General features: G+C 74.3%; 55 protein-coding genes and 2 tRNA genes (2 of these 57 only partly in view). 19 read left to right on the plus strand and 38 right to left on the minus strand.

Annotated features, from left to right (window positions below; translation table 11 throughout):
* The 5 genes from BLS70_RS08015 to BLS70_RS08035 form a co-directional block, all read right to left on the minus strand.
* Positions 1-234: the 5' portion of a GNAT family N-acetyltransferase gene (locus BLS70_RS08015; protein ID WP_091765577.1), read on the minus strand. Its footprint begins 57 nt before the window's first position; 234 of the gene's 291 nt are visible here — the first part of the coding sequence; it begins with the start codon at positions 232-234; its stop codon lies off the left edge, out of view.
* A 32-nt stretch (positions 235-266) separates the two neighbouring features.
* Complete coding sequence (locus BLS70_RS08020) at positions 267-461, minus strand: ferredoxin (protein ID WP_091765580.1); 195 nt, start codon at positions 459-461, stop codon at positions 267-269.
* The gene (locus BLS70_RS08025; RefSeq protein WP_218122326.1) at positions 458-1,747 is read right to left on the minus strand and encodes a cytochrome P450; all 1,290 of its coding nucleotides are present in this window, start codon (positions 1,745-1,747) and stop codon (positions 458-460) included. The genes BLS70_RS08020 and BLS70_RS08025 overlap by 4 nt, the downstream gene beginning before the upstream one ends.
* A gap of 125 nt (positions 1,748-1,872) precedes the next feature.
* Entirely contained in the window at positions 1,873-3,909 is a 2,037-nt protein-coding gene (locus tag BLS70_RS08030; RefSeq protein ID WP_143030362.1) for a DEAD/DEAH box helicase, read from the minus strand.
* Positions 3,910-4,130: 221 nt separating this feature from the next.
* Positions 4,131-4,207: transfer RNA gene (locus BLS70_RS08035), tRNA-Met, on the minus strand.
* Positions 4,208-4,361: 154 nt separating this feature from the next.
* On the opposite strand from BLS70_RS08035, the gene BLS70_RS08040 reads away from it, so the two are divergent.
* On the plus strand, positions 4,362-4,832 hold the full coding sequence (locus tag BLS70_RS08040; protein WP_143030363.1) for a hypothetical protein: 471 nt from the start codon (positions 4,362-4,364) through the stop codon (positions 4,830-4,832).
* Between the two features lie 8 nt (positions 4,833-4,840).
* Here BLS70_RS08040 and BLS70_RS08045 read toward each other — a convergent pair whose 3' ends face one another.
* Both BLS70_RS08045 and BLS70_RS08050 read right to left on the minus strand, forming a co-directional pair.
* Positions 4,841-5,722: an alpha/beta fold hydrolase gene (locus BLS70_RS08045; protein ID WP_218122327.1), complete on the minus strand. Its 882-nt coding sequence runs from the start codon at positions 5,720-5,722 to the stop codon at positions 4,841-4,843.
* A 47-nt stretch (positions 5,723-5,769) separates the two neighbouring features.
* Positions 5,770-6,543 (minus strand): phytanoyl-CoA dioxygenase family protein, encoded by a 774-nt coding sequence (locus BLS70_RS08050; protein WP_091765589.1) that lies wholly within the window; start codon positions 6,541-6,543, stop codon positions 5,770-5,772.
* A 231-nt stretch (positions 6,544-6,774) separates the two neighbouring features.
* Between BLS70_RS08050 and BLS70_RS08055 the strand changes: the two genes are divergently transcribed.
* On the plus strand, positions 6,775-8,031 hold the full coding sequence (locus tag BLS70_RS08055) for an acyl-CoA dehydrogenase family protein (protein WP_255362312.1): 1,257 nt from the start codon (positions 6,775-6,777) through the stop codon (positions 8,029-8,031).
* Positions 8,032-8,088: 57 nt separating this feature from the next.
* On the opposite strand, the gene BLS70_RS08060 is transcribed toward BLS70_RS08055, so the two are convergent.
* From BLS70_RS08060 to BLS70_RS08070, 3 genes are all read right to left on the minus strand, one after another.
* A tRNA-Met gene (locus BLS70_RS08060) sits at positions 8,089-8,162 on the minus strand.
* Positions 8,163-8,235: 73 nt separating this feature from the next.
* Positions 8,236-11,199 carry a UPF0182 family membrane protein gene (locus BLS70_RS08065; protein ID WP_255362339.1) on the minus strand — a complete coding sequence of 988 codons (2,964 nt, stop codon included), beginning with the start codon at positions 11,197-11,199 and terminating at the stop codon, positions 8,236-8,238.
* 178 nt (positions 11,200-11,377) lie between these two features.
* Entirely contained in the window at positions 11,378-12,400 is a 1,023-nt protein-coding gene (locus BLS70_RS08070; RefSeq protein ID WP_143030364.1) for a YlbL family protein, read from the minus strand.
* A gap of 130 nt (positions 12,401-12,530) precedes the next feature.
* Between BLS70_RS08070 and BLS70_RS08075 the strand changes: the two genes are divergently transcribed.
* Positions 12,531-13,892: a zinc-dependent metalloprotease gene (locus BLS70_RS08075; protein ID WP_091765597.1), complete on the plus strand. Its 1,362-nt coding sequence runs from the start codon at positions 12,531-12,533 to the stop codon at positions 13,890-13,892.
* Here the strand turns inward: BLS70_RS08075 and BLS70_RS08080 are convergent.
* Positions 13,889-14,581, minus strand: coding sequence for a M48 metallopeptidase family protein (locus tag BLS70_RS08080; protein ID WP_255362313.1), 693 nt, complete (start codon positions 14,579-14,581; stop codon positions 13,889-13,891). The two genes, BLS70_RS08075 and BLS70_RS08080, sit on opposite strands and share 4 nt — an antisense overlap.
* 388 nt (positions 14,582-14,969) lie before the next feature.
* On the opposite strand from BLS70_RS08080, the gene BLS70_RS20735 reads away from it, so the two are divergent.
* The 3 genes from BLS70_RS20735 (at position 14,970) to BLS70_RS08090 (ending at position 17,822) form a co-directional block, all read left to right on the plus strand.
* A complete protein-coding gene (locus BLS70_RS20735; RefSeq protein ID WP_012950213.1) occupies positions 14,970-15,122 on the plus strand; it encodes a DUF5679 domain-containing protein in 153 nt (50 codons plus the stop codon).
* 173 nt (positions 15,123-15,295) lie between these two features.
* Entirely contained in the window at positions 15,296-16,348 is a 1,053-nt protein-coding gene (locus BLS70_RS08085) for a ThiF family adenylyltransferase (RefSeq protein WP_091765600.1), read from the plus strand.
* Between the two features lie 151 nt (positions 16,349-16,499).
* Positions 16,500-17,822 (plus strand): ABC1 kinase family protein, encoded by a 1,323-nt coding sequence (locus BLS70_RS08090; RefSeq protein ID WP_218122328.1) that lies wholly within the window; start codon positions 16,500-16,502, stop codon positions 17,820-17,822.
* Between the two features lie 123 nt (positions 17,823-17,945).
* Here the strand turns inward: BLS70_RS08090 and BLS70_RS20440 are convergent, their stop codons facing one another.
* The 4 genes from BLS70_RS20440 to BLS70_RS08105 all read right to left on the minus strand — a co-directional run bounded on the left by BLS70_RS20440 (position 17,946) and on the right by BLS70_RS08105 (position 21,212).
* A complete protein-coding gene (locus BLS70_RS20440; protein WP_143030365.1) occupies positions 17,946-18,188 on the minus strand; it encodes a hypothetical protein in 243 nt (80 codons plus the stop codon).
* Positions 18,185-18,553: a WhiB family transcriptional regulator gene (locus tag BLS70_RS08095; protein WP_218122329.1), complete on the minus strand. Its 369-nt coding sequence runs from the start codon at positions 18,551-18,553 to the stop codon at positions 18,185-18,187. Before BLS70_RS08095 ends, BLS70_RS20440 begins: the two co-directional genes overlap by 4 nt.
* Before the next feature lie 138 nt (positions 18,554-18,691).
* A complete protein-coding gene (locus BLS70_RS08100; RefSeq protein WP_143030366.1) occupies positions 18,692-19,006 on the minus strand; it encodes a hypothetical protein in 315 nt (104 codons plus the stop codon).
* A 196-nt stretch (positions 19,007-19,202) separates the two neighbouring features.
* Entirely contained in the window at positions 19,203-21,212 is a 2,010-nt protein-coding gene (locus BLS70_RS08105) for an ATP-dependent helicase (protein WP_091765607.1), read from the minus strand.
* A gap of 154 nt (positions 21,213-21,366) precedes the next feature.
* On the opposite strand from BLS70_RS08105, the gene BLS70_RS08110 reads away from it, so the two are divergent.
* From BLS70_RS08110 to BLS70_RS08120, 3 genes are all read left to right on the plus strand, one after another.
* Complete coding sequence (locus BLS70_RS08110; RefSeq protein WP_091765609.1) at positions 21,367-21,633, plus strand: mycoredoxin; 267 nt, start codon at positions 21,367-21,369, stop codon at positions 21,631-21,633.
* Between the two features lie 7 nt (positions 21,634-21,640).
* Entirely contained in the window at positions 21,641-22,195 is a 555-nt protein-coding gene (locus tag BLS70_RS08115) for an ANTAR domain-containing protein (RefSeq protein ID WP_255362314.1), read from the plus strand.
* 95 nt (positions 22,196-22,290) lie between these two features.
* Positions 22,291-22,842, plus strand: coding sequence for a nucleoside/nucleotide kinase family protein (locus tag BLS70_RS08120; RefSeq protein ID WP_218122330.1), 552 nt, complete (start codon positions 22,291-22,293; stop codon positions 22,840-22,842).
* Between the two features lies 1 nt (position 22,843).
* Here BLS70_RS08120 and nudC read toward each other — a convergent pair whose 3' ends face one another.
* The 4 genes from nudC to BLS70_RS08140 form a co-directional block, all read right to left on the minus strand.
* A complete protein-coding gene (gene nudC, locus BLS70_RS08125; RefSeq protein ID WP_255362315.1) occupies positions 22,844-23,803 on the minus strand; it encodes an NAD(+) diphosphatase in 960 nt (319 codons plus the stop codon).
* Positions 23,800-25,161, minus strand: coding sequence for a M16 family metallopeptidase (locus BLS70_RS08130; protein ID WP_091765615.1), 1,362 nt, complete (start codon positions 25,159-25,161; stop codon positions 23,800-23,802). Before BLS70_RS08130 ends, nudC begins: the two co-directional genes overlap by 4 nt.
* Positions 25,158-26,468: a M16 family metallopeptidase gene (locus BLS70_RS08135; RefSeq protein ID WP_091765618.1), complete on the minus strand. Its 1,311-nt coding sequence runs from the start codon at positions 26,466-26,468 to the stop codon at positions 25,158-25,160. Before BLS70_RS08135 ends, BLS70_RS08130 begins: the two co-directional genes overlap by 4 nt.
* 135 nt (positions 26,469-26,603) lie before the next feature.
* Complete coding sequence (locus BLS70_RS08140; RefSeq protein ID WP_255362316.1) at positions 26,604-27,497, minus strand: DUF2510 domain-containing protein; 894 nt, start codon at positions 27,495-27,497, stop codon at positions 26,604-26,606.
* 59 nt (positions 27,498-27,556) lie between these two features.
* On the opposite strand from BLS70_RS08140, the gene BLS70_RS08145 reads away from it, so the two are divergent.
* Positions 27,557-28,327, plus strand: coding sequence for a putative protein N(5)-glutamine methyltransferase (locus tag BLS70_RS08145; RefSeq protein ID WP_255362317.1), 771 nt, complete (start codon positions 27,557-27,559; stop codon positions 28,325-28,327).
* Here BLS70_RS08145 and BLS70_RS08150 read toward each other — a convergent pair.
* Positions 28,324-29,739: a M20/M25/M40 family metallo-hydrolase gene (locus BLS70_RS08150; RefSeq protein WP_091765621.1), complete on the minus strand. Its 1,416-nt coding sequence runs from the start codon at positions 29,737-29,739 to the stop codon at positions 28,324-28,326. The genes BLS70_RS08145 and BLS70_RS08150 overlap by 4 nt on opposite strands.
* Positions 29,740-29,796: 57 nt before the next feature.
* Between BLS70_RS08150 and BLS70_RS08155 the strand changes: the two genes are divergently transcribed.
* Positions 29,797-30,642: an alpha/beta fold hydrolase gene (locus tag BLS70_RS08155; RefSeq protein WP_091765624.1), complete on the plus strand. Its 846-nt coding sequence runs from the start codon at positions 29,797-29,799 to the stop codon at positions 30,640-30,642.
* A gap of 19 nt (positions 30,643-30,661) precedes the next feature.
* Here the strand turns inward: BLS70_RS08155 and BLS70_RS08160 are convergent, their stop codons facing one another.
* The 10 genes from BLS70_RS08160 to moeZ form a co-directional block, all read right to left on the minus strand.
* A complete protein-coding gene (locus tag BLS70_RS08160) occupies positions 30,662-31,153 on the minus strand; it encodes a GNAT family N-acetyltransferase (RefSeq protein ID WP_091765627.1) in 492 nt (163 codons plus the stop codon).
* Between the two features lie 89 nt (positions 31,154-31,242).
* Positions 31,243-31,608, minus strand: coding sequence for a YciI family protein (locus BLS70_RS08165; RefSeq protein ID WP_091765630.1), 366 nt, complete (start codon positions 31,606-31,608; stop codon positions 31,243-31,245).
* Positions 31,609-31,745: 137 nt separating this feature from the next.
* Positions 31,746-35,036 carry an ATP-dependent helicase gene (locus tag BLS70_RS08170; RefSeq protein WP_176946344.1) on the minus strand — a complete coding sequence of 1,097 codons (3,291 nt, stop codon included), beginning with the start codon at positions 35,034-35,036 and terminating at the stop codon, positions 31,746-31,748.
* A gap of 95 nt (positions 35,037-35,131) precedes the next feature.
* Positions 35,132-38,323, minus strand: a complete 3,192-nt coding sequence (locus tag BLS70_RS08175) for an ATP-dependent helicase (RefSeq protein WP_255362318.1) — start codon at positions 38,321-38,323, stop codon at positions 35,132-35,134.
* 63 nt (positions 38,324-38,386) lie between these two features.
* Positions 38,387-38,557 carry a hypothetical protein gene (locus tag BLS70_RS20740; protein WP_176946331.1) on the minus strand — a complete coding sequence of 57 codons (171 nt, stop codon included), beginning with the start codon at positions 38,555-38,557 and terminating at the stop codon, positions 38,387-38,389.
* A gap of 82 nt (positions 38,558-38,639) precedes the next feature.
* Entirely contained in the window at positions 38,640-39,143 is a 504-nt protein-coding gene (locus BLS70_RS08180) for a GNAT family N-acetyltransferase (protein WP_255362319.1), read from the minus strand.
* A 46-nt stretch (positions 39,144-39,189) separates the two neighbouring features.
* Positions 39,190-39,933 (minus strand): biosynthetic peptidoglycan transglycosylase, encoded by a 744-nt coding sequence (locus tag BLS70_RS08185; RefSeq protein ID WP_176946332.1) that lies wholly within the window; start codon positions 39,931-39,933, stop codon positions 39,190-39,192.
* 4 nt (positions 39,934-39,937) lie between these two features.
* A complete protein-coding gene (locus tag BLS70_RS08190; RefSeq protein ID WP_255362320.1) occupies positions 39,938-40,321 on the minus strand; it encodes an MGMT family protein in 384 nt (127 codons plus the stop codon).
* A 35-nt stretch (positions 40,322-40,356) separates the two neighbouring features.
* The gene (locus tag BLS70_RS08195; RefSeq protein ID WP_255362321.1) at positions 40,357-40,968 is read right to left on the minus strand and encodes a TIGR03086 family metal-binding protein; all 612 of its coding nucleotides are present in this window, start codon (positions 40,966-40,968) and stop codon (positions 40,357-40,359) included.
* Positions 40,969-41,123: 155 nt separating this feature from the next.
* Positions 41,124-42,284, minus strand: a complete 1,161-nt coding sequence (gene moeZ, locus BLS70_RS08200) for an adenylyltransferase/sulfurtransferase MoeZ (RefSeq protein WP_091765641.1) — start codon at positions 42,282-42,284, stop codon at positions 41,124-41,126.
* A 238-nt stretch (positions 42,285-42,522) separates the two neighbouring features.
* Here moeZ and BLS70_RS08205 point away from each other — a divergent pair, with 238 nt between their 5' ends.
* Positions 42,523-43,431 carry a type IV toxin-antitoxin system AbiEi family antitoxin gene (locus BLS70_RS08205; protein WP_091765644.1) on the plus strand — a complete coding sequence of 303 codons (909 nt, stop codon included), beginning with the start codon at positions 42,523-42,525 and terminating at the stop codon, positions 43,429-43,431.
* A gap of 38 nt (positions 43,432-43,469) precedes the next feature.
* On the opposite strand, the gene BLS70_RS08210 is transcribed toward BLS70_RS08205, so the two are convergent.
* Together BLS70_RS08210 and BLS70_RS08215 are read right to left on the minus strand one after the other, a co-directional pair.
* Positions 43,470-44,405: a DUF3152 domain-containing protein gene (locus BLS70_RS08210; protein ID WP_255362322.1), complete on the minus strand. Its 936-nt coding sequence runs from the start codon at positions 44,403-44,405 to the stop codon at positions 43,470-43,472.
* Positions 44,406-44,497: 92 nt separating this feature from the next.
* The gene (locus BLS70_RS08215; RefSeq protein ID WP_255362323.1) at positions 44,498-45,529 is read right to left on the minus strand and encodes an alpha/beta fold hydrolase; all 1,032 of its coding nucleotides are present in this window, start codon (positions 45,527-45,529) and stop codon (positions 44,498-44,500) included.
* A 70-nt stretch (positions 45,530-45,599) separates the two neighbouring features.
* On the opposite strand from BLS70_RS08215, the gene BLS70_RS08220 reads away from it, so the two are divergent.
* Both BLS70_RS08220 and BLS70_RS08225 read left to right on the plus strand, forming a co-directional pair.
* On the plus strand, positions 45,600-46,247 hold the full coding sequence (locus BLS70_RS08220; protein ID WP_091765647.1) for a TetR/AcrR family transcriptional regulator: 648 nt from the start codon (positions 45,600-45,602) through the stop codon (positions 46,245-46,247).
* Positions 46,248-46,343: 96 nt separating this feature from the next.
* Positions 46,344-46,586 carry a DUF3107 domain-containing protein gene (locus tag BLS70_RS08225; RefSeq protein WP_091765650.1) on the plus strand — a complete coding sequence of 81 codons (243 nt, stop codon included), beginning with the start codon at positions 46,344-46,346 and terminating at the stop codon, positions 46,584-46,586.
* Positions 46,587-46,639: 53 nt separating this feature from the next.
* Here BLS70_RS08225 and BLS70_RS08230 read toward each other — a convergent pair whose 3' ends face one another.
* Entirely contained in the window at positions 46,640-47,290 is a 651-nt protein-coding gene (locus tag BLS70_RS08230; RefSeq protein ID WP_218122332.1) for a ferritin-like fold-containing protein, read from the minus strand.
* 491 nt (positions 47,291-47,781) lie between these two features.
* Here BLS70_RS08230 and BLS70_RS08235 point away from each other — a divergent pair, with 491 nt between their 5' ends.
* The 4 genes from BLS70_RS08235 (at position 47,782) to BLS70_RS08250 (ending at position 52,359) form a co-directional block, all read left to right on the plus strand.
* The gene (locus BLS70_RS08235) at positions 47,782-49,341 is read left to right on the plus strand and encodes a DEAD/DEAH box helicase (RefSeq protein WP_255362324.1); all 1,560 of its coding nucleotides are present in this window, start codon (positions 47,782-47,784) and stop codon (positions 49,339-49,341) included.
* Entirely contained in the window at positions 49,341-50,465 is a 1,125-nt protein-coding gene (locus tag BLS70_RS08240; protein WP_091765655.1) for an outer membrane protein assembly factor BamB family protein, read from the plus strand. Before BLS70_RS08235 ends, BLS70_RS08240 begins: the two co-directional genes overlap by 1 nt.
* A 107-nt stretch (positions 50,466-50,572) precedes the next feature.
* Complete coding sequence (locus BLS70_RS08245; RefSeq protein ID WP_091765658.1) at positions 50,573-51,481, plus strand: alpha/beta fold hydrolase; 909 nt, start codon at positions 50,573-50,575, stop codon at positions 51,479-51,481.
* Positions 51,478-52,359: an oxygenase MpaB family protein gene (locus BLS70_RS08250; protein ID WP_255362325.1), complete on the plus strand. Its 882-nt coding sequence runs from the start codon at positions 51,478-51,480 to the stop codon at positions 52,357-52,359. Before BLS70_RS08245 ends, BLS70_RS08250 begins: the two co-directional genes overlap by 4 nt.
* 67 nt (positions 52,360-52,426) lie before the next feature.
* On the opposite strand, the gene BLS70_RS08255 is transcribed toward BLS70_RS08250, so the two are convergent.
* From BLS70_RS08255 to BLS70_RS08270, 5 genes are all read right to left on the minus strand, one after another.
* Complete coding sequence (locus BLS70_RS08255) at positions 52,427-53,290, minus strand: RecB family exonuclease (protein WP_255362326.1); 864 nt, start codon at positions 53,288-53,290, stop codon at positions 52,427-52,429.
* A 36-nt stretch (positions 53,291-53,326) separates the two neighbouring features.
* On the minus strand, positions 53,327-54,184 hold the full coding sequence (locus BLS70_RS08260) for a PHP domain-containing protein (protein ID WP_091765661.1): 858 nt from the start codon (positions 54,182-54,184) through the stop codon (positions 53,327-53,329).
* Between the two features lie 40 nt (positions 54,185-54,224).
* Positions 54,225-54,845: a PH domain-containing protein gene (locus BLS70_RS08265; protein WP_091765664.1), complete on the minus strand. Its 621-nt coding sequence runs from the start codon at positions 54,843-54,845 to the stop codon at positions 54,225-54,227.
* A gap of 7 nt (positions 54,846-54,852) precedes the next feature.
* On the minus strand, positions 54,853-55,017 hold the full coding sequence (locus BLS70_RS20745; protein WP_158544775.1) for a hypothetical protein: 165 nt from the start codon (positions 55,015-55,017) through the stop codon (positions 54,853-54,855).
* A gap of 167 nt (positions 55,018-55,184) precedes the next feature.
* The gene (locus BLS70_RS08270; RefSeq protein WP_091765667.1) at positions 55,185-55,808 is read right to left on the minus strand and encodes a DUF6758 family protein; all 624 of its coding nucleotides are present in this window, start codon (positions 55,806-55,808) and stop codon (positions 55,185-55,187) included.
* Positions 55,809-55,904: 96 nt separating this feature from the next.
* On the opposite strand from BLS70_RS08270, the gene BLS70_RS08275 reads away from it, so the two are divergent.
* A protein-coding gene (locus BLS70_RS08275; RefSeq protein ID WP_091766061.1) for an NUDIX hydrolase crosses the window boundary here: on the plus strand, positions 55,905-56,170 show its 5' portion. 148 nt of this gene lie beyond the right edge of the window; only the first 266 of its 414 coding nucleotides appear in the window; its start codon is at positions 55,905-55,907; its stop codon lies off the right edge, out of view.

Below are 56,170 nucleotides of genomic sequence, written 5' to 3' on the forward strand. Positions count from 1 at the left end.
GCGCACGAACGAGCACTGCGGGACGACGGACCCGCCCTGGGCGCGGACGTCGTCCAGCGCGGCGCGGACGAGGGTGCTGCCGAGGCCGGACTGCCCGGCGTCCGGGTCCACCTCCGTGTGCGTGAACACGAAGGTGGACCCGTCCCGCTGGTAGTCGGCGTGCCCGAGCAGCCGGTCGCCGTCGCGGATCTCGTAGCGGCTGGCGTCTGGGGCGTTCGTGACCGTGGGTTCCATGGTCAGCCCCTACCCGCACCCGGCCGCTTCGATCATTCCGCCAGCGCGAGCGCCCGCGCGGGGCAGGACTGGACGGCGTCCTGCACCCCGTCGAGCTCGTCGGCGGCGGGCTCCTCACGGTGCACCTGGAGGACGCCGTCGTCGTCGATCTCGAAGACCTCCGGGGCGAGCGACTCGCACACGCCCGAGCCGACGCAGCGCTCCCGGTCGACCTGCACCCGGCTCATCGCTGCCCCGTGAGACGCGCCGGCAGCCGCTTGAGGCCGTTGACGAACGAGGAGCGCAGCCGGGCGGGCTCGCCGGTGATCTCCAGGTCGGGGCAGATCTCGAACAGCCGGCGGAAGGTCACCGCGAGCTCCCGCCGGGCCAGGTGCGCGCCCAGGCAGAAGTGCGGGCCGTGGCCGCCGAAGCCGACGTGGTTGTTCGGGCTGCGGCCGAGGTCCAGCGCGTGCGGGTTCTCGAACGCCTCCGGGTCGCGGTTGGCCGCGTTGTAGAACAGCAGGAACTTGTCGCCCTCCTTGAAGGAGTGGCCGTTGACCTCGCCGTCCTGGGTGGCCGTGCGGCGCATCCAGGTCACGGGGCTGACGTAGCGGACGATCTCCTCGACGGCGGACTTGTCCATCGACGGGTCGGCCATCCAGGCCGCGCGCTGCTCCGGGTTCTCCGACAGGGCGAGCAGGCCCTGCGCGATGGCCGTGCGGGTGGTCTCGTTGCCGGCGACCAGGAGCAGGATGAAGAACGAGGCGATCTCCTGGTGGGTGAGCTTCTCCCCCTCGACCTCGCTGTTCACCAGCGCCGTCGTCAGGTCGTCGGTGGGGTTCTCGATCCGCTCGGCGGCCAGCCGCCCCATGAGCTCGGCCATCGCCATGCCCGCCTCGAGCAGCGCGGTCAGCGGGTCGGCCTCGTCGGTGAGCTCCGGGTCACCGCCGGAGAGGATCGTGTTCGAGGCGTTCAGCACCAGGAGCCGGTCCTGCTCGGGCACGCCCATCATGTCGCAGATGATCCGCAGCGGGATGGGGGCCGCGATGTCCGCGACGACGTCCAGGGACCCGTCCCCCGCCTCGGCCTTGGCCCGCGCCTCGGCCAGCACGTCGTCCACGATGCCGACCACGGAGTCGATGACCTGCTCGAGCATCCGCGGCGTGAACGTCTTGGCGACGATCCGCCGGATCCGGGCGTGCCGGGGGTCGTCCATGCTGATCATGGAGCCGTAGAACTCGCTGAGGTCGGCCGGGATGTCCTGGATCGAGACCGCGCCCTGGCCCGAGCAGAAGACGGCCGGCTGCGAGCTGATCGCGTCGAGGTCGGCGAGCCGGGTGACGGCCCAGTAGCCCGGCCCGGGCTCCATGCCCTCCATCGTCGGCTCGTCGAAGAAGGCGAAGGGACGCTCGGCGCGCAGCTTGTCGAAGACCGCGTGCCGCACCGCCGGCGGCTCCGCCCAGAAGTCGCGGTCGGAGAGGTCGATCGCCTCGATGTCGAATTGCGCGGGGTCGACGGGGGTGTTCACGGACACGGGGCGCGCCTCACTGTCGAAGACAAAAACGGTCAGCGCTGACGGTAGAGAGCCGACGGGTGACGCACAACACTCGGGGGCCTGTCCCGACGGGACTCTCCGGTCCGTTCGACCCGGCCGCGGGGCTAGTGCGCCAACGACAGCTCGGCGGTGAGCAGCGCGACGAGCGCCTCGAGCTGCACGTCGGTGGACGAGAAGACCTCGTCCGACCCGTCCAGCGCCCGCGCGGCCAGGCCTGCCTTGCTGTCGATGAGCTCGGCGATGCGGGCGTCGATGGTCTGCGCGGCGATGATCCGCCAGGCGGTGACCGGCATGGTCTGCCCGATGCGGTGGCTGCGGTCGATGGCCTGGGTCTGCTCGGCGTCGGTCCAGGAGAGCTCGGCCAGCACGATGTTGGAGGCCACCTGCAGGTTGATCCCCACGCCGGCCGCGGTCAGCGAGCAGACGGCGACCGCGACGTCCGGGTCGTTGACGAAGGCGTCGATGTTGCGCTGGCGCACCGACGGCGTCTGGTCACCGCGGATCGAGGCGTAGCGGATGCCCTTCTCGGCGAAGGACTCCTCGGCCACGTCCATGACGTCGACGTGCTTGGCGAAGAAGACCACCTTGCCGGCGCTGCGGGCGAGCTGTGCCGCGTAGTCGGCGGCCAGCCCGGCCTTGGCCTGGCCGATGCGCCGCATCATGCCGAAGACGTTCTCGCCGGTGTCCGAGCCGCTGGCGTCCTTGAGCTCCCAGCCCGCGACCTTGCGCACGAGGTCGACGTCGATGCCCTCGTACTCCGTGGCTGTCTCCCGGGCGGCGAGCGCGCTGCGGTAGCGCTTGACCAGCCGGCGGGCGAGCTCCCGCTCGGCCGCGCGGATGGACCGGCCGGCCTTGTCGTCGAGCTCGACGGGCAGGTCGGCGATGCGGCGCGCGGGGATGTCGGCGGCGACGTCGACCTTGCGCCGGCGGACGATGCCGAGGTCGATGACGCACTTCCGGGCTGCGGGGTAGAAGCCCGGGTCCGCGGGCGTCAGGCCGGTCGCCTCGAGGGCGTCCATCAGCTCGCCCAGCGGCTTGCTGTCGTCGATCCAGCCCAGGAACTGCCAGATGGCCCGGAAGTCGTCGATGTCGTTGATCAGCGGGGTGCCGGTGAGGGCCATCAGCAGCGGGCGCGCGGTGCGCAGCCGGATGCGCTCGGACAGCTGCAGCACGTTCTGGGACCGCTGCGAAGTCTTGTTCTTGATGAAGTGCGCCTCGTCGACGACCATGCCGCGGAACCCGAACTCGCCGAGCCAGCCCACGTGGCGGTCCAGCACCTCGTAGTTGACGACGACGATGTCGGCGAAGCCGTCGACCGTCTCGCCGTTGCCCTGGACGACGGTGGCCTTGCGGTGCGGGGTCCAGCGGCCGGCCTCGCGCGCCCAGTTCGTCTTGACCACGTTCGGCACCACGACCAGCAGCGGGTAGGCGTCCGAGGCCTCCGCCGCGAGCAGCGCCTGCGCGGTCTTGCCCAGTCCCGGCTCGTCGGCGAGCAGGAAGGTGCGGTGACCCTGGGCGGCCGCGGCGACGAGCTGGCCCTGGTGCGGCATGAGCTCCGAACCCGCGGGGGTGAAGCGGTCCGTGGGGAACGGCAGGGCCATGCACGCCGGGGCGCCGCCGCCGGCGCGCTCGAAGGAGTTGAACAGCGGCTGCAGCAGCTCCCAGCCGGCCAGCCGGTGCGGACGTGAGGTGACCTGGCGCGCGGCCTCGAAGTCCGGGGCCAGGAAGGGGTTGGCCAGCTGCCGGGACACGACCGACTGCGGGACGACGCGGCGCTCGACGGCCGCGGGCGCCTCCTCGGGCTCGGCCGGCGCGGCCTCCACCGGGGGCGGCTCGATGCCGGCCGCACGCAGCATCTCGGTGCGCAGCGCGCGGGCCGAGTCGGAGACGACGGCGTCCTCACCGAGGAGGGCCAGCAGCCCGGAGTCGCGGACCGCCGTCCTGGCCAGGATGGTGGCGATGCCGTCCAGGCGCTTGAGCTGCTCGGCCTTGTGGCTCTGACTGCTCTCCTCGTCGGCCCGCGCCCGGGCGCGCTCCTCCCGCGCGACCAGGGCGATGGCCTGGAACTTCGTGCGCACCGAACCGGTCACCGAGCCGCGCTGGACGGCGGCCTCGACCTCGCGCACGGCACGCGCGAGCACGGAGATCACGTCCTCCGGGCCGCGGGTACGGCGCTGGGACCGCGGTGCGGTACGGCGAGCCCCCGTCTGGGGCTGGCCTCGTCGAGCCACTGCTCCTCCTCGAGCTGCCGGGCACGCTCGCCGCGGCGCAGCGCCCGGAGCGGGCGCTGCCGCCGGAGCGGTGCCGACGTCGGCGGATGAGAAACGGCCCTCACAGTGCGACTGTGAGGGCCGTTCCAACGTGGTAGCGGGGACAGGATTCGAACCTGCGACCTCTGGGTTATGAGCCCAGCGAGCTACCGAGCTGCTCCACCCCGCGTCGGTAGTTGTCACTGTACACCGGCGCGGATGCACCGGCCGCCGGGGGTTGCAGCAGGCACCGGAGTGAGTGGTGGGACTGGCCCGTTCCGTGGGGCGCCGGCCGCACGCGCGCCTTCCGGGCCGAGCCGTTCCACGGACCTACAGTCCGCCGGGTGAGCGGGAATCCGGTGGTGAGCCTCTTCGCAGGCGACCCGCAGCCGGTGGAGATCCACCACCGCGGCATCTGGTTCTCCGGCGAGCTGCTGGGCTGGACCACCCAGGAGGGACGGGTGCTGGCCCGCGTCCGCTGCGTCGTCGACGGCCTGCGCCACTCCACGTGGAAGGACCTCGCCGAGCTGCGCCTGCCCGACCCGGCCCGGCCGCCCCGCTGCGAGACCTTCCCCGCCACCCCGGCCCGCCCGCTGTCCGTGGCCGGGGACGTCCGCGACGACGAGGACGCCACCCGCCCGCACGCCCTGCTGGCCGGGTCGCGCTCCCGCCCTGCGAAGCCGGCGCACGCCCGCACACCGCCGGCGGTGCACGAACGGCCGGCGCCCGTGTTCCGGCCCGCGCAGGCCCTCCGCACCGGACCGGTCGCGAACCCGAACAGGCGGCGCCGCAGCGACGAGCTCAGCCCCGTCTGAGCAGGCCCCTACGAGGTCAGGAAGCCGAGCACGTGCGCGTTGACCGCGGCCGGCTGCTCGAGGTGCAGGAAGTGCCCGGAGTCCTCGACGACGACGGCCTCGGAGCCCGGGGAGAGGACGTCGCGCACCGTCCCGGTGACGTCGGCGCCCATGCAGCCGTCCTGGGCGCCGTGCAGGTAGAGGGTCGGCTGCGGCGGGACCCCGCTGACCGCCTGCTGCTGGGCCGCCAGCTCCGGGGCCTGCCGGGACGGGTCGAACAGCGCGCGGTAGTAGCCCAGCGCCGCGGCAAGGTTCTCCGGTGTCCCGAGTGCGGCGCGGACGAACGCGAGGTCCTCGGTCGCGTCGTAGCCGGGTGACCAGTCCGCCCACAGCCGGGCGACGAAGGCCTGGTCGTCGGCCGCGACCAGCACGTCGGCCAGGGGGTTCTGGAAGAAGTACATGTAGAACGACCGCTTGATCTGGTCGTAGGTGAAGAAGGAGCCGGCCAGCGCGGGGCCGACCGGGACGGCCATGGCCACGACCTTCCGCCAGCGCTCCGGGGCGCCGACCGCCGCACCGTAGGTCGCCTGCGCGCCCCAGTCGTGCCCGATGACGACGGCGCGCCCGTCGCCGCCGAGGGCCTCGTGCAGGGCGTTGGCGTCCCGGGCCAGCGCACCGGTCTGGTACCTGCCGTCGGCCGGGACGCCGGTGGGCGCGTACCCGCGCGAGAACGGGGCGACCGCCCGGAACCCGGCGGCGGCCAGCTCCGGCAGCAGGTGCCGGTAGGTGTGCGCGGTGTCGGGGAAGCCGTGCAGGCACAGTGCGAGCGGCCCGTCCTCGGGGCCTGCCGCCAGGCAGCCGAACTCGAGGCCGTCGGCCCGGACCTGCATCTCGCTGATTCCCGAGGTCATCGCCCGAACCTAGGTCACCGACCAGCCGTCCGTCCCCGTGCGAGCACCTACGACGAGGAGAGCACCCGCCGGGGGTGGCGGCCGTCGACGTAGCCGAGGAACGGCGGGTGGATGTTGTAGCCCAGCAGCTCCTGGAGCCGTTCCGGCAGCTCGCGGACGATCTCCTGCGGCACGGCGAGGACGTGGTTCTCCTGCGGCCGCAGCCAGGACGCGGCGTACTCGAGGATGACGCCGAGCCGCGGCCGGTCGGTCGTGTTCGCCCCGCCCCCGTGGACCAGGTTGCCGACGTAGATGAGCACCGAGCCCGCCGGCATGACGGCGGACGTCGTCTCCTCCTCCGTCGCGGCCCGGCCCGCCTCCCACCGGTGGCTGCCCGGCACGAACCGCGTCGCGCCGTTCGCCACGGTGAAGTCGTCGAGGGGCCACATCGTGTTGACGACGATGTCCCGGCCGGTCCGCGGCAGCGGGTAGACGTCGTCGTCGCGGTGGAGCACCTGCGCGACCTCGCCCGGCCCGATCTGGATCCCGACCGGCGCGCTGAACTGGTAGTGCCCGAGCACGTGGTCGAGGACGCCGAGCACCAGCGGGTGGGTACCGGGCCCGTCGAAGTACCGCGTCTTCGCGAACAGGGCGTAGACGCGCCGGGTGGAGAAGCCCTCGAACGAGTTGCGCCCCGTGGCGGTCTCCGCCAGCACCCGCTGGAGGTCGGCCCGGGCCGCCGCCACCCACTCCGGGTCCATGAGCCCTTCGATGATGACGTAGCCGTCGCGGTCGACGGCCTCCACGGCCTGCTCGACGGTGGCCTCGCGTGTCAGCGCCATGGCGGCTCCCGGTGCTCCGGTGCGGGTGGGTAGTCCGGGCGGGCCCGGACCGGGACGAAGCAGACCACGAACCGACGGGCAGGTCGATACCGGCGGCGACCGCGGGCGGATGGTCCCGCGTGGCCCGGGTCACGCGGCCGACAACTCGCTGTGCCACGCTCGGGGTGCCCAACGAACCATCTGAGAGGGACACCGATGCGGACCGAGCCAACGGAGCTGTTCGACCTACGCATGAGCGAGGAGGCCCGGCCGCTGTACGACCGCGTCGTCCGCTTCCTCGAGGACATCGTCGCGCCGATGCAGGAGGAGTTCTTCCGGCTGGGCGAGGGCCGCGCCGACCGGTGGTCCTACGCGCCGGGTCAGCTCGAGGTCCTCGAGGGGGCCAAGGACAAGGCCAAGGCGGAGGGTCTGTGGAACTTCTTCCTGCCCAATTCCGAGGTCGGCGGCCTGAGCAACCTCGACTACGCCTACATCGCCGTCGAGCTCGGCAAGTACCCGCTGGGCTCGGAGTCGCTCAACTGCTCGGCTCCGGACACCGGAAACATGGAGGTGCTCGAGCGCGTCGGCACCCCCGAGCAGAAGGCCCGGTGGCTAGAGCCCCTGCTCAACGGGGAGATCCGCTCCGCCTTCGCCATGACCGAGCCCGACGTCGGCAGCTCCGACGCCAAGAACGTCCGGCTCCAGGCGCTGCGGGACGGCGACGACTACGTCCTCAACGGGGAGAAGTACTACATCTCCGGGGCCGGCGACCCGCGCTGCAAGATCATGATCGTCATGTGCCAGACCAACCCGGAAGCGCCTGTGCACCAGCAGCAGTCGCAGATCCTGGTGCCGATGGACACCCCCGGCGTCCAGGTGCTGGAGCCGATGGAGGTCTTCGGCCGCGACGACGCCCCGCACGGCCACATGCGCATCCGCTTCACCGACGTGCGGGTGCCCGCCTCGAACATGCTCCTGGGCGAAGGCCGTGGCTTCGAGATCAGCCAGGTGCGCTTGGGCCCCGGCCGCATCCACCACTGCATGCGCGCCATCGGCCAGGGTGAGAAGGCGCTGGAGCTGATGGTCCGCCGCGGGAAGTTCCGCGAGGCGTTCGGCAAGCCGATCCTGAACCTCGGCAAGAACATGGAGACCGTCTCGCGGGCCCGCATCGAGCTCGACGCCTGCAAGCTCATGGTGCTCAAGGCCGCCAAGGCGATGGACGTGCTCGGCAACGCCCAGGCCCGCGTCTACGTCTCCGCGGTCAAGGCGATGGTGCCGGAGAAGGTGTGCCAGATCATCGACCAGGCCATCCAGATCCACGGCGCCACCGGCGTCTCGCAGTGGACGCCCCTGGCCGGCATGTACGCCAGCCAGCGCACGCTCCGCCTGGCCGACGGCCCCGACGAGGTGCACCACTTCGTCGTCGCCCGTCACGAGGCCGGCCAGTATTCGGAGCCGGCCCCCGGTCGCTCCGAGTCCAACGGCACCGGCGTCTTCGCCGGTCCGTGAGGCGCTAGGTAGCAGAAAGGGCCCGGTCACCGTGGTGACCGGGCCCTTTCGCGTGAGTAGCGGGGGCAGGATTCGAACCTGCGACCTCTGGGTTATGAGCCCAGCGAGCTACCGAGCTGCTCCACCCCGCGGTGGTAGGACAACCGTACCCCAGGTGGACGGGAGGGGACGACGCGGGGTGCACGCCGTCCCCTCCCCCACCGGTCAGCCGCCGGGTGTCGCCGCGCCGTCCGCGGCCGCCTTCGCGTCCTGGTAGGCCCGCACCGCGGCGTCGAGATCGGCCAGCGCCTGGCCCTGAGCTGCGAAGTCGCGGCTCTGCTGAGCGTCGGCGAAGGCGTCGAGCGCGGCGTCGACGTCGGCCAGTGCCGCGTCCACGTCCGGGCTCTCCCCGGGGTCCCCGCCGTCCGGCGCGGGATCCGGCTCCGGGGTGGGCGTGGGCGTCGGGGCGGCGTCCCCCTCGTCCTCAGGTGGAGCACCCTCGCCGTCGCTGTCCCTGGCGACCTCGCCGGCGCCCTCTCCGAAGACCTGGTCGAGTGCTTCCGCCAGGGTGTTGGCGTACCCAATCTGGCCACCGAAGTTGACCAGCACCCGCTGCAGCAGGGGGAAGCCCCCTTCCGACGTGCTCTCCACGTAGAGCGGCTGCACGTAGAGCAGGCCCGCGTCCCCGATCGGTAGCGTCAGCAGGTTGCCGAGCACCGCGTCGGAGTTCTCGCTGTCGAAAAGCGTCAGGTCCCGGCGGATGTCCTGGTTGGCACCGAAGGAGTTCTGCACCTGCGTCGGCCCCAGGAAGGGTGTGTTGCCGGGCAGTTGGAGCACCTGGATGTCCCCGTACGTGCCCGGATCGCTGGACGCGGACAGGAACGCCGACAGGTTCGGCCGCTCGAAGGCGTTGAGCGCGCTGGTCAGCTGGAAGCCTGCCCCCTCCTGCCCCGGCCGCTGGGCGAGGATGTAGTACGGCGGCTGGTCCTCCTGGACCTCCTGGGTCGGGTCGTCCGGGATCTGCCATCGGTCGCTGCCCTCGTAGAACGAGATCGGGTCGTCGACGTGATAGCGGGTCAGGACGTCCCGCTGCACCTTGAACAGGTCCTCGGGGTACCGCAGGTGACTCTCCAGCTCCTCGGACACCTCGCTCTTCGGCTCGACGACCCCCGGGAAGGCCTTCATGTAGGTCCGGAGGACCGGGTCCTTCTCGTCCCACTGGTAGAGGGTGACCGTGCCGTCGTAGGCGTCGACGGTCGCCTTCACCGAGTTGCGGATGTAGTTGAAGGTCTCGTCCGGCAGCGCCGTGGTCCCCGTGCCGGTGAGCGAGTCCGCGGCAGCCTCGCCCAGCTCCATCTGCTCGGCGTAGGGATAGGAATCCGACGTCGTGTAGCCGTCGAGGATCCAGGTGGCGCGGCCGTCGATCACGGCGGGGTACGGGTCGCCGTCGACCTCGAGGAAGGGCGCCGCCTTCTCCACCCGCTCGCGGGGGTCGCGCACGTAGAGGACCTTCGACTCCTCGTTCACCGCGCTGGAGAGCAGGAAGTTCCGCTCCCGGAAGTAGACCGCGAAGGTCAGCTGCCGGAAGAAGCTACCGACCGACACCCCGCCCTCGCCGTCGTAGGTGTTGTTGATCTGCCGGTCCCCGCTCTGGGGCAGATCGGACTCCCGCGGCTCGGCGCCTTCCGGCGCGCCGACGACGGAGTAGTCGTCGATCAGTTCGCCGTAGTAGATCCGGCTCTGCTCCACGGGGATGTTGCCCTCGACGGGCAGGTCACGCGTGGTGAAGTTCGGCTGGCCGCCCTCGGAGCCACCCACGACCTCGTTGGCGGGCGCGGCGACGAAGCCGTGCCCGTGGGTGTAGACGGTGTGCCGGTTTATCCAGGTGCTCTGGTTCTCGGACAGACCCGAGCTGTTGAGCTCGCGGACCGCGACGACGTAGTCCTGAGTCTCCCCGTCGATCGTGTACCGGTCGACGTCGAGCTTCTCCGGGAACCCGTACCAGTTCCGGATCTGCTGGCGTGCGGTGAACGTCTCGGCGAGCACGTTCGGGTCGAGCAGCCGGGCGTTCGGGATGGTCTCGGTGTCGTTGCGCAGGTCCGCCTCGGCCACCTCCGGGTCGACCGCCTCGTCCTCGCCGTCCGTCGTCGTGTCCTGGGCGTAGTCGACGTACTCGATGTCGTCCAGGCCGTAGGCCATGCGGGTCATCTCGATGGCCCGCTCGATGTAGGGCGCCTCGCGCTCGTTGGCGCTGGGCTTGACCACGAACTGCTGCACGATCGCCGGGTAGGCGACGCCGATCACCAGGCTGGTGGCCAGCAGCAGCACGAGCGCCGCGGCGGGCAGCAGGAGGTTGCGGACGACGATGTTGGCGAAGAACGCCACCGCACAGACCGCGGCGACGAAGACCAGGATCGTCTTGGGCACCAGCAGCGCGTTGACGTCGGTGTAGCTGGCGCCGGTGAACACGTCACCGCGGTCGGAGTAGACCAGCCCGTAGCGGTCCAGCCAGTACGCGACCGCCTTGAGCGCCACGAAGACGCCCAGCAGCACCGAGACCTGCACCCGCGCGGCGGCAGTCAGCTTCTGCCCGGGCGTCTGCAGGCGCAGGCCCCCGAACACGTAGTGGGTCACCAGCGAGCCGATCAGCGCCAGGATCGCGATGGCGAAACCGAAGCCGAGCAGCAGCCGGTAGAAGGGGTACTCGAAGACGAAGAAGGACAGGTCGAGCTCGAACTGCGGGTCGGTCTGGCCGAAGTTGGTGCTGTTGCGGAAGGTCAGCCACGTCTCCCAGCTGCCCTGCGCGGCGAAGCCGGCGAACAGCCCGAGGACGACGGCGACGGCGGTCAGCACCAGGCCGGCGCGCGGCTCCAGCGACTGCCGGTAGCGCTCGAGGTTCTGCTGCTCCAGCGACATCGGCCGGAACGTGGGGCGGAACCGGTAGGCCAGGTAGATCGCCAGGGCGGTCAGGCCGCCGGTCGCGACACCGGCCACGGCGAACAGCAGGGCGCGGCTCTGCAGCTCGGTCCAGAAGACCTCGGTGTAGTCGGTCTCGGCGAACCACAGGTAGTCGACGTAGACGTTGGTCAGCGAGCCGATCACGGTGAACAGCACGAGCAGCACGGCGATGGCGCCGAGGACCAGCTTCGCGCGGCGCGACAGCGTCGGCACCGGCACGGGGGGCCGCATGGCCACGAGCGGTCTCCTTAACGTTTCGGGTCGTAGGTGCGGATCCGGCGGGGCGACCACGGCCGCACCACCGACGAGGAGGAGCACCCGACCCTGGGCGCGGTCCCCCGCTCATCCCAGCACAACGCACCAGCGGCGGCGGGGTTCCCGGGTGTCCCGGATACTGACGAGGCCCTTGTCAGCAGCCGGCGGGAGTGCGCCCGGCCCGGAGATCGGCCAGCGCCTCGAGGGCGTCGTCGAGGGTCGCGACCTTCGCCAGCGGGAAGCCGGGGTCCTCGGCGGCCAGTGCCTCCTCGCAGTTGCCTTCGGGCACGAGGAACAGGTCGGCGCCGATCTCTCGGGCGGCGACCATCTTCAGCGGGATGCCGCCGATCGGGCCGACCTCGGCGTCGACGTCGATGGTCCCCGTGCCGGCCACCAGCGCGCCACCGGTCAGGTCCTCGTCCCCCACCAGGTCGAGGATGCCCAGCGTCAGCATCAGGCCGGCCGACGGGCCGCCGACGTCCTCGACCTGGATGTCGATGTCGAACGGCGCGGAGGGCTGTTGCAGGACGCTGACGCCCAGGACCGAGCCCTCACCCTCCTCCGCCGCGCGCGTGGTGACCGTCGTGGTGCCCGGCTCCCCGAGCCGGGTGTAGGCGACCGCCACCTCCGTGCCGGGCGGGATCGACCCGAGCACCGACTCCAGGGCCGCGAAGTCGGGTGTCGGACGCCCGTCCACCGACTCCAGAGCGTCCCCGTCCTGGAGCAGGCCCTCGGACGGCGAGTCCTCCGTGAGGCCCCGCACCACGACCTTCTCCGGGTAGCCCAGGTGACCCAGCGCCACTGTCTCGGCGGCCTGCTCCGAGGTGAGGAAGGCGCGCCGGTTGGCCTGGCGGGTCTCCTCCACGGTGCGGTCGGGCGGGTACACCGACTCCTCGGGGACGACGGCCACCTCGTCGTCGAACCAGCCGCGCACCGCCTGCACCAGGCTCAGCCCGTCGCGCCCCACGCCGACGGTGGTCAGGTTGAGGTTCCCCTCGACCTCGTTCCGCTCGCGGCCCTCGACGGCGATGATCGGCTCGCCGTCGATGTCGCCCAGCGTGTTGTAGGTGGGCCCGGGCACCTGGGCCACGTACGGCACGGGGAGGGTCGTGCCGAGCACGCCGAACAGCACCAGGAAAACGCCACCGGCGGTCAGGACGGCGATGCGACGGGTCACGACCGGCGAGAGTAGGCGACGAAGCTGCTGCCCCGACCGGTCGGACGCTCCCGGCGGGACCCCCGCAGTAGGCCGTCAGCTGCCGGCGAACGCGCCCACCAGCGGGAACGGGGGCGTCTACCGTGGACCCATGAGTGACGTCCCGTTCGGTTTCGGCCTCCCCGGCGACCGCGATCCCGACCGCCGCGAGGGCGGCGGGGGCGACCCGGCGGGCGGTGACCCGTTCGGCCTGGGGGCGCTGTTCGGCGGCATGGCCGGCGGCGGCTCCCCCGAGGACGTCCTGGGCAAGATGCCGCTGTTCGCCGAACTGCAGCGGCTGATGAACTGGTCCGGCGGCCCGGTCAACTGGGACCTCGCCAAGCAGGGCGCCATCAGCCAGCTCGCCGCCGGTCACCAGCCCTCCTCCGACGGCGAGCGCACCGCCGTGGCCGAGGCCCTGCGCCTGGCCGACCTGTGGCTGGACCAGGTGACCGAGATGCCCTCGGGCATCGACCGCACGGCGGCCTGGTCGCGGGTCGAGTGGGTGGAGCAGACCCTGCCGGCCTGGGGTGCGCTGATCGACCCGCTCGCGGAGAAGGTCGTCGCCGCGATGACCAGTGCGCTCCCGCAGGAGGCGGCGATGAGCTTCGGGCCGATCGCCGGGATCATGGGCCGCATGGGCGGCGTCATGTTCGGCGCCCAGGTCGGGTCGGCACTGGGCAAGCTCGCCGACGAGGTCCTCACCAGCACCGACGTCGGCCTGCCGCTCGCCCCGGCCGGCACCGGCGTCCTCGTGCCGCAGAACGTCGCCGCCTTCGCCGCCGGGCTCGACCGCCCCGCCGACGAGGTGCGCCTGTTCCTCGCGCTGCGCGAGGCCGCCGCCCAGCGGCTGTTCGCGCACGTGCCCTGGCTGCGCCAGCAGCTGCAGGACGCCGTCCACGCCTACGCCCGCGGCATCACGATCGACCGCGAGGCCATCGAGCGCGGCATCTCCGAGGCCATGTCCGCCGGCGGCATGGAAGGCCTGGACCCCAGCGACCCGGAGAGCATCCAGCGGCTTCTGGGCAGCGGGGTGCTGGAGCCGGAGGAGACCCCCGAGCAGGCGATGGCGCTGCGCCGCCTCGAGACGCTGCTCGCCCTGGTCGAGGGCTGGATCGACACCGTCGTCGCCGCGGCCGCGAAGGACCGGCTGCCCGGTCACTCCGCGCTCGCCGAGACGATGCGTCGCCGCCGTGCCTCCGGCGGCCCGGCCGAGCAGACCTTCGCCACCCTCGTCGGCCTGCAGCTGCGGCCGCGCCGGCTGCGCGACGCCGCCACCGTGTGGGCGGCGATGACGCAGCAGCACGGCGGAGCGGACCGCGACCGGCTGTGGAACCACCCGGACCTGCTGCCCACGTCGGACGACCTGGACGAGCCGATGGACTTCGTCGCCCGTCAGGGTCAGGGACTGGACGCCGAGCTCGAGGCCCTCACCGAGGGCGACACCGAGCCGGAGAAGCCCGAAGAGGACTAGTCGACGAGGTCGGCGTCCGGCTCCGCCGCGGCGCCGGCTGCTCCGGCGGTGTTGGCCAGCTCGACCCCCTCGAGGAAGCCGCGCGCCCGCTCGGCGCGCGGGTAGCGCGCGACGAGCGCCCAGAAGCGCTCGTCGTGGCCGGGTTCGAGCAGGTGGACCAGCTCGTGGACGAGCACGTAGTCGACGACGTACTCCGGCATCGAGCGCAGGCGGCTGGACAGCCGGATGCTGCGGTCGGCCGGGGTGCAGGAGCCCCAGCGACGCTGCTGGTTGTCCACCCACCGCACGGACGCCGGCTCGGCCAGCCCGTCCAGGTGCGCGGCGGACAGCGCGCGGGCCCGGACCATCAACTCGTCGTCGCCCCCCATGGACCGGCGGCGCCGCTCCTCGCGGGTCTGGAGCTTGGCCACCATCTGCTCCACCCAGCGGCGTTCCTCGGCCGGGCTGAACGCCGCCGGGATGAGCACCACGGTGCGGCCGCTCTCCCGGTAGGCGGTCACGGTGCGCCGGCGCCGGGTGCTGCGGCGGACCTCGACCAGCGACTCGGCATCCCCGGACCCGGGCTGCGCGGCGTCGTCCCCGCCCGCCCGGCGCCGGGCCATGGGCACGGCGCGACCCGCACCCGGAGGTACCGGCGGGACGCCGGAGGACTCGGGGTGTGCGGAGGCGTCGGGGGGCGGTCCGTGCACGGGGGAACCGTAAGCCACTCCCCCGCTCGCGCGCCCGCCCGGAGACACCCTCTCGGGTACAGGTCGCACGACCGGTGGACATGGGCGCGCCCCGGCCGGTGACGCCACGCCCCGACCGGTACGGTCCACAACCCCCGCGGGCGCATCCGTGCAGGTCGGAGCCGGGGGCAGGCGTCACGCCGGCGCGTCGTCCCCGGCTCCGCCCCCCGTCCGCGCACAGGGACACGCCGATGGGTCCCCACGTGCTCCACAACGTTGTCCACAGGCTGTGGGAACCATGCGCGCAGCGGACGGCCGCCGCTGGTATCGGGACGCGCCGACACGGGTAGCGTTCCCGCGCAACGACGCCCGGCGCGCGTGCCGAGGCGCCCCGAGACGAGGAGATCCCGTGGCTGAGAGCTACAACGGCTACTGCGTGAAGTGCAAGGAGAAGCGCGACTTCGACGGCGAGGTCAAGGTCAGCGAGTCCGGCCGTCGCATGGCGCAGGGCACCTGCCCCGTGTGCGGCACCAAGATGAACCGGATCCTCGGCAAGGCCTGAGGAAGGACCCTCCTGCTCCCCACCGCTCGCACGCTCGCGGCGGGCCCCTGCAGGAGGGCCGCTCCATCACTTCACCACGGCGGCGCCCCCTTGCGGGGCGCCGCCGTCGGCGTTCCCGGCCGGCCTGTGGACGGAGGCCCCGCCGCAGCCGTCGGCGCTGTCACGCTCCTCCGGTGAGCGATACGGCCCGTCCCCTGCTCCCGGCCACGGTCCCGTTGCTGCGGGGCGATGCCGACACCCTGCAGATCGGCGGCGTGGACACCGGTGACGGGCTCCTGGTGAGTCCCCACCCGCGCGGGCTGGCTGCCCTGCTGCGGAGCCTGGACGGGCGCCGGGTGCAGCGGGCGGTGCTCGCCGACGCCGCCCGCGAGGGCCTGGACGCCGACGCGGTGACCGCCGTCCTCGACGGGCTGCGCGCCACCTCCCTCCTGGTCGACGTCGACGCCGCCGATCTGCTGGCCACCGACGCCGGGCCGGCCGCCGCCGCCCGCCACGCCGCGGAGAGCCCGCCGACCGACGGGTGGCACGCCCGGCGGACCGCCGTCGTCGTGGTGGACGGCGGCACGCGCGTCGGCACGCCGCTGGCCGCCGTGCTCGCGGCCAGCGGCGTCGGCCGGGTGAGCGTCCGGGACAGCGGCCTCGTGGCCGCGGGCGACGCCGTCGTCGGCGGGGCCACCGCGGCGGACGAGGGACGTCCCCGGTCGGCCGCCGCGGCCGACGCCGTCCGGCGGGCCAGCCCGCTGACCGACCTGCGTCCGGTGACCGACGGCGCCACGCCCGACCTGGTCGTGCTCGCCCGCCCCTGGGCCGCCTCCGACCCCACCGTGGCCGGCTGGTCGCGGGCCGGCGTGCCGCACCTGGTCGCCACCGTGCGAGGCGCCACCGGCGTGGTCGGACCGCTGGTGGTCCCCGGCGTCACCAGCTGCCTGCGCTGCGCCGACCTGCACCGGCGCGACGCGGACCCGCGCTGGCCACAGCTGGCCGCGCAGCTGACCGCCGCCGAGCCACCGCCCAGCGGCGCGACCGTCACCTGCCTGCTCACCGCGGTGACCGCGGCGGTGCAGGTGCTGGCCTACCTCGACGGCAGTGCCGCCCCGATCGCGCTGGATGCGACCCTGGAGCTGTCCCCGCCCGACCTGCTTCCCCGGGTGCGCCGCTGGACGCCGCACCCCGAGTGCGGCTGCGCCCAGCGGGAGGGCCGTGCGACAGGGGACAATGGCCCGTGAGCGCGCTCGCGGGTTCGCCCGAGACGCCTCCGCGCCGCCGCGGAGGCCGGGCACCGCGCCGACGAGGAGGACTAGTGAGCGAGCTTGCGAGCTCACCGACGGCCAGAGCAGTGCCACGAACGCGGCTGACGAGCGCCGGCGAGGAGGACGCGTGAGTGACGACCGACCGGTGATGCCGCGGGGCTCGGTGGGCCGGACCGCACGGCTGGCGTCCCTCCCCCTGGGGGCCGCGGGCCGGGCCACCCTCGGGTTGGGCAAGCGATTGTCCGGCCAGTCCGCGGACGCGGTCTCGGCGGAGCTGCAGCAGCGCACCGCCGAGCAGCTCTTCGCCGTGCTCGGCCAGCTCAAGGGCGGGGCCATGAAGCTGGGCCAGACGCTCTCGGTCTTCGAGGCGGCGGTGCCGGAGGAGATGGCCGCCCCCTACCGCGAGGCACTGGTGAAGCTCCAGGAGGAGGCGCCGCCGATGCCGGTGCGCACCGTCCACGCGGTGCTCGCCCAGCAGCTCGGCGGCACCTGGCGCCAGCGCTTCCAGGAGTTCGACGACCAGCCGGCCGCCGCGGCCAGCATCGGTCAGGTGCACCGGGCCACCTGGCGGGACGGCCGGGACGTCGCCGTGAAGATCCAGTACCCGGGCGCGGCCACCGCGCTGATGTCCGACCTCAACCAGCTCAGCCGCTTCGCGCGGCTGTTCGCCGTCCTCTTCCCGGGGATGGACGTCAAGCCGCTCATCGCCGAACTCAAGGCCCGGGTGGTCGAGGAGCTGGACTACAGCCTGGAAGCCGACTCGCAGCGCGGGTTCTCCGCCGCGTTCGCCGACGACCCGCAGATCGTCGTCCCCCGGGTGGTCGCCAGCGCGCCCAAGGTCATCGTCTCGGAGTGGCTCGAGGGCACGCCGCTGTCGCGGATCATCGCCACCGGCACCCGGGAGCAGCGCGACCGCGCGGGCCTGCTCATGGCGGTGCTGCACTTCTCCGCTCCCCAACGAGCCGGGCTGCTGCACGCCGATCCGCACCCCGGCAACTTCCGCCTGCTTGCCGACGGGCGGCTCGGGGTCATCGACTTCGGGGCGACGGCGCGGCTGCCCGACGGCCACCCGGAGCCGATCGGCCGGCTGCTGCGCTGGGCCCTGGAGGGCAAGGCGGAGGAGGTGCTGGCCGATCTGCGCGCCGAGGGCTTCGTGCTGCCGACGGCGCAGATCGACGCGCAGGGCGTGCACGACTTCCTGCGGCCCATGCTCGACCCGATCGCGGAGCCGCGGTTCCACTTCACCCGCGCCTGGATGCAGGAGCAGGCGGCCCGGATCGCCGATCCGCGCCTGGAGGCCAGCCGGCTCGGGCGGCAGCTCAACCTGCCGCCGGCCTACCTGCTCATCCACCGGGTGACGATCGGGTCCATCGGGGTGCTGTGCCAGCTCGACGCCGAAGGCGCATTCCGCGGCGTGCTCGAGGAGTGGCTCCCGGGCTTCAGCGGTTGATGCCGGAATCCCCCTGTCGCGCCGAGTGGGGCCCGGAGGGTCCCGCGCAGGCGTGACGGACGCGCTCGGCGCAACAGGGGGACGGCCATTGGCCGCGGTGCGGTACGGAGGACCGCGATGTGCTCAGTAGACCGACGCGCTGAGGCGGGCGGCGCGACGCACCGCTCGCTCCGCGCGGCGGGCCGCCTTGCGCGCCCGGTACAGCCGGTGGGCGCGGGAGGCGGCCATCGCCTCCTCCTGCATCTCGCGCATCCGGCTGTGGGCCAGTGCGTGCTCGTACCCGTGCATGATCGGTTCCTCGGTTCTCGTTGCTGGGATGGACGCCCCCGCCGCACGGACGGGGGCGGACTGCTCTGCGGTGCTCATGCGGCGGTCACCTTCCGGGGACGGCCACGGGGACGCTTGCGGGCGATGACCACCCCGCGGTCGAAGATCTCGCCGCCCCAGACGCCCCACGGCTCACCGCGGTCCAGGGCGCCGGCGAGGCAGGCATCCCGGAGCGGGCAATCCGTGCACAGCGCCTTGGCCTGCTCGAGGACGGTCGGGCTCTCGGCGAACCAGAGCTCGGGGTCCTCCTCGCGGCAGGGGACGGGGCGCCGCACCGGCGCCGGGGACAGCGGTGGCGTCGGCCACCGGCGGGGTGGGTGGGGTCCGTACGGCGGCGTCGCGCCACCGGTCCCGGACAGGCCGGTCCGGTGGTGGGTCGTCGCGCGCTCGATCGTGTGCGGCACTGCCGCTCCTCCTCGTGCTCGTCGTCTGACGGCCGGCGGTGGCCCGCCGACCGAAGTCGGGGCCGGGTGCCGCGGAGAAACGAAGAGGCCGCGGATCCCGGTTCGGGTTCCGCGGCCTCGAGGAGGACCGACGAGCGGTTAGCTCTGCGGTCTCCCCGGGGGGTGGATCCCGAGGGTGGTGCCGTTGTTGTCGATGTCGGTCTTGTCAGCGCTGGTGCTCAGCGGGGAGGCGACGGCGAGTGCCTGCAGGAAGGACTCGCGGACGACGCCGGGCTCATCGATCGGGCGCAGACGGGCTGCCATGGGCAGACCGGTCTCCCGGATCGGAGCCGCGACGGGCGCCATGAGGACCGAGGCGCCGTCGACGACGGAGGAGCAGGCGTACGGGGACATACCGAGGCGGCCCGGGCCGGAGAACCCGGCGGGGGCGTCGGTCCACGTCGTGCTGTTCACGTCCACCCCTCCTTCCGGGTCGCGAGCTCGGCCGGACGGCCGTGCTCGGGCTGGGTGCAGCTCGTGTGGTTCAGGACACTAGGGCGGCGGCTCGGACGAGGTCAAACGAATTAACGAGATCTCCCTGAACTGCGTGAACGCGCCGGTCAGGACCCCGCGCCGGGCGTGCGAGGCGGGGGGTGGAGGTGGTTCCTGCTCAGCCCGTGACGGCGGCGAGCACGTCTTCGCCGTAGAGCTCCAGCTTGCGCGAGCCGATGCCCGGCAGCGCCGAGAGCTCGCGCAGGTTCGCCGGCCGCGTCTCGGCGATGGCCTGCAGTGTCGCGTCGGTGAAGACGACGTAGGCCGGCACGGACTGCGCCTGCGCGGCCTGGCTGCGCCAGGCACGCAGCCGTTCGAACAGCTCGCCGGCCTCACCCTCGAGCACGACCTTGGGCCGTTTGGTGGCCTTGCGGGCCAGCGGCGCGGTCGGACCGGAGTCCGGTGCCAGGCCGGTGAGGAACCGGCTGCGCGGCCGCGCCCGCTTGGCGCCGGGGTTGCGGGCCAGCGACCACGACAGGGTCAGCTGCTCGCGGGCGCGGGTGACCGCGACGTACAGCAGCCGCCGCTCCTCCTCGACCGCCTCGGGTCGGGCCAGCGACTGGGCGATGGGCAGCACGCCGTCCACCAGTCCGACGACGAAGACGACGTCCCACTCCAGCCCCTTGGCCGCGTGCATCGAGGCGAGCGTGACGCCCTGGACCGTCGGTGCGTGCTGCGCGTCGGCCCGCTGGGCCAGGTGGGTCACGAAGCCGGGCAGGTCCAGCGACGGGTTCTCCGCGACGAGGTCGACGGCGAGGTCGACCAGCGCGGCGAGTGACTGCCAGCGGTCGCGGGCCGCTCCCCCGGCGGGCGGGCGGTGCTCGACCCAGCCGGTGGAGGCCAGGACGTCGCGGACCGTGGGCACGAGCATGCCGGGCTCGCTGCCACCGGCGGCGGCCCCACGCAGGAGCAGCACCGCCTCCCGTACCTCGGGACGCTCGAAGAAGCGCTCGCCGCCCCGGAGGACGTACGGCACGCCGACGTCGGCCAGCGCCGACTCGTACACCTGCGACTGGGCGTTGATGCGGAACAGCACGGCGATCTCGCTGGCCGGCGTGCCCTCGTCGATCAGCGCTTTGCAGCGGGCCGCGACGGCGGCGGCCTCGGCCGGCTCGTCGGCGTGCTCGACGAACTTCGGCTCGGCCGCGTCGGCCCGCTGACCCAGCAGCCGCAGGCCCGGCAGGCCCTTGCGCCGCGCGGCCATGCCGATCAGCCGGTTGGCCAGGCCGACCACCTGGGGCGTGGAGCGGTAGTCGCGCTCGAGCTTGACCACCTCGCTGTCGGGATAGCGGTCGGCGAAGCCCAGCAGGTAGTCGGGGTCGGCGCCGGTGAACGAGTAGATGGTCTGGTTGGGGTCGCCGACGACGCAGACCTCGGCCCGGCCGCCGAGCCACGCGTCGAGCAGCCGTTGCTGCAGCGGGTTGACGTCCTGGTACTCGTCGACCACGAAGTGCCGGTACTGGTCGCGGACCGTCCGGGCGACGTCGGGGTGCCCCTCGAGCGCGTAGGCGGTGACCAGCAGCAGGTCCTCGAAGTCCAGCGCGCCGTCGCGCTCCTTGGCCTGCTCGTAGCTGGCGTAGACGGCGGCGACGGCGGCGGCCTCGAACGGGGGCTCGCGGCCGGCGGTCTTCGCCCGGGCCGGGTAGTCCTCCGGGGTCGCCAGGGTGGTCTTGGCCCACTCGATCTCGCTGGCGAGGTCCCTCAGGCTCGTCCGGTCGGTGGTGAGCCGGTTGCGCGCGGCCGCCGTCGCCACCACGCGCAGCTTGTTCTCGATCAGCGGCGGCATGGGGCCGCCCAGCACCCGGGGCGCGAAGTAGCGCAGCTGCCGCATGGCGGCGGCGTGGAAGGTGCGGGCCTGCACGCCCCCGACGTCGAGGGCCTGGAGACGGGTGCGCAGCTCGCCGGCGGCCCGGGCGGTGAACGTCACCGCCAGGACCTGCTCGGGCACGTAGACCCCCGTGTGCACGCCGTAGGCGATCCGGTGGGTGATCGTGCGGGTCTTGCCGGTGCCCGCGCCGGCCAGGATGCAGACCGGGCCGGTCACGGCCTGCGCGGCAGCGCGCTGCTCCTCGTCGAGTCCGGCGAGGACGTCCTCCGCACGGGACCCCGTTCGGGTGGCCGCACTCATCGGGTCCTCGTCCGTGTCACGTGCCGATCCTCCCAGCCGCCACCGACGTCGTGGGGAAGCATCCCCAGGACGGCCGCGTTGATCCGGGCACACCGCGCGGTACGCCCTCTCGGGGGGTGGACCCGCCAGGAACTAGCAGGGAGACTCCACCTCGATGACCACCACCCCCGGCACCGACGTGACGATGTACACCACCACGTGGTGCGGCTACTGCGTGCGGCTGAAGAAGCTCATGCAGATGGAGGGCATCGGCTTCGCCGAGGTCGACATCGAGACCGACCCGGCCGCCGCCGACCTCGTGGCCAACGCCAACGGCGGGAACCGCACCGTGCCCACGTTGATCTTCACCGACGGCACCGCGCTGACCAACCCCAGCATCGATCAGGTCAAGGCGCAGCTCGCCGCGGCCGCGGGGGCGTGACGCACCCGTGATCCCCGGTCCCCGCCCCTCGGACGGGCAGTCGCGCCCTTCCCCGGGGACGGGTGACCCGGTCGTCCCGGCCACCGACGCCGTTCCGGCACCCGTGGCCCTGACCCGCACCCCCGGTGGCTGGGTGGTCCGCTCCGCGGCCGGCGGCGACCCCGTCGGCGACGTCGTCGAGGGCATGTCGCTGGCCGACCTCATCGCGGAGGAGTTCGGCGCGCTGCCCGAGCCCGACCGCTCGGCCCGCCGCTCCGCCCGCGGGACCGTCCTCCCGCCCGGGGCGGCGCCGGAGCTGGACGAGAGCGCCCTGCGGATCGCCGCGCTCGAGCGCACGGTGACCCAGCTCGAGCACGCACTGGCCGCGCGGGTGACCACCGAGCGGGCCATCGGGGTGCTGGCCGAGCGCCATGCGCTGAGCGCCCGCGCCGCCTTCGAGGAGCTGCGCCGGAACGCGCGCTCGCAGGGTCGGCCCGTCGCCGAGCTGGCCCGAGCCGTGCTGGACGGCCTGGCGGCGGACGCCCCGCCGGCAGCAGCGGTCGCGGCGGACGGCCGGTCCTGACCTCACCCGTCCCGCTCTGCCCTGCTGCGCTGGCCGACCGGCTCGCCGCGCTGTTGGCCGATCTGCCCCCGGAACCGGGCGCCACCGCCCTGCGCGTGGCCGTCGACGGTCCCGAGCTCGCCGCACCCGAGGTCCTCGCCGGGGCGGTCGCCGAGCTGCTGCCGGCCCGCGGGCGGAGCGCCGTCGTCGTCCCTGCCGACGGCTTCTACCGCCCGGCCTCGCTGCGGCTGGAGCACGGCCGCACCGACCCCGACGCCCGCTACACCGACTGGCTCGACGCCGGCGCCCTCACCCGTGAGGTGCTGGCACCGTTGGGCCCGGGCGGATCCGGGCGCTACCTGCCGCAGCTGTGGGACCTGGCCCGCGACCGCGCCGTGCGCGCCGATCGGCAGCCCGGGCCGGCCGGCGGCGTCCTGCTCGTGCCGGGAGCGCTGTTGCAGGGCATCGGGCTGCCCTTCGACGTCGTGGTCCACCTGCGGGTCGGACCGGCCGCGCGCCGTCGGCGCACGCCGACCGACCAGGCGTGGGCGCTGCCGGCCTTCGACCGCTACGACGACGAGGTCGACCCGGTCGCCCTCGCCGACGCCGTCGTGCTGGCCGACCACCCCGACCGACCGGCCCTCGTGCTGGGCGGCCGCTGGAGCTGATTCAGTCGTCGAACTCGCCGGCGAGCCAGCGGTCGATGATGTTCCGCGCGATGGAGACCGCCGGGGGCAGGGCGGAGAGCCCGTCCCCCTCCAGCAGCTGCTCGCGGGAGAACCAGTGCGCCTCCTCGATCTCGTCCGGGTCCAGGACGAGTTCGCCGGCGTCCTCCGCGCGGGCCACGAAGCCGAGCATCAGCGACTGCGGGAAGGGCCACGGCTGGCTGCCCACGTAGCGCACGTCGGTGACCCGCAGCCCTACCTCTTCGGCGACCTCGCGGACGACGGCGGCCTCGGCGGACTCCCCCGGCTCGACGAACCCGGCGAGGATCGAGTACCGGCCGGGCGGCCAGATCGCCTGCCGGCCCAGCACGAGGCGGCCGGCGCCGTCGTGGACGAGCATGATCACGGCCGGGTCCGTCCGCGGGAAGATGTCCATCCCCGTCGACGTGTCGCGCTGCACCCAGCCGGCTCGCTCGATGGTGGTCGGTGCGCCGGTCAGCGGGCTGAAGCGGTTGCGCTCGTGCCACTCGATGATGCCGATGGCCTGCACGAGCAGCCCGGCGTCCCGGTCGCCCAGGACGGTGCCCAGGTCGCGGAGACCGGACCAGGAGTCGACCGGCTGCCCGCTCACGGCGAGCGCCCGCTCGCCGCGGACGGCGGCGTAGGGGACGCCGTCGGCCTCGCCGAGGAAGATCGCGCCGGTGGGCAGCTCGGGCCGCTCGTCCCACAGCAGCTGCGGACCGTCGGGTGCCTCCCGGACCGGCACGGTCCGCTGGATGTCGACGGTGAGCACCCGGACGGGGCGCCCGCCGGTGGGGTCGGGCAGTGCGCGGGCCAGGTGCGCCCGGTCGTGGGCGACCCGGGAGAGCACCGGCACGGACCCGGACGACGGCGTCGCGCCGTCCGGCCACGGCGTCGCCGGCCCCTTCATGCGGTCCGGGTCTCCGGTGGAGGGGGCGGTCACGCGTCGCCGTCCCGTCGGACGGTGAGCGGGCCCAGCGCGGCCAGCTGGGCCTCGGCCACCTCGGCGTCGCCGACGACGACGGCGGTGAGGGCCCCTGGGGCGAGGTGGCGGCGGGAGACCTCCTGCACCTGGTCGACGGTGACGGCCGCCAGCGCCTGCTGGTGCTCGGCCAGCCAGCCGACCGGGAGACCCGCGCCGACCAGCGCGGACAGCGTGCTGGCCAGGCCGGCGTGGGTCGCCGTCGACAGCGCCATGCTGCCCAGGACGTAGCGGCGGGCGGCGTCCAGCTCGGCCTCGGTGACCGGGGTCAGCGCCATGCGGCCGAGCTCGTACACCGTCTCCATCAGCGCCGGGCCGGTCACCTCGGTGGCGACGTCGGCCTCGACCAGGAAGGACGCCGCACCCGCCTGGTGCTCCACGGAGCTGCGCGGGCTGTAGCTGTAGCCGCGCCGCTCCCGGATGTTCTCGACCAGCCGCGAGGAGAAGTAGCCGCCGAACACCATCGCGGCCAGCCGGACCGCGGCCAGGTCGGGGTCGGTACGCGTGGGCGCGGGTCCGCCCAGCCGGATGTTGGACTGCACGGCGCCGGGCCGGTCGACGAGCTCGAGCACCGGGGCGTGCAGCGAGGTGGCCGGGGCCGACTCCTCGGCGGTGCCGCTCCCGGTCCAGCCGGTCAGGGCCTCGGCGACGGCGTCGGTCGCGGCCGCCGGGTCGAGATCGCCGACGAGCACCAGCGTGCTGCCGGCGGGCAGCACCCGGTCGACGTGCAGCCGGCGCAGGTCCTCGTCGGTGATGGCCGCGACCAGCGCGGGGTCGGGCAGCGAGATGGCGTACGGGTGGCCGGCGTAGCGGCGGGCGCTGAGCGCCGCGCGGGCCAGGACCGAGGGCTGCGACAGGGCGATGCTGATCCGCTCCGCCAGCCGGTCGCGCTCGCCCTCGACGCCGTCGGCCGGGTAGGTGGCCGAGGTGAGCAGCTCCGCGAGCACCCCGAGGACGGGACGCAGGCCGCCGGGCAGCAGCGTCGTGCCGAACAGCAGCCGGTCGCTGTCGGACGAGACCGACATCTCCGCGCCGTGGCCCTGCAGCAACTGCGCGATGCCGGTCTGGTCGTGCGACGCGGTGCCGAGGAGCACCGCGCCGGACAGGACGGACGCCGCCGCGGTGTGCCCCTCGGCGGAGCCGACGCTCGACGCGGCGAACGGCACGCGGAGCCGCAGCTCGATGAGCGGCACGCCGGGGCGCGGCACGACGACCACGCGCAGGCCGTTGGCGAGGGTGGTCTCCGCGGCGGCCGGGACCGGCTGCGGCCGGGGCTCGCCCAGCGGCGGGATCAGGGAGAGGTCCAGCGCGGCGCTCACGCCCGGCCTCCTGCCGGGCGCAGCTCCAGCATCGCGACCGTGCCGGGATCCAGCCCCCGGGCCGCGGCCTGCACCTGCTCGGGGGTGACGGCGGCGAGCCGGGCGGCGAGCTCACCGGCCAGCTCGGCCCGCCCGTGGACCAGCTCGGCGGCGGCGAACGCCAGCGTGCGGCCCAGGACGGAGTCGGCCTGCCGCAGCAGCTGCGCCTCGGTGCGCGCCTGCACGCGGCGCAGCTCGTCGGCCGGGACGCCGTCGCTGCCGATCCGCGCGATCTCCTCGTGCACGGCGGCGGTGACCCGCTCGACCGGGACGCCGGCCGGGTGGTGCACCTGGGTGGTGAGCAACGTGGCGTCACGGACGTCGAACGGGTCGCCGAACAGTCCGACGTAGCTGCTCTGCGCGATGGCGGTGCGGTCGTCGTGGATCAGCCGGCGCTCCAGGCGCGAGGCGTCGCCCTCGCTGAGCAGCTCGGCCAACAGCACCGTGCCGAGGTACTCGTCGAAGTTCGCGACCGGGTCGGGCACCCGCCAGCCGAGAGCCACGGCCGGGGCGGTGGCCAGCCGGTCCTCGACGACCACCGAGCGCACCGACGTCGGCATCGGCTCCCCGGTCCGCGGGGTGGGCGGCACCTCGCGGGCGGCGACGGGCCCGAACCAGCGCTGGACGAGCCGTTCGGTCTCGGCGACGTCGAGGTCACCGCCGATGCAGAGGACGGCGTTGCCCGGGGCGTAGTAGGTGGAGAAGAAGTCGGTGGCGTCGTCGACGGTCGAGGACTCCAGGTCGACGAAGGAGCCGTAGCCGTCGTGCGTGTTGGCGAAGCTCTCGAACGCGACCTGCGGCAGCTGCAGCCAGGGGAAGGCGCCGTAGGGCCGGTTGAGCACGTTGACCCGGATCTCCTCCTTCACCACGTCGATCTGGTTGCGGAGGTTCTCCTCGGTGATGGCCGGGGCGGCCATGCGGTCGGCCTCGAGGAAGAGGGCCCGCTCGAGCGCCTCGGCCGGCAGCGCCTCGAAGTAGTTCGTGTAGTCCTGGTGGGTCGAGCCGTTGAACGTGCCGCCGGCGGCCTGCACCAGGCGGGCGTGCTCCATCTTCGGCACGTGCGCCGACCCCTGGAACATGAGGTGCTCGAAGAGATGGGCGAAACCCGTGCGCCCCTCGGGCTCGTTGCGCATCCCGACGTCGTAGAAGACGCTCACCGCGACCACGGGCACGCTGCGGTCGGGGGCCAGGACGACGCGCAGCCCGTTGTCCAGCGTGAACCGCTCGACCGGGTGCCTCAGGGTCAGTGCGGTTCCGGCTGCTGTCACGCTGCCGACCCTACGACGGTGCGGCCGTGCGGACCGGTTGCGGGGCCCGGAGGGCTCCCGACCGGGACACGAGGATGCGCTCAGCCCGACCGGGGAGCGGCTGGTGGGCGCGGTGCGATCCGGAGGATCGCGGTCTCAGAGGACGTCGACGGCCTGGATGAGCTGGTCGATGACGCCGTAGAGCTCGGCGTGGGTGTTGGGGATGGAGATGTAGAGCAGCGCCGGGGCGGGCCGGCCGACGTCGATGAGCAGCAGCGCGGCCCGCTCGCCCGAGGCGTCGTAGCCCTCGACGTCCCAGGAGAGCTGGAACTCGAGCAGGTGCGCGGCGCTGCCGTCGACGGTGAGCGCCTCGTCGCGCATGATCCGGCGCTCGTTGGGGTCCGGGTAGTAGTTGAGCCGCACGCTGTCGGCCAGCGCGCTCACCGTGGTGGGCAGGCTGCCGGGGCCGGCCCACCCGTAGCTCTCGGCCACCGGGCCGGAGGTGACCTGCGCGATGAACCGGGTGCCGTCGGGCGTGAGCTCCTGGGTGGTGAAGTACTGGCCGGCGACGGTGGTCGTCTCCACCATGCCGAGGGCGTCGAACTCCGACCAGCCGGTGCCCAGGTAGGGGTAGGCGATCCCCGCCGACTCGTCGACGATCCGCACGGTCCCCGGCGGGAACGCCGGCCCGGAGGGCGGCTGACCCGCCGAGGACGGCTCGCGCGCGGCGACGTCGTCGTCCCCTCCCCCCGTGCCGACGACCAGTGCCAGCACGACGGCGATGACGACACCCAGCACCCCGGCGACGATCCAGGCCGCGCGGCGGGGCCGGACCGGGTCCCGGTCGGGCTCGATCGTCCACGGGGCCCGCTCCGGTGCGGCCGGCCGCTGGGGCGCCAGGACCGGGGACTGCTGGACGGCGACCCCCGGACCGGTCGGCGTGGCGACGTCGGACCACGCGGACCCGCTCCACCAGCGCACCATCCCCGGCGTGCCGTCGGGGTCGGCGTACCAGCCCGGCGGCGGGGTGGGCTGCCCGGACGAGGTCACGCTCCAACCCTAGGCCGCCCGCGTAGCGTGCCGGGAGCTCATCCAGGGAAGGACGCATCGTGGACGTCGTGCCGGCAGCCGCTGCCGTGGTCGACCGGCTGCGCGCGGCCGGGTGCGTCTTCGCCGAGGACGAGGCGGCCCTGCTGCTGGCGGCCGCCGCGGACGCCGACGACCTCGCGGCGCTGGTCGGGCGCCGCGTCGCCGGTGAACCCCTGGAGCAGCTGCTGGGCTGGGCGGCGTTCGACGGCCTGCGCATCGCGCTGGCCCCGGGGGTGTTCGTCCCGCGCGTGCGGTCGGAGTTCCTCGCCGAGCGGGCCGCGGCGGCCGCCCGGCCGGGGTCGCTGGTCCTGGACCTGTGCTGCGGCTCCGGCGCTCTGGGTGCGGCCGTGGCCGCCCGGATGCCGGGGATCGAGCTGCACGCCGCCGACCTGGACCCCGCCGCGGTGGCCTGCGCGCGGGGCAACCTGCCCGGCGCGACCGTGCACGAGGGCGACCTGTTCGACGCCCTGCCGACGACGCTGCGCGGGCGGATCGACGTCCTGGTGTCGAACGTCCCCTACGTCCCGACGTCCGCGCTCGCGCTGATGCCTCCCGAGGCGCGCGACCACGAGCCCCGGCTGGCGCTCGACGGCGGGCACGACGGCCTGGTCGTGGCCCGCCGCGTCCTGGCCGCCGCACCGGCCTGGCTGGCACCGGGCGGCACCGTCCTCTTCGAGACGAGCGAGGCCCAGGTGCCCGCGGCGCTGGCGGCGGTGTCCGCCGCCGGGCTGGCCGCGACAGCGGACACCGACGACGAGCGCGGGGCGACGGTCGTCAGCGGCCGGCGCTAGCCGCGTCGCAGCGTCGCGAGCTCCCGCCAGAGGTGGGCGGCGGCCTCGGCGCCCCGCTCGAGCATGCGCAGGAGCACCCGCTCGTTGGGCGAGTGGATGCGGTCGGTCGGCAGGCCGATGCCCAGGAACACCAGTGGCGCGCCCAGCCCCTCCGCGAGGTCGGCCTCGGGGCCGCTGCCGCCCTCGCGGGTCAGCAGCACGTCCTCGGGGGCGGTGTCGAACGCCTGCCCGATGGCGCGCAGGAGAGCCTCCATCGCCGGGGAGTCCAGGTCGCTCGCGCAGGGTGCGACGCCGCCGGGCGGGGTGTGCACCTCCGCGACGATGCCCTCGGGGAGGTTCTCGTCGACCCAGGCCTGCACCATGGCGCCGATCTGCTCCGGCCGCTGGTCGGAGACCAGCCGGAAGGTGATCTTGGCGTGCGCCTCGGCCGGGATGATCGTCTTGTGCCCGGGGCCGGTGTAGCCGCCCCACATGCCGTTCACCTCGGCGGTGGGCCGGGCGCCGGTGCGCTCCAGGGTGCTGTAGCCGGCCTCGCCGTACGTGGTGCGGGAGGCCGCCGGGCCCGCCAGCCAGGCCTGCTCGTCGAAGGGCACCCGGCCCATGAGGTCCCGCTCGCGGTCGGACAGCGGGCGCACCGCGTCGTAGAAGCCCGGGAGGGTGACCCGCCCCTGGTCGTCGTGCAACGTCGCGATCAGCTCGGCCAGGGCGTGCAGCGGGTTGGGCACCGCGCCGCCGAACGAGCCGGAGTGCAGGTCGACGGCCGGTCCGCGCAGGGTGATCTCGGCGTCGGCCAGTCCGCGCATCGCGGTGACCGCGCTGGGCACGTCGGGTGCGGCCATGCCGGTGTCGCTGACCACGACGACGTCGCAGTCGAGCCGGTCGCGGCGCTCCCGCAGCAGCGCGGCGAAGTGCGGCGACCCGGACTCCTCCTCCCCCTCGACCAGCACCTTGACGGTGACGGCGGGGGTGCCGCGACCGGTGGCCGCGAGGTGGGCGCGCAGCCCGAGCAGGTGGACGATCAGGACGCCCTTGTCGTCGCTGGCGCCGCGGCCGTGCAGCTCGGGGCCGTCCGGACCGTCCACGCGCGTGGGCTCGAACGGCGGGTGCACCCACAGCTCCGGCGGGTCCACCGGCTGGACGTCGTGGTGCCCGTAGACCAGCGCCACCGGTGCGTCCGGGTCGGCGCTGGGCCACTCGGCGTAGACGGCGGGGGCACCGGGGGTCGGCCAGATCTCCACGGTCGGGAAGCCGGTGCGGCGCAACGCCTCGGCCAGCCACTCGGCGCTGGCCGCGACATCGGCGGCGTGCGCGGGGTCGGCCGAGATCGACGGGATGCGCAGCCACGCGTCGAGGTCGGCATGCAGGTCGTCGATGTGGGCGGAGACGAACTCGCGTTCCGGACTCGTTGTCACGGCTGCCGACGGTAGTGCCGCGCGCACCGGGGCGAGCTCCCGGCTAGCGTCCGGGGCATGGCCGGAGAACTGCTGCGCACCGACGTCGGCGACCTCACCTTCGACGTGCGCGTCGACGGACCGGAGGACGGGCGGCCGGTGCTGCTGCTGCACGGCTTCCCGCAGACCTCCGCGTGCTGGGCGGCGGTGACCCCGCTGCTCACCCAGGCGGGCCTGCGCACCTACGCCCCCGACCAGCTGGGCTACTCCCCCGGCGCACGCCCTGGCGACGTGGACTCCTACGCGGTGCAGAACCTGGCGCAGGTGACCGCGGACCTGATGACCGCGCTGGAGATCCCGGTCGCCGACGTCGTCGGGCACGACTGGGGCGCCAACGTCGCGTGGGCGGTGGCCGGCTGGCACTCCGACCGCGTGCGCTCGCTGACCGCGGTGTCAGTGCCGCACCCGGCGGCCTACACCGCTGCCTTCCGCGTCGACCCGGAGCAGAAGGAGCGCTCGGCCTACATCCGGCTGTTCTGGCAGCAGGGCAAGGCCGAGGAGGTGCTGCTGGCCGACGACGCGCGGCGGCTGCGCCGGATGTACGACGTCGAGAACAGCGGCATCTCCCCCGAGACGGTGGACGAGTACGTGGCGGTGCTGTCGGCGCCGGGCGCGCTGACCGCCGCGCTCAACTGGTACCGGGCGATGAGCTCCGACGCCCGCGTGGACAAGGTCGAGGTGCCCACGACCTACGTGTGGAGCGACGCCGACGTCGCGATCGGCCGGACCGCCGCCGAGGCGTGCGAGCAGTTCGTCACCGGCGACTACCGGTTCGTCGCGCTGCCGGGCGTCACGCACTGGATCCCGGAGCAGGCACCCGAGCAGCTGGCCGCCGCGATCTGGGACCGCGTGGCCTCCAGCTGACCGGTCAGCGCACTCCGGGTCAGAGCAACTTGTAGTAGCGGACCAGCGGCAGGGGCGTGAAACCGGCCTGCTCGTAGGCGGCCCGCGCAGGGGCGTGCCCGGGGTCGCCGCCGGTGCCGATGACAGCCAGCTCCGAGCCGTGCTCGCGCATCCGCTCGACGGCGAAGGCGATCAGGTCGGCGGCGATGCCACGCCGCTGGTGCACGGGGTCGACGGCGATCATCTCGATCTCGCTGCTGTTCGGCTCGTCCTCCTGCCTGCCGTGCACGATCGCGACGAACCCGACCGCCCTGCCCTCGTGTTCGGCGACCCAGGTCGGCATCGCCTCGTCCCGGCAGACCCGCTCCACGGCCGCCGCCTGCATGGCGCTCCACTGGGGATAGAGGTGAAGGAAGATCGCCTCGCCCAGCACCTGCCGGAACGAGTCGAACACCGGCGCCCACGCCCGCAGCGAGAGGTCGACGACGGGCGCGATGTCGGATTCGGCGAACGGGCGGATCGAGGTCGGCACGGGCTCACTGTCCCGGGCCGGTCAACAGCTTTCCCGATCAATCGCCGGCGCCGGCGGTGACCGCAGACCATGGCGACCGGACCTGCCCCCTACGCCGGGATTTCCTGGAAGGCCCGGACCTCGATCCGGGAACCGAGCGCCTTGGACGCCTTGGCGGCCCAGGAGACGGCAGCGTCGCGGTCCGGTACTTCGATCACCCACAGGCCACCGAGGTACTCCGGCGCCTGCGTGTACGGCTCGTCGGCGAGGGCGAGGTCGTCACCTGTGTGGTCGACGGTGACCGCGGTCGACGGCGGGTGCAGTCCACCCGCGAAGACCAGGGCGCCCGACCCCTGCAGCTCCTCGATGAAGGCGAGAGCCAGCGCCATCGTGGCTTTCAGCTCGGCCGGATCCATCGTCGCCATCGTGGGCTCCTCGGCCGAGTCGTGCGGCATGGACAGCAGGTACTGCGTCACGGTGAGCCTCCGGGGCGTCGTGGCGGCCCGTCCGGCCGCACACGAGTGGATGACCTTGGACGCCGCCGGATCTCATCGGTCGTTGCTTCGGGTGGGACGCCCTGCCCCGGAATGCCGAGCCAGCCCCCCCGAGCCGGTCAATCGCCGGCGCCGGTGACCAGGTCGAGCAGACCCGCCTCGTCGAGCAGGTCGACCGGGCGGACGGTGAGCCCGTCGGCGACGTGGTGGAAGCCGGCGCTGACCTGCTCCACGGGGACGCCCGTGAGCCGCGACCAGCCGAGCCGGTAGGCGGCCAGCTGCACGCCGGCCGCGGCGAGCTCGCCACCCCTCGGCGGCGGGCCGGTCTTCCAGTCGATGACCTCGTAGCCGCCGTCCTCGCGCACGAAGACCGCGTCGATGCGCCCGCGCAGCGTCAGCGGGCCCAGCGGCGTCTCGAAGGGCACCTCGACCTCGAGCGGCTGGCGGTCGGCCCACTCGCTCTCGAGGAACGCAGCCTGCAGCTTCTCCAGCTGGGCGTCGGGGGCGGCGAACTCGTCGCCGGACCCGGGCAGCTCGTCGAGGTCGACCAGCCGCGCGGCGCCGAACCGCTCCTCGAGCCAGGTGTGGAAGGCGGTGCCCCGACGCGCCTGCGGTGCGGGCGCAGCAGGCATCGGGCGGCGCAGCCGGCGGGCCAGCTCGGCGGGGTCACGGCGCAGGGTGACCAGGGCCGACACCGACAGGTGGGAGGGCAGGGGCACGTCGACCGTCGGGCCGGAGTGCCGGGCGCGCTCGCGCAGCAGCAGGTCGGCGTCACGGACCCAGGAGGCGATCAGCGGGTCGTCCTCGCCCAGGGACAGCTCCGGGTCCAGCGGGTGCGGGGCGGCGGACTCGACCAGGTCGGCGGCGGCGCTGAGCGAGCGGCGCCGGCGGGCCGAGAGCGGGTCGGCCGGCCACGTCCCGATCGGCCACTCGTCGAGTACCGGGTTGGTGGCGTCGTCGTCGGGGGCGGGAGCCCAGTGCACGACCTCGCCGGCACCGTCCTCGCACGCCTGCCGGGCGGTGTGCAGCAGCACCGAGGGCCCGCACGGCTTGACGCCGTCGCGCCACCAGCTGCCCGAGCACAGCAGCAGGTGCCGCGCCCGCGTGACGGCGACGTAGCCCAGCCGGATCTCCTCGTCCCGCCCGAAGTCCTTCCAGTCCTGCACGTACTGCTCCAGGGCGTCGCGCACCGCGGCCTGGTCGCCGGAGCCGGGCACCGGGAGCTTCAGCGCCGGCAGTTCGGCGCGGTCGGTGAGCCGCAGCTCGGCCGGCACGGCGCCCGGGTCCTTGATCCACGAGTCGCTGGCGTTGCTCCGTGCGGGGAACTGGTCGACGGTCATCCCGGGGACGGCGACGACGTCCCACTCCAGGCCCTTGGCCGAGTGCCCGGTGAGCAGCTGCACCGCCTCCGGGTTGACCGCCACCTCCCCCGGCTCCAAGCCGCGCTCGCGCTCCTCGGCGTCGCGCAGGTATCCGAGGAACGCCGGCAGCGAGGGCAGCTCGGCCAGCTCGGTGAACTCGGCGGCGACGCCGTGCAGCGCGTCGAGGTGGGCGCGGGCGCCGGCGGGGCTGGCATCGGGTGCGCTGGCCAGCTCGGTCTCCAGCCCCAGCGTGCGGGAGACCTCGTCGACCAGGTCGGGCAGCGACTCACCCAGCCGGTTGCGCAGGTGTGCCAGCTCCGCACCCAGACGGCGCAGGCGGCGGTGACCGTCGGGTGAGTAGGCGGCGGGATCGCCGAGGTCGTCCAGCGCCTCGACGATGCTCCCGCGCTCGACCGTGGCCTCGGTCACCGGCGTGCTGCCCTCCTCGGTGGGCCGCGGCGGCCGGCGGGAGTGGACCAGCGCCCGGGCACGGGCCTCGAGGGCGGCGAGGTCGCGCGGTCCGATCCGCCAGCGGGCGCCGGTGAGCAGCCGGCCGAGCGCGTCGCCCGCCGTCGGGTCGACCAGCACGGTGAGGGTGGCGACGACGTCGGAGACCTCGGGCACCTCGAGCAGCCCGCCCAGCCCGACGACCTCGACGGGCAGCCCTCGCTCGCGCAACGCGGCGGCGATCCCCGGCAGCTGCTTGCGGGTGCGGGCCAGCACCGCGACCGTCGGCGGCCGGCCGTCGGGCCGCCGGCCGACCACCGGGTCCTCCCCCCGCCAGCAGGCCGCCAGCCGGTCGGCGAGCGCTGCGGTCTCGTCGGCGATCGTGTCGTAGAGGCCGACGGTCACCGCACCGCGGCCGGCCGTGGGCGCCGGCGCGAGGTCGGGCAGCGGGTGCTCGGGCGGCGGCAGCATCGCGGAGACGGCGTTGGCCACGGCCAGCACGCTCTCGTCGTTGCGCCAGCTGGTCGCCAGGGTGAGCCGCTGGGCGCCCTTCGGGCCGCGGCCGGGGAAGGTGCGGTCGAAGCGCTCGATCGTGCCGGCCGAGGCACCCCGCCAGCCGTAGATCGACTGCCGGGGGTCGCCGACGGCGAGCACGGCGTGGCCGGTGCCGCCGCCGAACAGCGCCTCCAGCATGCGGAGCTGCCCGACGCTGGTGTCCTGGTACTCGTCGAGCAGCACGACCTTCCAGCGGGCCCGCTCGCGGCGGCCCACCTCGGGCGCGGCGACGGCGATGCGCGCGGCGTGCGCCACCTGGTCGGCGTAGTCGATGGAACCCATCGACCGCTTGCGCGCCTCGAACGCCTCGACCAGCGGGAGCAGCGCCACCCGGGCCTTCTGCCGGGCCAGCATCTCCGTCACCGCCGCGTAGGGGCCGCGCTTCTTGGGCGCGTCCGCGTAGCCGGCGATCTGCGCCTGGAGCTTCGCCGTCCAGGCGCGCAGGGCCGCCGGGCTGACGTCGTGCTCGCCCATCTCGGCGGCCAGGGCCAGCACGTCCTCGACGGTGGTCAGCGGGGTGAGCGGGACGTCGCTCATGTCGCCTGTCCACGCCGAGACGACGGTGGCCGCCTGCCCCCAGCACATCGCGGGGCCGAGCACCCCGGCGCCGGGCTCCACCCCGATGCGCAGACCGTGCTCGGCGACCAGCGCGGCCGCGTAGCCGTGGTAGGTCGAGACGGTCGGCTGGGCGACGGAGAGCCGCTCGCGCAGCTCGGGCTCGGTGTCGGGGTGGCGGGCCAGCGCCCCGAGCCGCAGGTGGACCCGCTCGTTGAGCTCGCTGGCGGCCTTGCGGGTGAAGGTCAGCCCGAGGATCTCCTCGGGCGCCACGATCTGGTTGGCCACGAGCCAGGAGACCCGGGCGGCCATGGTCTCGGTCTTCCCGGAGCCGGCTCCGGCCACCACCACGAGCGGCCGGTCGGCGGGGGCCTCGACCACGCGGGCCTGCTCCGGCGACGGCGCGTAGGACAGACCGCACCGGGCAGCGACCTCGGCCGGGCTGAGCAGTCGCCGGCGCGCGGCCGGGGCCTCCGCGGCCTCGGTGAGCAGGTCATCGAAGGAGAGCTGCTGAGAAACCCCGTTCTCCCCTCCGCTCGCAGGCTCGCGAGGGAACCCGGAACGGGGCCGTGCAGACGGAAAAGAGCTCACCCCGTCACCTGCCGGCCGCGCTCGTGCATGGGACAGCTACGCCGGGCCGGACAGCGGGAGCAGTGGCTGCCGGTGCGCACCTCGAAGGTGGCCGCGCCCATGCCCTCGCCGACGTCGGTGATCAGCTCCCCCGCCCAGGTGGTGGCCACCGGGACGTCGGCAGGCAGCGGCTGCTGGTGCTGCTCCTTGGCCTTGGCCCCGCTGCCGACCTGCAGCAGCGCCGCCCCACCGGGCACCGCACCGTGGTCGCCGAAGCCCCCGGCGGCCACCGCCACCTGGTAGGCGGCGAGCTGGCCGTGCTCCTCGGTGTTCTTCGGGACCGTCTTGCCGGTCTTGAGGTCGACCACGACCAGCCGGCCGTCGGCGTCGCGCTCGAGCCGGTCGACCTGGCCGCGCAGCCGGGCACGCCCGACCACGACGTCGAAGTTCTCCTCGACGCCGACCAGGTCGCGGTCGTTGGCCGCGTGCCAGCGCAGGAAGCGGTCCAGCATGTCCTGCGCCGCCTGGCGCTGGCGCTGGTCTGCCCAACCGGGGCCCAGGTCGAGCTGGTCGAGCTCGCCGTCGAGGGCCGCGGGCGCCTCGGCCGGCGGCAGCCCCTCGGCGACCTGCTGGGCGACGGCGTGCACCGCCGTGCCCACGGTCCGGGTGGAGTCGGGCGAGGCCTCGGCCCCCACGGCGCCCAGCACCCAGCGCAGCGGGCAGCGCTGGAAGGTCTCGATGTGCGAGGGACGCACGCGCACCTCGTCGTCCTCGGGCACGAGCGGGGCGTCGTCGGACAGCGGTGCCAGCCCCCACCAGGACCGCGGCGAGGCGCCGGGGACGCCGTCGTCGGCGAGCCGCCGCAGCACCGAGGCGGCGGCCGACCGGCGGGACGCGGGGGTGCCGGGATCGGTGACCGCCCGGCGGAGCTCTGCGACCAGCGCCGGCAGCGTCAGGGAGCGGGGCAGCTCGGTGAGCGCGCGCCCGTCCTCCGGCGGCGGCTGCACGAGGTCGAGGAACCGCGAGGCGGTGGCCCCGGCGTCGGCGCCGTCGAGGGCGCCCTGCACCGCGGTGACGATCAGCCGCCGGCGGGCGCGGGTGACGGCGACGTAGAAGAGCCGGCGTTCCTCGGCCAGTGCCAGGGTGCGGCGGTCGACGACCGCGCCGTCGATGCCGGCGGCCCGCTCGACGAGCACCTCCGCGCCCAGCAGCGAGGACCGCTCGCTCAGGTTCGGCCACACGCCCTCCTGCACGCCGGCGACGCAGACGAGGTCCCACTCCAGGCCCTTGGAGGCGTGCGCGGTGAGCAGCCGCACGGTCTCCCCTGCGGCGGCGCGGGCGGCGCCGGTGTCGCTGGGCAGCTCCTGGGCGGAGAGGTGTGCCACGAACGCGCGGACGTCGGCCGAGGGCAGCCGGTCGACGAAGCCGGCGGCGGCGTCGAAGAGCGAGACGACGGCGTCCAGGTCGCGGTCGGCGACCGCACCGGTCGGCCCGCCGGCGGCGCTGGCCCGGGCCCACTTCGCGGCCAGGCCGCTGGTCTGCCACATCGCCCACAGCACGTCCTCGGCGGTGCCGTCCTGCGCCAGTGCCAGCCGGCCGGCGCCCAGCACCGCAGCCACGCGCAGGGCGGGCCGGGCGACGTGCTCGGGCAGCGCCTCCAGCAGCGCGTCGTCCTCCAGTGCCATGGCCAGCGGGGCACCGCGCTCGGCGGCGTCCACACCCTGCCGGGCGAGGGCGACGCGCACGGCGCGGCGCAGCCGACGCAGGTCCAGCACGGTGGCGCCGCCCAGGGGCGAGGCCAGCAGCGCCTCGGCGGCCGTCTCGTCCAGACCGGTGGCGATGCCCTCGGCCGGATCGGTGCCCGGGCGCGGCAGCAGCGCGGTGAGCGCACCCAGGAACGGGGCCACGGCGGGCTGACCGGCCAGCGCCACGTCGTCGGAGGACACGGCGACCGGGACGCCTGCCGATGCCAGCGCGCGACGCAGCGGGCCCAGTGCCGCGGCGGCGCGGACGACCACGGCCATCTGCGACCACGGCACCCCGTCGAGCAGGTGGGCGCGGCGCAGCCGGTCGGCGAGGTAGGCGGCCTCGATCGCGGCGGACCCGAAGACGTGCACCTCGGCCGCACCGGGATCGGCCGACTCCCCCGCCGTCAGCCGGCGGTGCTCCCACGGGCCGGGCAGCCCGTCGGCCACCTGCCGGCTGATCCGCAGCAACTCGGCACCCGACCGACGGGAGATCCCCAGCGAGACGCGAGCCGCAGGGCGGCCGTCGGTGTGCCGGAACCGGTCGGGGAACTCGGCCATGCCGCGCGGCTCGGCACCGCGGAACGCGTAGATGGACTGGTCGGGGTCACCGACGGCGACCACGTTGCCACCACGCCCGGCCAGCAGGGCGAGCAGCTCCACCTGCGCGGGGTCGGTGTCCTGGTACTCGTCGACGAACAGCCAGCGGGCGCGCTCGCGCTCCTGCCGCAGCAGCTCGGCGTCGCCGTCGAGCTCGGCGATCGCCTGCCGGACCAGCTCCGCGGGGTCGTACCCGGACGCGTCGCCCCGGCCGAGGGTGGAGAAGGCGGTGACCGCCTCGTACTGCTCCTGGAAGGCGGCGGCGTGCACCCAGTGCTCCCGGCCGGTCTCCCGGCCCCACGCGGCCAGCTGCTCCGGGGCGACGCCGCGCTCGGTGGCCCGCAGGAGCAGCTCGCGCAGCTCGGTGCGGAAGCCGGCCGTGCCCAGCGCAGGCGCCAGGTCCGCGGGCCAGCGGACCGCGCCCTCCTCCTCGACGTCGCCGCGCAGCAGCTCGGCGACGACGGCGTCCTGCTCGGCCGACGTGAGCAGCCGCGGCGGCGCCTCACCCCGCAGCAGCGCGGCGCGGCGGAGGACGCCGTAGGCGTAGGAGTGCAGGGTGCGCGCCAGCGGCTCGCGGATGGTCTGCGCGACGCGGCTGGTGATGCGCGTGCGCAACTCGGCGGCGGCCTTGCGGCTGAAGGTCAGGACGAGGATCTGCTCGGGGTCCAGCCCCGCCTCGATCCGGGTGGCGACCGCCTCGACGATCGTCGTGGTCTTGCCGGTGCCGGGACCGGCGAGGACCAGCAGCGGTCCGGCCGGGTGGTCGACGACGGCCTGCTGGGTGGGGTCGAGCCGCGGAGCCGCCACCGGCGGTCGCTCCGCCTGCACCAGCCGGTAGACCGGTGCCCCTCCCCCCTGTGCCACGCCTCGATGGAAGCACGCCGTACCGACAACTCCGGGACGGCAGGGACGAGTGGGAGCAGTGCCTCAGATCAGCGTGAGGGCCGCCTCCACGTGACCGGCCTCCAGCATCAGGTCCGTCGCGGTCGTCAGCCAGCCGGCGACCTGCAGCAACGGCCACTCGCCCTCGGTGTCGAGCGACGCCGTCGCCGCGACGAGCCCGGCCTGGGCCACGGCCCGGCACGCGATGTTGTTCATGGACTGCTAGTCGGCACGTGCGCCGCCGCGCTGTAGGCGATGGCGGGAAATGGTCCGGACGGGTCAGCCGGACACACCCCCGTCACGCGGGAGTTCGGCGCTCGACATCCCGGAGCTCGAGGACCAGCGTGCCGGGATCCGCGGGCCGAGGCGCCGGGACGAAGCCCAGCCGTTCGTAGAGCCGGCGGGCCGGGTTGCCCTCCTCGACGCTGAGGCCCAGTGCCGGCAGCGAGCGGCGTCGCGCCTCGGCCACCGCGGCGCCGACCAGCCCGGCTCCCAGACCCGCGCCCCGGTACCCGGGCAGGACGCAGACGCTGAGCTCCGGGACGTCGGCGCGCACGAATCCGTAGCCCGGGGCCTCGGCCGGGAAGCGGGTCACCCAGACCACGCCCGTCGGCTCGCCGTCCGCCGTGGAGACGACGCCGAACTCCGGGGGCGACCGGTAGTAGGCGGCCAGGTGCGGATCGGCGTCCAGCTGCGCGACCGTGAACCGGGGCCCGCTCCAGTTCAGGTTCAACCAGGTCGCCATGCGGAGCAGCAACCCGTCCCGCTCGTCCAGCGCTCGCGTCGTCCCCGCTCGGTCCACCCTGCGGACCCTGCCACGGACCCGGCCACGCGCGACCGGCGACGGGTCAGCCCTCGACCAGCCCCCAGGACGCCGAGGCGATCCGGTCGGCGTCCTCGCGCTCGAGCGTGCCGACGTCGACGAGCCGGTCCAGCACGTGCGCCTGCCGGGCCCTGGCGAGGTCCGGGTGGGCCAGCGGGTCGTAGGCGCTGGGTGCCTGCACGAGCCCCACGAGCACCGTGGCCTGGGCCCAGTCCAGCTCCCCGGGTGCCGCGTCGAAGTAGCCCCGAGCCGCGGCGTCCACGCCGTAGAAGCCGTGGCCGAAGTAGGCAGCGTCGAGGTACATCCGCAGGAGCTCCTCGTTGCTCCAGGCCCGGTCGAGCTTGACCGCCAGCACCACTGCGCGGGCCTTGGCCAGCGGATCGGTGGCGCCGTCCTCGTAGACGACGCGGGCCAGCTGCTGGTGCACCGTGGATCCGCCGCGGTCGCTGCCGCTGACCAGTCCGAGCGGCGCCCGCAGCGCCCCGCGCCAGTCGATGCCGATGTGGTCGGCGAAGTGGCTGTCCTCGGTGGCCAGCAGCGCCGCGGCGATCCGCGGCGGGATCTCCCCCGCGAGCGCCGTCCCGGCGTAGGCGGCCAGCCGGGCGTCCACGCGCGCCCGGGCGTCGTCGACACCCGGGGTGGCGGCCCAGGCGGCGCCCAGGGCGAGCAGGGCGACCACGGCCAGGGCGACCAGCGCCCGGCGCACGCGACGGAGGAGCGCGGCCGGTCGGGTGGAGGGGGCGGAGCGTTGCTGGGTCAGGTTCGGCACCCCCTCATCCGATCGTCCGGGACCCCTCTCCCGCGTCGTCCCGGTGGTCGATCTTGCTCGATCCGGCGTCATCCCTGGGGACGACGTCCGTGTCGCGGTCGGGCCAGCCGACCGCCGCGAGGTCGACCCGGCCGTTGCGCACCGGCACCCCCTCGCCGGCCAGCAGCTCCAGCTGCCGGACGCGGACCGCCTCGGCGGCCGTGCCGTCGGCGCGCAGCACCCGGTGCCAGGGCACCGCCCCGCCGCCGGCGCTCAGCGCCCGGGCCACCCGCCGCGGGCCCACGCCGATCAGCCGGCCGATCGCGCCGTAGCTGCTGACCCGCCCCGGCGGGATCTGCTCCACCACGTCGAAGACGGCCTCGTCGACGTCGAGCGCGGGGTCGCTCACGTACCCATGGTGGACCGTCGGCTCGGTCCTCCGTACTAGTCGTCCTTGCGACCGAACCGGGCCAGTAGGCGGGTCTGGGCGTCGGCCGACGTCGGCACGGCCAGCGGCGGGTCGAAGAACCCGGGGACGCCGTCGTCGGGCAGCTGTTCGGCCAGGACCAGCGCGGCGTCGACGAGCTCGCGGTCCAGCCGGGGGTCGCCGCCGGTCGCCCGGGCGAGGTCCCACGAGTGCACGGTCAGGTCCGCCGTCATCTCGAGGACGTACTGCGTGGCCGGGGTGGGGCCCCGCTGCAGGTGCACCGTGCGGGTGAGGGCGTCGTCCTCGGCGAAGGCCGCCAGGGACCCGTCCGCGGCGGTCTCCCAGCCGGTGAACGGGTCGGCGCCGAGCAGCGTCGCGATGTCGTCAGCGACGTGGATGTCGGTGTACGGCTCGCCGGCCAGCAGCGGCGGCGCCCAGAGGTGCTCGCCGACCAGGTGCGCCACCAGGTCCGCGACCGTCCAGCCGGGCAGCGCCTCGTCCTCCCACTGGTCGGGGTCGACGGCGTCGACGCGATCGGTGAACAGCGCCTGCGCGCGCTGGAACAGTGCGAGCAGCTCGACGGGCGAGTACCGGTCCATGCCGCCAGTAGACATGCCTTCAGTGAACATGCGCCCAACCCGACATGCCCGTCGCGTGGCCGGGCCGCCCGGCCCCGGGTACGACGACGGCCCGGTCACCCCGCGAGGGTGACCGGGCCGTGCGGCGGCCCCGTCGTAGGGACCCGTGCCGAGCGTGCGAGGTACGGGGGCGACGGGGTCCTTCGTCAGTACGTGGGCAGTGTCTTGTCGATGCGGGTGGCCCAGGAGGTCACGCCGCCCTGCACGTGGACGGCGTCCTTGAAGCCGGCCGCCTTGACCGCGGCGAGCGCCTCGGCGGAACGGACACCGGTCTTGCAGTGCAGCACGATCGGCTTGTCCTGCGGCAACTGCGCCAGGGCGCGGCCGGAGAGGATCTCGTCCTTGGGGATCAGCTTCGCGCCCGGGATGGAGACGATCTCGTACTCGTTCGGCTCCCGGACGTCGATCAGCTCGAACTCCTTGCCGGCGTCCATCATGTCCTTGAGCTCGTCGACGGTGATCGTCGAGCCGGCCGCCGCCTCCTGCGCCTCGACCGAGACGACGCCGCAGAAGTTGTCGTAGTCGATGAGCCCGGTGATGGGCTCGCCCTCGGGATCCTTGCGCACCCTGATCTCGCGGAAGGTCATCTCCAGGGCGTCGTAGACCATCAGGCGGCCCAGCAGCGTGTCGCCGATGCCGGTGATGAGCTTGACCGCCTCGGTGGCCTGGATCGCGCCGACCGTCGCGCACAGGACGCCGAGGACGCCGCCCTCGGCGCAGCTGGGCACCATGCCGGGCGGCGGCGGGACCGGGTAGAGGTCGCGGTAGTTCGGCCCGTGCTCGTTCCAGAAGACCGACACCTGACCGTCGAAGCGGTAGATCGAGCCCCAGACGTAGGGCTTGTTCAGCAGCACGCAGGCATCGTTGACCAGGTAACGCGTGGCGAAGTTGTCCGTGCCGTCGACGATGAGGTCGTACTGGCTGAAGATCTCCATCACGTTGTCGTTGTCGAGCCGCGTCTCGTGCAGCCGGACGTCGATCAGCGGGTTGATCTCCTTGATGGAGTCGCGCGCGCTCTGGGCCTTGGACCGGCCGACGTCGGACTGCCCGTGGATGATCTGGCGCTGCAGGTTGGACTCGTCGACGGTGTCGAACTCGACGATGCCCAGGGTGCCCACACCGGCCGCGGCCAGGTACATGAGCACCGGGGAGCCCAGGCCGCCGGCGCCGACGGCGAGCACCTTGGCGTTCTTCAGCCGCTTCTGACCGTCCATGCCCACGTCGGGGATGATCAGGTGGCGGCTGTAGCGGCGGACCTCGTCGATGGACAGGTCGGCGGCGGGCTCCACCAGGGGTGGCAGGGACACGATCGCTCCTCGTTCGGTCGAGAGCGGCCCGCGACGGGGCCGTCGAACACGTGCGACAACAGCGTGCCAGCCGCGCCGATTCCCCCCGGCACGCCCCCGCTGGCGGCCCCCGCGCAGACCTGCCATCGACCGCGGGGTTCTCCGGCACTCGACGCGGGACGTGAGCCGGAAAACCCTGCGCTCGGGGAGCCTGTGGACGACGCAGTCGTGGACCGCGCCGTCGCGGCAGGCTCACCGGGTGCGACCGCCCACCCGTCCCCCCGCGCTGTGCGGCCGGGTCTTCCGCGCCCGCGACGCCCTCGCCGCGGGCCTGCTGACGAGGAACCAGCTGGAGTCACGGGCCTGGCGACGGCTCTTCCGCGGGGTCTACGCCGACGCGGCGCTCCCCGACACCCACGGAACCGCGGTCGCCGGCGCGGCTCTGGTGGTCCCGGACGGCGCCGTCTTCGGCGGGCGGACGGCGGCCTACATCCTGGGCGCGGAAGCGCTGGTGGAAGCCGCAGCACCGGTCGAGGTCATCGTCCCGGAGGCCGAGCGGTTCGGCCCGGTCACCGGTCTGCGGGTCCGTCGGACGTCGCTGCCGATCACCGAGGTGCGCAGCGTCGGCCGGTACACGTGCACGACCCCGGTGCGGACGGCGGTGGACATCGCCCGGTACGAGAACGTGCCGGACTCCGTCGTCGCCCTCGACGTCCTCCTGTCGCGCGGCCTCGTGCGCGCTCGGGACCTCGCGGAGGCAGTCGCCCTCCTACCGCCCGGTCGCGGGAGCGTCCGGGCCCGGCGGGCCGTGGGCCTCGCTGACGAGCGCGCCGAGTCCCCGCCGGAGTCGGTGCTGCGCGTGCTGCTCCGGTCCGTCGGCCTCGCACCGGTACCGCAGTACGTCGTCCGGGACGCCGAGGGGCGGTTCGTCGCGCGGGTGGACCTGGCCTTCCCGGAACTGAAGGTGGCCGTCGAGTACGACGGGGCCTGGCACGGGCAGCCCGGGGAGCTCGGGCGCGACCGGCGACGCCACAACGCGTTGGTGGCCGCGGGTTGGACAGTCGTCCACGTCACCGCCGCAGACATGCACGCGCCCGACCGTGTGGCCGCTTCCGTGACCGCTCTGCTGCGCGAGCGCGGGGTCATCCGCCCTTCAGCCTCGCGCTGAGGCCGGATTTCCCCGCGGTCGGTCAAGGATCGGCAGGCCTAGGGGTAGGGCCAGGCGTTCTTGGTGCAGCCCTTCAGGCCGAGCGTCTGCTGCTGCATCACGGGGGCGAGCTGACCGGCGCCCGGGCAGTCCTCGTGACCGTTGCCGAGCGCGTGCCCGACCTCGTGGTTCACCACGTACCGGCGGTAGGTGGCGACGTCGCCCTGGTAGTCCGGGACCGCGGTGGCCCAGCGGGCCAGGTTGATCACGGCGCGCTCGCCGTAGCGGCAGGAGGTGTAGCCGCCGGTGCCCACGCCCGGGCAGTACGTCTCCATGCTGCCGGGGCTCACCAGCGACACCCGGAACTCGTACTCGCCCGCTTCGGCCGCTTCCGCCCCGACCCGCTGGAAGGACATCCGCCCCCCGCTGCCCCACGAGCGCGGGTCGCCCAGCGTCTCCTCGACGGCCTCGGCGAACCCGGCGCCGTCGACCTCGATGCCGTCCTCCACCTCGACGACGAAGCGACGCAGCGGCCCGGTCCCGTAGACCGGCGAGCTGCCGTCGACGACCGAGACGGACCCGGCGCCGCGCTCCACGTAGGTGGCGGCGTCGGCGGACGGTGCCGGCACCCCGGTGGGCTCGGCGTCGCCCTGGGCGGGGGCGTCGGACGGCCGGCCGTCGTCGGGCAGCGGGAGAACCGACGGCGTCACGGCCGTGGTCCGGCTGCTGGAGGCGGCCGGATCGCTCTCCGCGGGCTGGTTGACGGCGACGTCGACGAGGGCCACGAGGGTGGCCAGCGTCAGGAGCGGGATGGCGTAGGCGCGCCAGCCGTACCGGCGGACGAAGCCGCGCACGGGGCCGTCGGCCGGGCGCACCCGCCGGCGCACCCGGTCGGGGTCCGGGGCAGCGACCAGCGGGCCGCTGCGAGGGCGGGTCCGCGGGCGTCCCGGTCGGCTCGGGAGGTCGACCCGGCCGTCGGTGCGGCGTCCCGACACTCCCGACCTCCCCTGGTCCTCCCGATCGACGTCCCGACCCAGGGTCTCACGCTCCGTGGCGTGTCGGCTGCAGCCGGAGACCGCGCACTTCCCTACGTGGCGGGCAGCGCCTCGAGCATGCCGAGCACCGCGCGCGCCGTCGGCTCCGGCGCCTCGAGCATCGCCACGTGGCCGACCCCCTCGAAAACCCGTAGCCGGGCGTCCGGGATGGCCGCCGCCAGCTTCGGGGCCAGGGCCGGGTCGACCAGCTTGTCCCGGTCACCCCAGATGACGAGCGTCGGCTGCTGCAGGGCACCGGCCATGCGCCAGGCGTTGGCGCGGCCGACGCGCAGGTAGGAGGTGATCAGCGCCCGCATGCTGCCGGCCAGCGCCCGGTCGGCCCACGGCTGCTCGGCGCGGATCCGCATCTCCTCGACCGCCTGGTCGACCCGCTCCCTGGGCACCTGGTCGGGCCGGCCGAAGCACATCCGGATCATGGAGCGCACGTTCTGCTCGGGGGTGACGCCGGCCAGGCGGCGCTCGGCCAGCGTCGTGGCGCCCGGCAGCAGCAGGAGCAGCAGCGCGCGGCTGAAGGCCGGGGGCACCCGGTAGACCGGCATGGCCGGCGAGATCAGCGTCAGCGAGCGGACGAGGTCTGGCCGCCGAGCGGCGACGACGAGGCTCACCAGGCCGCCGAGCGAGTTGCCCAGCAGGTGCACCGGACGGTCCCGCGCCTCGCCGGGCTGCCGGCGGATGTGTTCCAGGACGTCGATCACCGCGCGCACGTGCCCGCGGATCGAGTACCGCCCGCGCGGTGGTGGTTGGGAGTGCCCGAAGCCCGGCAGGTCGACGGCCCATCCCTCGACACGGACGGCCAGCAACGCCGCGAGATCGGTCCAGTTCGTCGACGCGCCGCCCAGCCCGTGCACGTACAGGGCCCGCTCGCGGGGCGCACCGGCCGGGTCGCCGTCGACCGGGCCGGTCCACGGCGTGCACCGGACGAACACCTCGCCGCCGCCGACCTCCAGTTCCTGCCCCGGCCACGGGGGCCGGAGGAAACCTGCGTCCGGGAGGGCGGTGGTCGAGTCGGGGGCGTCCACGACGGACGACGACCCGCGGGCGTCGGACCTGGGCATGTCGGGCATCGCCGCGACGGTAATCCAGCGGTGGACGGTGTGATGCCGGGCACGAACCCGTCGGTAACATCCCCGTGCCATGCAGCCGCCACCTCCCGCCCCCGCAGCGAACCGCCGCACGTCCCGCCTACCGCGCGGCGCCCGGCGCCTGCAGCTGCTGCGCGCGGCCCAGGACGTGTTCGTGGCCCAGGGGTTCCACGCGGCCGCCATGGACGACATCGCCGACCGCGCCGGAGTGAGCAAGCCGGTGCTCTACCAGCACTTCCCCGGCAAGCGGGAGCTCTACCTGGCACTGCTGGAGGAGCAGGTCTCGGAACTGGCCGCCCGCGTCGCCGAGGCCATGGCCGCCACCGACAACAACCGGTCCCGGGTCGACGCCGCCGTCGGCGCGTACTTCGACTTCATCGACGCCGACGGCGAGGCCTTCCGCCTGGTCTTCGAGTCCGACCTGCGCAACGACGTCGACGTGCGGACCATCGTCGACCGCGGCACCGGCGCCTGCGTCGAGGCCATCGCCCAGGTGATCGCCGCGGACACCGGCGCCGACGCCGAGCGGGCCCTGCTGCTGGCCTCCGGGCTCACCGGGCTGGCCGAGTCCAGCGCCCGGTGGTGGCTGCCGCGCAAGGGAACCGTGTCGCGCGACGAGGCCGTCGCGCTGATGTCGGCGCTGGCGTGGCGGGGCATCTCCGGGTTCCCGCGCGTCGACGGCGGCCTGCCCCTCGCGTGAGGCGTTCGCTGTCGGCGCACCCGCTCCGGCGGTCGCCCGGCACCGCGCTGGACTAGCGTTGGGGGCAGTCGCGCGAACCGAGGAGGCATCGCCCACGTGGAAGTCAAGATCGGCGTCCAGCACTCCCCCCGGGAGCTGGTCATCGACAGCCCCAAGACCCCTGACGAGATCGCTGCGGAGGTGTCGGCAGCCATGTCCGGCACCACCAAGGACGGCCTGCTGACCCTCGTCGACGAGCGGGGTCGGCGCATCGTCGTCCCGGTCGACCGCATCGCCTACGTCGAGATCGCGCAGGCCGACCAGCGGCGGGTCGGCTTCATCGCCGGTGGCACCGCCTAGCCAGAAGCGTCATCGGGAGGGGCGTTCCGCGCGATGCGCGGAGCGCCCCTTTCTCATGGGTTGAGGCCGAGGGTGGTCATGCGCTGGGTGTGCGCGCTGGTGATGCGGTCGATCAACCGGCCGACGCCGGCCAGGTCGCCGGTCCCGGTGATGATCAGCTCGGCCAGCCCGTCGTGCTCGGCGATGACCGCCTGCGAGCGGGTGATGGCCTCCCCGACCAGCCGCCGTCCCCACAGCGCCAGCCGGCCGGCCAGCCGGCGGTCGGCCTCGATGGCCGCGCGGACCTCGCGGACGGCGAAGTCGGCGTGCCCGGTGTCGTCGAGCACCTCCAGCACGAGGTCCCGGTCGGGCTCCGGGAGGAACGCCGCGATCTCGCGGTAGAAGTCGGCGGCCAGGCCGTCGCCGACGTAGGCCTTCACCAGGCCCTCGAGCCAGGTGCTCGGCCGGGTGCTCTCGTGGAAGGTGTCCAGCGCGGAGGTGAAGGGGGCCATCGCCGCGGCGGGGTCGGCCCCCAGCTCCGTGAGCCGCTCGGTGAGCCGCACGTGGTGGGCGATCTCGGCCGCCGCCATCCGGGCCAGGGCTGCCCGCCCGGTGAGCGTGGGGGCCAGCCGGGCGTCCTCGGCGAGCCGGTCGAAGGCGGTCAGCTCGGCGTAGGCCAGCACCCCCAGCAGATCGACGACGGCTCCGGGCTCGGGCTGGCTCACACGGTCTCCTCGGCTCGGGCGGGTGCAGCGACACTCCCCCCATGAGTGGGGCAGACCACATCATGCGTGCGGCGGGCCGAGGCTAACCGGCGCCCCGCGCTACCATGGGCGTCGGTGGGCTCCACGGCTCACCGTGTATTCGTGCGCTGACGACCGTCGGACGACGCCCCCTCCGGGCCGTCTCCCGGGCAGGTCCCGCAGGGACGCCCGGTCATGCTGGCCGCGTCGGCGCTGGAAACCGATCCCGCGACAACCGACCCGGGACAGGTCCGACGCCGCGGATCCCCGCCGCCGGAACCGGTCCCCCCAGCAGACCAGAGGCGAGACCGCTGACCTCCACCGAGAACGACACCCCCACCACCGACCTGCCGGCCGTCGAGCTGGAGCACGCCGAGTCCGGCGCTCCCGACCCCGAGCAGCTCGAGCAGACCGTCGAGTCCCTGGGCGGCGCCCCCGTCGCCCCGGACAGCCCGCTGTTCAGCGACTTCGACGTGCATCCCGACATCGTGGCCGCGCTGGCCGAGGCCGGGATCACCCGGACCTTCGCCATCCAGGAGCTCACGCTCCCGCTCGCGCTGGCCGGCAACGACCTCATCGGCCAGGCGCGCACCGGCACCGGCAAGACCCTCGGCTTCGGCGTGCCCATGCTGCAGCGGGTCACCCCGCCGGCCGAGGGCGGCGACGGTGTCCCGCAGGCGCTGGTCGTCGTCCCCACCCGCGAGCTGTGCGTGCAGGTGGCCCGCGACCTCGGCGCCGCCGGCGTCAAGCGCGGCATCCGCGTGCAGGCCATCTACGGCGGTCGCGCCTTCGAGCCGCAGATCGAGGCCCTGCGCAACGGGGTCGAGGTCGTCGTGGGCACGCCGGGCCGGCTCCTCGACCTGGCGCAGCGCGGCGACCTGATCCTGGGCAAGGTGAAGGCGCTCGTCCTGGACGAGGCCGACGAGATGCTCGACCTGGGCTTCCTGCCCGACATCGAGCGGGTGCTGGCGATGGTCCCGGAGAAGCGGCAGACGATGCTCTTCTCGGCCACGATGCCCGGCCCGATCGTGACGTTGTCGCGCACGTTCATGACCCAGCCGACCCACATCCGCGCCCACGGCAACGACGAGGGCTCGACGGTCCCGCAGACCACCCAGTTCATCTACCGGGCGCACAACCTCGACAAGCCCGAGCTGCTCTCCCGCGTGCTGCAGGCCCGCGACCGCGGCCTGGTGATGGTCTTCTGCCGCACCAAGCGCACCGCGCAGAAGGTCGCCGACGAGCTGGTCGACCGCGGGTTCGCCGCGGCCGCGGTGCACGGTGACCTCGGCCAGGGCGCCCGCGAGCAGGCGCTGCGCGCCTTCCGCAGCGGCAAGGTCGACGTCCTGGTCGCCACCGACGTCGCCGCCCGCGGCATCGACGTCACCGGCGTCAGCCACGTCGTGAACTACCAGTGCCCCGAGGACGAGAAGACCTACGTGCACCGCATCGGCCGCACCGGCCGCGCCGGGAGCACCGGCGTCGCGGTCACCCTCGTCGACTGGGACGACATCCCGCGGTGGCAGCTGATCAACAAGGCGCTGGACCTGGGCTTCGACGACCCGCCGGAGACCTACTCCACCTCGCCGTGGGTCTACACCGACCTCGACGTCCCCGAGGGCGCGAAGGGGCGGCTGCCCCGCTCGCAGCGCACCCGCGAGGGCCTGGAGGCCGAGACCCTCGAGGACCTCGGCGAGACCGGCAAGCGCAACCGCCCGACCGACGGCGGCGACCGCGGCCCCCGCGGCCGCGGCGACGGCGACCGTCCCGCCCGGGGCGACCGTCCGGCCGGCGACGACGGTCCCGCCGGCGGCGGCAAGAGCCGGCCGCGTCGGCGCACCCGCAGCGGTGCCGGTTCGGGCGCCGAGGGCGAGTCCGCGGCTCCGGCCGGGTCCGGCCCGGCCGCCCCGCAGGCACAGGACGGCGAGGGCGGCGCGCCCCGGCCGCGCCGCCGTCGCCGTCGTGGTGGCGCGGGCCGCGGTGGCGCGGAGTCGACCGCCGGCGGTGGCGCGGAGCCGGCCGCCGGCGCCTGATGGCACGGTCGCCGTCCCGCCCGCCCCTGCGGGTGTGGGTGTGGATCGCGGCCACCCTGGCGCTCGTCGTCGTCGCCGGTCTGCTGTGGCGGAACTCCGACGCGGCGGCCACCGAGAGCACCACGTCCGCACCGGCCGACGTCCCCACGGGGGCGCCGGCCGGTGCCGTCGAGGAGGCCTGGTCGGCCGACGGTGACGCGCTGCCCGCCGACGTCGTCGAGGAGGGCCGCGTCGTCGTCGGCTCGGACCACGGCGTGCGCGCCCTGGACGTCGTCACCGGCGAGGTGGCGTGGCAGTACACCCGCAGCAACGCCCGGCTGTGCGGCCTGACGGTCGCCGACGGCGTCGCGGTCGCGGTCTTCCGCACCGCCGGGCGCTGCGACGAGGCGGTCGCCCTCGAGGCGGGCACCGGCGTGCGTGCCTGGACCCGGAACATGAGCCTGCGGGGGGACGCCGTCATCGGCTCCACCACGTCGATCGTGCTGGCCAGCGGCCCCACCGGCGTCGTGACCTTCGACCCGCGGGGCAACAACCTCCGGTGGCGAGCCGCTCCCGACGAGGGCTGCACCTGGGCCGGTGCCGTGGCCGGGAGCGCCGGGGTGGCGGTGCTGGAGCGCTGCCCGGACGACGACGTGCGGGTGCGCCTGTACGACGGTTTCGAGGGCACCGAGCTCTGGACGGTCGACGTGCCCGGGGACGCCGACCCGTCACTGCTGGGCGCCGACGAGCTGGTCGGCGTGCGCGTCGGTGCCGAGGTGCGGCTGTTCGCGCCCGAGGACGGCGCACTGCGCACCACCCTGCCCGTCGAGCCGGCGGAGGCGGCCGCGCAGACGACGGCCGCCGGGCTCGCGCTGGTGCGCACCGGGAACGTCCTCTCGGCGATCGACCCGGCGTCGGGGAGCACCCGCTGGTCGGTCCCGGCCGACGGGCTGCCGGCCGCGGCCCCGGTCGAGACCGGGGAGGTGGTCGTGCCGACCACCGAGGGCTTCGTGCGGATCGACGCGCTGAGCGGGCTCGAGCTGGGTCGGCTGCCGGCCTCCGACGTCCCCTCCGACGGGGTGGTGGCCGTCGTCGGTCCGGTCGTCGTCCTGCGTCTGGACGACGGGGTGCGCGGCTACCGCTGACAGAAGGACCCCGTCCTCCCCACCCCTCGCACGCTCGGGGCGGTGCCCGGGACGGGGCCGTCGGGCCGGACGGCGGTCCCGGCGGAGTTCAGGGCACACTCGGGTACATGGTCCTGCCCGGTGCCTCCGACTCCCCTGCCCCGCCGGCCGTCGCGCCGAACGATCTACGCCAGCTGGCCGATCACAACGCGTCCTCGCGCACGTTCGAGGGCGGCGCCGGCCCGCTCGCCGCGCTGGACACCGGCCCCGGCCCGGAGGGCACGGTTCTCATGGTCGCCGGCTACACCGGGAGCAAGGAGGACTTCGCCCCGCTGCTGGCGCCGCTGTCGGCCTCCGGCTACCGGGTGGTCGCCATCGACCAGCGCGGCCAGTTCGAGTCCCCCGGCCCCGACGACCCCAGCCGCTACTCGGTGGCCGAGCTGGCCGAGGACGTCGTCGCCGTCGCCCGGGTGCTCCGTGAGGAGTCCGGCGCTCCCCTGCACCTGCTGGGCCACAGCTTCGGCGGCCTGGTCACCCGCGCCGCCGTCCTGACCGAACCGGAGCTGTTCCGCTCCTTCACGCTTCTCGGTTCCGGGCCCGCCGCGCTCACCGGCGGCCGCGCCGAGCTGCTGGACCACCTGGCCCCGCTGCTGGACGAGGGCGGCGTGGAGCTGGTGCACCGGACGATGGAGCAGCTGGCGATGACCGACCCGAAGGCACAGGCGGTGCCGGCGCCGACGCGGGAGTTCTACGCGCGCCGCTTCCTGCGCAACTCCGGCCCGGGGCTGCGTGGCATGGCCGACGCGATGACGTCCGAGCCCGACCGGGTCGAGGAACTCAAGGCGATCGGCGTGCCGGTGCTCGTGGCCCACGGCGAGGCCGACGACGCGTGGATGCCGCACGTGCAGGAGGACATGGCGAAGCGGCTCGGCGCACGGCACGAGGTCATCGAGGACTCGATCCACTCCCCCGCCGTCGAGAACCCGCCGAAGACGGTCGCCGTCCTCTGCGACTTCTGGGGGTCGGTCGCGGCATGAGCCGCCTGGCGCCGCTCCCCTCCCCGGACGACTGGACCGCCGAGGAGGACCGGCTGGGGTTCTTCGGCCCCGGCAGCGTGACCTGGCGGGTCCACGGTGACCCCGCGTATCACCTCGGCGCCATGCGGTCGCTGATGATCCAGGCCCTGCACCCGGTCGCCATGGACGGCGTGGCGCGCAACTCCGCCGGCTTCAAGGACGACTGGTGGATGCGGATCACCAGGACCGGCCAGTACATGGAGACCGCCGTCTACGGGACGCGGACCGAGGCCCGCCGGATGGCCGCCCGCGTGCGGGGCTACCACCGGAAGCTGTCGGGGGTCGAGGAGACGACCGGCCGGGCGTACCGCGTCGACGACCCCGACCTGCTGCTCTGGGTGCACAACTGTGCGGTCGACTCGATCCTGTCGACGACGCGCCGGGCCGGCCTGGCGCTCACGGACGAGGAAGCCGACCGCTACGTGGCGGAGCAGGTGGCGTTCGCGCACCTCGTGGGTGTGCCGCTGGAGACCGTGCCGAGGTCGGTGGCCGAGATGGACGCCTACTTCGAGGCGATCCGCCCGTCGCTGGCGGCCACCCCGGCGGCCGTGAAGGGCGTGCGCGACCTGTTCCTCCCGCCGATGCCCGGGTGGCTGCAGCTGCTGACTCCGGCCCGGCCGGTCTGGGGTTCGCTCGCGGGGCTGTGCTTCGCACTGCTTCCCGCGTGGGCCCGGCGGATGTACTCCCTGCCGGGGCTGGCGCTCACCGACGCCGCGGCGACCGCCGGGCTGCGGGCCTTCCGGGCCGGCTTCCTGGCGCTGCCGCAGCGGGCGTACCGCTCACCGATCGTGCGGGCCGGCTACGACCGGGTCGGCGGCGCGGAGCGGCTCAGCGCCTGACGTAGGACCCCGGTGCCCCCCCACGCCTCGCACGCTCGGCGCGGGTGCCTGCACCGGGGCCGTTCCATCAAGTAGCCAGGTCGTCCTCGGCGAGGAAGCTCCACGGCTCGCGGGCCGGCGTCGCGGCCTGGCCGGTGGGGCAGGCCGGCCGGAAGTCGCACCAGCCGCACTGCCTGCCGGGCACTGCCGGGAAGGCGACGTCGGGGTCCTGCCCGTCGTCCACGGCCTGCAGCGCCGCCCCGATGTCGATCGCGACGTCCTCGGCCCGGCGGGCGTGGTTGGCCAGCGACCGCTCGGTGTGCTCGAAGGAGGCCACCGTCCCGGTGGGCACGTGGTGCAGCTCCACCCGCGTGCAGGGACGGCGCAGCGTGCGGCGGACGGCGAGCACGTAGAGCGCCAGCGCCTGGGAGCCGCGGGCCTCGTCGTCGGTGCTGGGGTTGCGGCCGGTCTTGTAGTCGACGACCACCAGCTCCTCGCCGCGCTCGTCGATGCGGTCGACCCGGCCGGACAGCGTCATGCGCTCGGTGGTGGTGCTGACCGTGCGCTCCCGGGCGCGCGGCTCCACCTCGGGATCGAGGTCGGCGACGAAGTCGGTGAGCCAGCCGGCCGCACGGGCCCGCCAGCGGTCGGACTGCTCGTCGTCGCGGAAGCCGGCCGGGGTCCAGGCGGCGTACAGCAGCTGCCGCGCCGACGCGGGCGTCCGGCGCTCGACGGGCAGGTCGTACCACTGCGTGAGCACCTGGTGCAGCGCCGTCCCCACCGTGTGGTGGGCGAACCGCGGACCCCGCTGGGGGCTGGGCCGGTCGACGTTGGCGTACCGGTAGCGCCGCGGGCAGTCGGAGAAGTCGGCCAGCGACTTGGGCGAGGCCCTCAGCAGCCGCCGTGGCATGCCGGGCAGGACCGACTGCCCGGCGTCCGAGGGGTTGCGCATGGCGTCACGGTAACGAGGGAGGACGACGGTCCGCGGTCAGTCGCGGAAGGGCGCGGCACCGGTTCCGGCAGCGACCAGCGCCTCGAACTGCTCCGGGTCGGTGGTGCAGGCGCCGATGGGCGTCGTCTTGTTCGTGCCGTGGTAGTCGCTCGACCCCGTGGTGAGCAGCCCGAGGTCGGCGGCCAGCCCCTGCATGTGGGCCCGTTCGTCGTCGCTGTGGTCGGGGTGGTCGACCTCGAGGCCCAGCAGACCCGCCTCGGCCATCGCCGCGACCGCGGCGTCGTCGAGCACCCGGCCCCGCTTCGTGGCCAGGCCGTGCGCGAAGACGGGCACTCCCCCGGCGGCGCGGACCAGCGCGATGCCCTGCCGGACGTCGGTGTCGGCCTTGGTGACGTAGTAGGGGCTGCGGTGGTGCAGCAGCGTGGCGAACGCGGCGTCGACCGACTCGACCACCCCGGCGCGGACGAGGGCACGGGCGACGTGCGGCCGGCCCACGACACCACCGGCCGAGGCCTCGACGATCTCCGCCCACAGCACGGGATAGCCGTCGGCGGCCAGCGCGTCGACGATCCGCTCGCCCCGGCTGAGCCGCTCCGCCCGCAGCCGCGCCCGCTCGGCCGACAGCGCCGGGGAGTCCGGGTCGAACAGGTAGGCCAGCAGGTGGACGCTGATCGGCGGCTGGTCGTCCGGGAACCAGCGGCACGACAGCTCCATGCCCGGGACGACGGTCAGCCCGGCGGGGCGCGCGTCCCGCGCGGCCGCCCAGCCGTCGGTGGTGTCGTGGTCGGTGAGCGCGACGACGTCCAGCCCGGCGGCCCGCGCGGTCCGCATCAGCTCGGCGGGGGTCTCGGTGCCGTCGGACACCGAGGAGTGGGTGTGCAGGTCGATGCGCATCAGCGCCCAGCCTGCCGCACCCGGCGGCGGCCCGCCGGGCTCATGGCGCCGGCGGCAGCGGCGGGATGGGCGCGGTGTCCCGCTGCACCGGCGGGGGCGGAGGTGGTGGGTCGGGGTTGCCCTCGTCGTCCCCGCTGGCCGCGCCGCCCCAGTCCGCGCTGAACAGCAGGCCGCTGACCTCCTTGTAGACCTTCTTCGCATCCGGCATGAAGGTGATGTGCCGCAGCGCCTGGTCCTGCCCGGCGGACTCGAACCGGAAGCTGCCGTAGCCCAGGATCTGGCCGAAGAACGTCTCCTCCCAGGTCAGGTCGGTGATCCGGCGCAGGGGCAGCAGCGTGACGGTGCGGACGATGACGCCCGAGGTCAGCAGCACCCGCCGCCGCGTGACGATGAAGTGCCGCATCCACCACTCGCCGACGCGCAGCGCGTAGTAGACGAGGGCCCCCAGAACCACGACCAGGCCGACCACGCTGGTGACGGCGTTGTCGGGGTCGAGCAGGAACAGGAAGCCTCCGACGGCGAACACCGGCAGGAACTTCAGGGTGGGCTCGATCAGCACCGCCCAGTGCCGCCGGGTGGCCAGGACGACGTCCTCGCCGGGGAGGAGGTACTTGTCGGCGTCCTTGCCGGCGCGGGTCGGGAGGACCGGGGACGCGGTCATGCGGTGCTCAGGCGAGCGAGCCGACGAACTCGGACAGGGACGTCGCGGCGTCCCCGAGTGCCGTGCCGGCGGTGCGGACCATGTCCGCGGAGTCTTCGGGGTTCTGGATGACGTACCAGATCGCGAAGGCGACCACGAGCCAGGTGATGACCTTCTTCAGGTTCACCGTCACCTCCGAGGGTGCTCGAACGGGCAGGCCGGAGGGAGCACCGGCATGCGTGGGAAGACCCGCCCGGACGTGCGGCGGACGCGTTCGTCCCATGGGTAACACAGACCCCAGGGGTCACCCCCGCGACGCGCCGATCATGAACCGAGGCGAGCCGGTCCGTCACGGACCGGTCAGCTGCCGGGCAGCAGGTGCTCGCTCGGTGGGCCCAGCGGCAGGTCGGGGTAGATGCGTTCGCGCAGGTCCAGCAGCCGTGGCTCCTCGGCGAGCAGCCAGGCGGCGTTCATCGGCCAGGTCACCAGCCACAGCCAGACGCCGTATGCCTCCCCCACGAAGGCGGCGCGGTCGTCGGTGGTCGGGACCGCCCACAGCGGAGCGCGCTGGCCGGCCGCCTCGACGGCCACCGAGGAGGGGCCGGAGATGACGTCGCCCGGGTCGAGCCCGGGCAGACCGGCGTAGCCGCAGCCCACGCCGGTGCCGGGCTCCTCGGCGACGAGGACCAGTTCGGCCGAGCCGCCCAGGGGTGCGGGCCCGGCGGTGTCGACGACGATCGCGCGGGCGCCGGGCTCCCCACCCCACGCGAGTCCGGTCACCGCCCAGCCGGCGGGCATGGGGTCGGGCACCCAGGCCGGCACGCGGGCGTCGGCGGTGACGGCGGCGATGGCGTCGTGGGCGACCAGCACGGTGTGGTGCAGCGGCGTGACGGCGCCGTGCCGGTGGCACCAGGCCTGCGCCGCCGACCCGGGTCGCACCTGCAACGGCTCGCCGCATCGGGGGCAGACCGGCGAGACGCTCATCGGGCAATACCGTCCTGTGGCTTCACGGAATCGTCAAGCGCTGGGGTGGACGTGGGCCGGGAACGGCCCTGACGTGCGGCCCGTAGCGTGCCGGTCATGGCTGGCGAGCTCCCGGTGGTGCCGTGCGTGGGGGCGGTCCTGCTGGACGAGGCGGGCCGACTGCTGCTGATCCGGCGCGGCCACGCGCCGTCGGCCGGGCTGTGGTCGGTGCCCGGCGGGCGCGTGGAGCCGGGCGAGACGCTCGAGGACGCCGTCGTCCGGGAGGTGCGGGAGGAGACCGGCCTGCTCGTGCGGCCCGGCGCCGTGGCGGGGCGGCTGTCCATCCCCGGGGACGGCGTGGTCTACGACGTGACCGACTTCGT

Source organism: Blastococcus aurantiacus (assembly GCF_900102425.1).
Taxonomy (GTDB): domain Bacteria; phylum Actinomycetota; class Actinomycetes; order Mycobacteriales; family Geodermatophilaceae; genus Blastococcus; species Blastococcus aurantiacus.

Bases quoted from the DNA above. Each gene is read 5' to 3' on its own strand.
- BLS70_RS08250 (WP_255362325.1), top strand. From the start codon at position 51,478: ATGAGCCGCCTGGCGCCGCTCCCCTCCCCGGACGACTGGACCGCCGAG.
- BLS70_RS20440 (WP_143030365.1), bottom strand. From the start codon at position 18,188: ATGAGCACCGCAGAGCAGTCCGCCCCCGTCCGTGCGGCGGGGGCGTCC.
- BLS70_RS08270 (WP_091765667.1), bottom strand. From the start codon at position 55,808: ATGAGCGTCTCGCCGGTCTGCCCCCGATGCGGCGAGCCGTTGCAGGTG.
- BLS70_RS08075 (WP_091765597.1), top strand. From the start codon at position 12,531: ATGAGTGACGTCCCGTTCGGTTTCGGCCTCCCCGGCGACCGCGATCCC.
- BLS70_RS20740 (WP_176946331.1), bottom strand. From the start codon at position 38,557: ATGAACAACATCGCGTGCCGGGCCGTGGCCCAGGCCGGGCTCGTCGCG.
- BLS70_RS08050 (WP_091765589.1), bottom strand. From the start codon at position 6,543: ATGGCGCTGACACGCGAGGCCACCGTCGAGCAGGCCGTGGAGGCCGTC.
- BLS70_RS08245 (WP_091765658.1), top strand. From the start codon at position 50,573: ATGGTCCTGCCCGGTGCCTCCGACTCCCCTGCCCCGCCGGCCGTCGCG.
- BLS70_RS08220 (WP_091765647.1), top strand. From the start codon at position 45,600: ATGCAGCCGCCACCTCCCGCCCCCGCAGCGAACCGCCGCACGTCCCGC.
- BLS70_RS08265 (WP_091765664.1), bottom strand. From the start codon at position 54,845: ATGACCGCGTCCCCGGTCCTCCCGACCCGCGCCGGCAAGGACGCCGAC.
- BLS70_RS08240 (WP_091765655.1), top strand. From the start codon at position 49,341: ATGGCACGGTCGCCGTCCCGCCCGCCCCTGCGGGTGTGGGTGTGGATC.
- BLS70_RS08215 (WP_255362323.1), bottom strand. From the start codon at position 45,529: ATGCCCGACATGCCCAGGTCCGACGCCCGCGGGTCGTCGTCCGTCGTG.
- BLS70_RS08155 (WP_091765624.1), top strand. From the start codon at position 29,797: ATGGCCGGAGAACTGCTGCGCACCGACGTCGGCGACCTCACCTTCGAC.
- BLS70_RS08110 (WP_091765609.1), top strand. From the start codon at position 21,367: ATGACCACCACCCCCGGCACCGACGTGACGATGTACACCACCACGTGG.
- BLS70_RS08255 (WP_255362326.1), bottom strand. From the start codon at position 53,290: ATGCGCAACCCCTCGGACGCCGGGCAGTCGGTCCTGCCCGGCATGCCA.
- BLS70_RS08045 (WP_218122327.1), bottom strand. From the start codon at position 5,722: ATGACCTCGGGAATCAGCGAGATGCAGGTCCGGGCCGACGGCCTCGAG.
- BLS70_RS08195 (WP_255362321.1), bottom strand. From the start codon at position 40,968: ATGTTCACTGAAGGCATGTCTACTGGCGGCATGGACCGGTACTCGCCC.
- BLS70_RS08020 (WP_091765580.1), bottom strand. From the start codon at position 461: ATGAGCCGGGTGCAGGTCGACCGGGAGCGCTGCGTCGGCTCGGGCGTG.
- BLS70_RS08105 (WP_091765607.1), bottom strand. From the start codon at position 21,212: ATGAGTGCGGCCACCCGAACGGGGTCCCGTGCGGAGGACGTCCTCGCC.
- BLS70_RS08065 (WP_255362339.1), bottom strand. From the start codon at position 11,199: ATGCGGCCCCCCGTGCCGGTGCCGACGCTGTCGCGCCGCGCGAAGCTG.
- BLS70_RS08260 (WP_091765661.1), bottom strand. From the start codon at position 54,184: ATGCGCATCGACCTGCACACCCACTCCTCGGTGTCCGACGGCACCGAG.
- BLS70_RS08055 (WP_255362312.1), top strand. From the start codon at position 6,775: ATGAGCGAGGAGGCCCGGCCGCTGTACGACCGCGTCGTCCGCTTCCTC.